Annotated in this window: 54 protein-coding genes (1 of these 54 only partly in view); 29 read left to right on the forward strand and 25 right to left on the reverse strand. The window is 67.4% G+C overall.

The genetic code is table 11. The features are described 5' to 3' along the window. Positions 1-11 precede the first annotated feature (11 nt). The 5 genes from ftsY to ACYAF3_RS13365 all read left to right on the forward strand — a co-directional run bounded on the left by ftsY (position 12) and on the right by ACYAF3_RS13365 (position 4677). Complete coding sequence (ftsY, locus tag ACYAF3_RS13345) at positions 12-1364, forward strand: signal recognition particle-docking protein FtsY (RefSeq protein WP_128669577.1); 1353 nt, start codon at positions 12-14, stop codon at positions 1362-1364. After that, entirely contained in the window at positions 1361-2032 is a 672-nt protein-coding gene (gene ftsE, locus ACYAF3_RS13350) for a cell division ATP-binding protein FtsE (RefSeq protein WP_003084505.1), read from the forward strand. Before ftsY ends, ftsE begins: the two co-directional genes overlap by 4 nt. Next, complete coding sequence (gene ftsX / locus ACYAF3_RS13355) at positions 2032-3039, forward strand: permease-like cell division protein FtsX (protein WP_003084508.1); 1008 nt, start codon at positions 2032-2034, stop codon at positions 3037-3039. The genes ftsE and ftsX overlap by 1 nt, the downstream gene beginning before the upstream one ends. Before the next feature lie 113 nt (positions 3040-3152). Further along, positions 3153-4007, forward strand: a complete 855-nt coding sequence (gene rpoH, locus ACYAF3_RS13360; protein ID WP_003084510.1) for an RNA polymerase sigma factor RpoH — start codon at positions 3153-3155, stop codon at positions 4005-4007. Positions 4008-4071: 64 nt separating this feature from the next. Further along, positions 4072-4677, forward strand: coding sequence for a hypothetical protein (locus tag ACYAF3_RS13365; protein ID WP_003084511.1), 606 nt, complete (start codon positions 4072-4074; stop codon positions 4675-4677). A 4-nt stretch (positions 4678-4681) separates the two neighbouring features. Here the strand turns inward: ACYAF3_RS13365 and mtgA are convergent, their stop codons facing one another. Beyond that, positions 4682-5413, reverse strand: a complete 732-nt coding sequence (mtgA, locus tag ACYAF3_RS13370; RefSeq protein WP_073658746.1) for a monofunctional biosynthetic peptidoglycan transglycosylase — start codon at positions 5411-5413, stop codon at positions 4682-4684. A gap of 36 nt (positions 5414-5449) precedes the next feature. Here mtgA and ACYAF3_RS13375 point away from each other — a divergent pair, with 36 nt between their 5' ends. The 5 genes from ACYAF3_RS13375 (at position 5450) to ACYAF3_RS13395 (ending at position 9320) form a co-directional block, all read left to right on the forward strand. Continuing rightward, the gene (locus ACYAF3_RS13375; protein WP_003084513.1) at positions 5450-5827 is read left to right on the forward strand and encodes a DUF423 domain-containing protein; all 378 of its coding nucleotides are present in this window, start codon (positions 5450-5452) and stop codon (positions 5825-5827) included. A gap of 102 nt (positions 5828-5929) precedes the next feature. Beyond that, a complete protein-coding gene (gene thiS, locus ACYAF3_RS13380; RefSeq protein WP_003084514.1) occupies positions 5930-6130 on the forward strand; it encodes a sulfur carrier protein ThiS in 201 nt (66 codons plus the stop codon). A gap of 58 nt (positions 6131-6188) precedes the next feature. Further along, positions 6189-6986, forward strand: a complete 798-nt coding sequence (locus ACYAF3_RS13385) for a thiazole synthase (RefSeq protein ID WP_003084517.1) — start codon at positions 6189-6191, stop codon at positions 6984-6986. Between the two features lie 153 nt (positions 6987-7139). After that, positions 7140-7811: a tRNA (guanosine(46)-N7)-methyltransferase TrmB gene (gene trmB, locus ACYAF3_RS13390; protein ID WP_003118800.1), complete on the forward strand. Its 672-nt coding sequence runs from the start codon at positions 7140-7142 to the stop codon at positions 7809-7811. Between the two features lie 162 nt (positions 7812-7973). Next, positions 7974-9320, forward strand: coding sequence for a DUF1329 domain-containing protein (locus tag ACYAF3_RS13395; protein ID WP_003114884.1), 1347 nt, complete (start codon positions 7974-7976; stop codon positions 9318-9320). A gap of 12 nt (positions 9321-9332) precedes the next feature. On the opposite strand, the gene ACYAF3_RS13400 is transcribed toward ACYAF3_RS13395, so the two are convergent. The 12 genes from ACYAF3_RS13400 to ACYAF3_RS13455 form a co-directional block, all read right to left on the reverse strand. Continuing rightward, a complete protein-coding gene (locus ACYAF3_RS13400) occupies positions 9333-9590 on the reverse strand; it encodes a hypothetical protein (RefSeq protein ID WP_003084524.1) in 258 nt (85 codons plus the stop codon). 61 nt (positions 9591-9651) lie between these two features. After that, positions 9652-9975 (reverse strand): DUF3392 domain-containing protein, encoded by a 324-nt coding sequence (locus tag ACYAF3_RS13405; RefSeq protein ID WP_003084525.1) that lies wholly within the window; start codon positions 9973-9975, stop codon positions 9652-9654. An 80-nt stretch (positions 9976-10055) separates the two neighbouring features. After that, complete coding sequence (hemW, locus tag ACYAF3_RS13410; protein ID WP_003114885.1) at positions 10056-11210, reverse strand: radical SAM family heme chaperone HemW; 1155 nt, start codon at positions 11208-11210, stop codon at positions 10056-10058. 120 nt (positions 11211-11330) lie between these two features. Further along, a complete protein-coding gene (gene rdgB, locus ACYAF3_RS13415; RefSeq protein WP_003084527.1) occupies positions 11331-11924 on the reverse strand; it encodes an RdgB/HAM1 family non-canonical purine NTP pyrophosphatase in 594 nt (197 codons plus the stop codon). Beyond that, entirely contained in the window at positions 11921-12340 is a 420-nt protein-coding gene (locus tag ACYAF3_RS13420; RefSeq protein ID WP_003100965.1) for a DUF4426 domain-containing protein, read from the reverse strand. Before ACYAF3_RS13420 ends, rdgB begins: the two co-directional genes overlap by 4 nt. Before the next feature lie 131 nt (positions 12341-12471). After that, complete coding sequence (metW, locus tag ACYAF3_RS13425; protein WP_003084530.1) at positions 12472-13092, reverse strand: methionine biosynthesis protein MetW; 621 nt, start codon at positions 13090-13092, stop codon at positions 12472-12474. Positions 13093-13099: 7 nt separating this feature from the next. Then, a complete protein-coding gene (gene metX, locus ACYAF3_RS13430) occupies positions 13100-14239 on the reverse strand; it encodes a homoserine O-succinyltransferase MetX (protein WP_003084535.1) in 1140 nt (379 codons plus the stop codon). 88 nt (positions 14240-14327) lie between these two features. Continuing rightward, on the reverse strand, positions 14328-16295 hold the full coding sequence (locus tag ACYAF3_RS13435) for a dynamin-like GTPase family protein (protein WP_003118802.1): 1968 nt from the start codon (positions 16293-16295) through the stop codon (positions 14328-14330). A 107-nt stretch (positions 16296-16402) separates the two neighbouring features. Beyond that, positions 16403-16699 (reverse strand): DUF167 domain-containing protein, encoded by a 297-nt coding sequence (locus tag ACYAF3_RS13440; RefSeq protein WP_031628111.1) that lies wholly within the window; start codon positions 16697-16699, stop codon positions 16403-16405. Then, positions 16696-17289, reverse strand: coding sequence for a YggT family protein (locus tag ACYAF3_RS13445; RefSeq protein WP_003084544.1), 594 nt, complete (start codon positions 17287-17289; stop codon positions 16696-16698). Before ACYAF3_RS13445 ends, ACYAF3_RS13440 begins: the two co-directional genes overlap by 4 nt. Positions 17290-17299: 10 nt before the next feature. Further along, a complete protein-coding gene (proC, locus tag ACYAF3_RS13450) occupies positions 17300-18121 on the reverse strand; it encodes a pyrroline-5-carboxylate reductase (protein ID WP_105579182.1) in 822 nt (273 codons plus the stop codon). Between the two features lie 11 nt (positions 18122-18132). After that, entirely contained in the window at positions 18133-18825 is a 693-nt protein-coding gene (locus ACYAF3_RS13455) for a YggS family pyridoxal phosphate-dependent enzyme (protein WP_003084549.1), read from the reverse strand. 214 nt (positions 18826-19039) lie between these two features. Here ACYAF3_RS13455 and pilT point away from each other — a divergent pair, with 214 nt between their 5' ends. Together pilT and pilU are read left to right on the forward strand one after the other, a co-directional pair. Beyond that, complete coding sequence (pilT, locus tag ACYAF3_RS13460) at positions 19040-20074, forward strand: type IV pilus twitching motility protein PilT (protein WP_003084552.1); 1035 nt, start codon at positions 19040-19042, stop codon at positions 20072-20074. 177 nt (positions 20075-20251) lie between these two features. Continuing rightward, positions 20252-21400: a type IV pilus ATPase PilU gene (gene pilU, locus ACYAF3_RS13465; RefSeq protein WP_003100959.1), complete on the forward strand. Its 1149-nt coding sequence runs from the start codon at positions 20252-20254 to the stop codon at positions 21398-21400. A gap of 7 nt (positions 21401-21407) precedes the next feature. Here the strand turns inward: pilU and czcD are convergent, their stop codons facing one another. Continuing rightward, entirely contained in the window at positions 21408-22307 is a 900-nt protein-coding gene (gene czcD / locus ACYAF3_RS13470; RefSeq protein ID WP_003100957.1) for a CDF family zinc transporter CzcD, read from the reverse strand. Positions 22308-22460: 153 nt separating this feature from the next. On the opposite strand from czcD, the gene ACYAF3_RS13475 reads away from it, so the two are divergent. The 3 genes from ACYAF3_RS13475 to ACYAF3_RS13485 all read left to right on the forward strand — a co-directional run bounded on the left by ACYAF3_RS13475 (position 22461) and on the right by ACYAF3_RS13485 (position 25662). Further along, entirely contained in the window at positions 22461-22865 is a 405-nt protein-coding gene (locus tag ACYAF3_RS13475) for an NINE protein (RefSeq protein ID WP_003084560.1), read from the forward strand. 242 nt (positions 22866-23107) lie between these two features. After that, entirely contained in the window at positions 23108-24481 is a 1374-nt protein-coding gene (locus ACYAF3_RS13480; protein ID WP_003100955.1) for a pyridoxal-phosphate dependent enzyme, read from the forward strand. After that, positions 24478-25662, forward strand: coding sequence for a cystathionine gamma-synthase (locus ACYAF3_RS13485; protein ID WP_003110017.1), 1185 nt, complete (start codon positions 24478-24480; stop codon positions 25660-25662). Before ACYAF3_RS13480 ends, ACYAF3_RS13485 begins: the two co-directional genes overlap by 4 nt. Before the next feature lie 227 nt (positions 25663-25889). On the opposite strand, the gene ACYAF3_RS13490 is transcribed toward ACYAF3_RS13485, so the two are convergent. The 7 genes from ACYAF3_RS13490 to gshB form a co-directional block, all read right to left on the reverse strand. Next, on the reverse strand, positions 25890-27161 hold the full coding sequence (locus ACYAF3_RS13490) for a dihydroorotase (protein WP_003128956.1): 1272 nt from the start codon (positions 27159-27161) through the stop codon (positions 25890-25892). Next, positions 27158-28162 (reverse strand): aspartate carbamoyltransferase catalytic subunit, encoded by a 1005-nt coding sequence (locus tag ACYAF3_RS13495; protein WP_003084569.1) that lies wholly within the window; start codon positions 28160-28162, stop codon positions 27158-27160. The genes ACYAF3_RS13490 and ACYAF3_RS13495 overlap by 4 nt, the downstream gene beginning before the upstream one ends. Positions 28163-28185: 23 nt before the next feature. Then, positions 28186-28698, reverse strand: coding sequence for a bifunctional pyr operon transcriptional regulator/uracil phosphoribosyltransferase PyrR (pyrR, locus tag ACYAF3_RS13500; RefSeq protein WP_003084574.1), 513 nt, complete (start codon positions 28696-28698; stop codon positions 28186-28188). Positions 28699-28809: 111 nt separating this feature from the next. Next, entirely contained in the window at positions 28810-29244 is a 435-nt protein-coding gene (gene ruvX, locus ACYAF3_RS13505) for a Holliday junction resolvase RuvX (protein ID WP_003084575.1), read from the reverse strand. Continuing rightward, complete coding sequence (locus tag ACYAF3_RS13510) at positions 29244-29813, reverse strand: YqgE/AlgH family protein (RefSeq protein ID WP_003100947.1); 570 nt, start codon at positions 29811-29813, stop codon at positions 29244-29246. The genes ruvX and ACYAF3_RS13510 overlap by 1 nt, the downstream gene beginning before the upstream one ends. A 48-nt stretch (positions 29814-29861) precedes the next feature. After that, on the reverse strand, positions 29862-30755 hold the full coding sequence (locus ACYAF3_RS13515) for an energy transducer TonB (protein ID WP_003162015.1): 894 nt from the start codon (positions 30753-30755) through the stop codon (positions 29862-29864). 146 nt (positions 30756-30901) lie between these two features. Further along, the gene (gene gshB, locus ACYAF3_RS13520; protein ID WP_105579183.1) at positions 30902-31855 is read right to left on the reverse strand and encodes a glutathione synthase; all 954 of its coding nucleotides are present in this window, start codon (positions 31853-31855) and stop codon (positions 30902-30904) included. 254 nt (positions 31856-32109) lie between these two features. On the opposite strand from gshB, the gene pilG reads away from it, so the two are divergent. The 10 genes from pilG to ACYAF3_RS13570 all read left to right on the forward strand — a co-directional run bounded on the left by pilG (position 32110) and on the right by ACYAF3_RS13570 (position 47050). Next, positions 32110-32517, forward strand: coding sequence for a twitching motility response regulator PilG (pilG, locus tag ACYAF3_RS13525; RefSeq protein ID WP_003084583.1), 408 nt, complete (start codon positions 32110-32112; stop codon positions 32515-32517). A 46-nt stretch (positions 32518-32563) separates the two neighbouring features. After that, the gene (gene pilH / locus ACYAF3_RS13530; protein WP_003084587.1) at positions 32564-32929 is read left to right on the forward strand and encodes a twitching motility response regulator PilH; all 366 of its coding nucleotides are present in this window, start codon (positions 32564-32566) and stop codon (positions 32927-32929) included. 50 nt (positions 32930-32979) lie between these two features. Beyond that, complete coding sequence (locus ACYAF3_RS13535; RefSeq protein ID WP_003084590.1) at positions 32980-33516, forward strand: chemotaxis protein CheW; 537 nt, start codon at positions 32980-32982, stop codon at positions 33514-33516. A gap of 84 nt (positions 33517-33600) precedes the next feature. Then, positions 33601-35649 (forward strand): chemotaxis chemoreceptor PilJ, encoded by a 2049-nt coding sequence (gene pilJ, locus ACYAF3_RS13540; RefSeq protein ID WP_003100940.1) that lies wholly within the window; start codon positions 33601-33603, stop codon positions 35647-35649. A 60-nt stretch (positions 35650-35709) separates the two neighbouring features. Then, positions 35710-36585 carry a type 4 fimbrial methyltransferase PilK gene (gene pilK / locus ACYAF3_RS13545; RefSeq protein WP_128669575.1) on the forward strand — a complete coding sequence of 292 codons (876 nt, stop codon included), beginning with the start codon at positions 35710-35712 and terminating at the stop codon, positions 36583-36585. Between the two features lie 11 nt (positions 36586-36596). Next, positions 36597-44033 (forward strand): chemotaxis signal transduction system protein ChpA, encoded by a 7437-nt coding sequence (chpA, locus tag ACYAF3_RS13550; RefSeq protein WP_105579184.1) that lies wholly within the window; start codon positions 36597-36599, stop codon positions 44031-44033. Then, complete coding sequence (locus tag ACYAF3_RS13555) at positions 44026-45057, forward strand: chemotaxis protein CheB (RefSeq protein ID WP_003084598.1); 1032 nt, start codon at positions 44026-44028, stop codon at positions 45055-45057. Before chpA ends, ACYAF3_RS13555 begins: the two co-directional genes overlap by 8 nt. Continuing rightward, complete coding sequence (locus ACYAF3_RS13560) at positions 45054-45560, forward strand: chemotaxis protein CheW (RefSeq protein WP_003106119.1); 507 nt, start codon at positions 45054-45056, stop codon at positions 45558-45560. Before ACYAF3_RS13555 ends, ACYAF3_RS13560 begins: the two co-directional genes overlap by 4 nt. Before the next feature lie 7 nt (positions 45561-45567). After that, positions 45568-46362 carry an AraC family transcriptional regulator gene (locus ACYAF3_RS13565; protein WP_003117898.1) on the forward strand — a complete coding sequence of 265 codons (795 nt, stop codon included), beginning with the start codon at positions 45568-45570 and terminating at the stop codon, positions 46360-46362. Positions 46363-46438: 76 nt separating this feature from the next. Beyond that, positions 46439-47050, forward strand: a complete 612-nt coding sequence (locus ACYAF3_RS13570; protein WP_003084610.1) for a LysE family translocator — start codon at positions 46439-46441, stop codon at positions 47048-47050. A gap of 7 nt (positions 47051-47057) precedes the next feature. On the opposite strand, the gene ACYAF3_RS13575 is transcribed toward ACYAF3_RS13570, so the two are convergent. The 3 genes from ACYAF3_RS13575 to ACYAF3_RS13585 all read right to left on the reverse strand — a co-directional run bounded on the left by ACYAF3_RS13575 (position 47058) and on the right by ACYAF3_RS13585 (position 50726). Next, the gene (locus ACYAF3_RS13575) at positions 47058-48473 is read right to left on the reverse strand and encodes a hypothetical protein (RefSeq protein ID WP_010895506.1); all 1416 of its coding nucleotides are present in this window, start codon (positions 48471-48473) and stop codon (positions 47058-47060) included. Positions 48474-48507: 34 nt separating this feature from the next. Further along, positions 48508-49230: a 16S rRNA (uracil(1498)-N(3))-methyltransferase gene (locus tag ACYAF3_RS13580; protein ID WP_003106127.1), complete on the reverse strand. Its 723-nt coding sequence runs from the start codon at positions 49228-49230 to the stop codon at positions 48508-48510. Positions 49231-49322: 92 nt separating this feature from the next. Then, a complete protein-coding gene (locus ACYAF3_RS13585; RefSeq protein ID WP_003117900.1) occupies positions 49323-50726 on the reverse strand; it encodes an adenosylmethionine--8-amino-7-oxononanoate transaminase in 1404 nt (467 codons plus the stop codon). Between the two features lie 173 nt (positions 50727-50899). Here ACYAF3_RS13585 and ACYAF3_RS13590 point away from each other — a divergent pair, with 173 nt between their 5' ends. From ACYAF3_RS13590 to ACYAF3_RS13600, 3 genes are all read left to right on the forward strand, one after another. Continuing rightward, a complete protein-coding gene (locus ACYAF3_RS13590) occupies positions 50900-52390 on the forward strand; it encodes a flavin monoamine oxidase family protein (protein WP_031671296.1) in 1491 nt (496 codons plus the stop codon). 180 nt (positions 52391-52570) lie between these two features. Continuing rightward, positions 52571-53140, forward strand: a complete 570-nt coding sequence (locus ACYAF3_RS13595) for a cytochrome b (RefSeq protein ID WP_003084623.1) — start codon at positions 52571-52573, stop codon at positions 53138-53140. An 11-nt stretch (positions 53141-53151) separates the two neighbouring features. Then, positions 53152-53727 (forward strand): YceI family protein, encoded by a 576-nt coding sequence (locus ACYAF3_RS13600; protein ID WP_003084626.1) that lies wholly within the window; start codon positions 53152-53154, stop codon positions 53725-53727. 68 nt (positions 53728-53795) lie between these two features. On the opposite strand, the gene mexR is transcribed toward ACYAF3_RS13600, so the two are convergent. Further along, on the reverse strand, positions 53796-54239 hold the full coding sequence (gene mexR, locus ACYAF3_RS13605; RefSeq protein WP_004365054.1) for an effux pump transcriptional repressor MexR: 444 nt from the start codon (positions 54237-54239) through the stop codon (positions 53796-53798). Between the two features lie 274 nt (positions 54240-54513). Here mexR and mexA point away from each other — a divergent pair, with 274 nt between their 5' ends. After that, a protein-coding gene (mexA, locus tag ACYAF3_RS13610; RefSeq protein WP_003118819.1) for a multidrug efflux RND transporter periplasmic adaptor subunit MexA crosses the window boundary here: on the forward strand, positions 54514-55267 show its 5' portion. The gene runs 398 nt beyond the window's last position; only the first 754 of its 1152 coding nucleotides appear in the window; its start codon is at positions 54514-54516; its stop codon lies off the right edge, out of view.

Here is a 55267-nt window from a genome sequence, read left to right on the forward strand (position 1 = left end):
TACAAGCATTCATGTTTGGTTCCAACGACGACAAGAAGGCCCCGCAGGGCGGGGAAAAGAAAGGTCTGTTCGGCTGGTGGCGGAAAAAGCCGCAAGCCGGCGAGCAGCCTGCCGATCAGCCTGTCGAGCCGGTCTCCGAGACAGCGGCCGCCGAGCAGCGCGCGCCTGCCGATGACGTGGCGCAATCCCTGACAGAACAGCCAGGTCGGCAGCAGCCCTCTGCTGCCGAGCCGGCCGAGCCGGCGCCGGTTGCCGAAGCACCGCTCGCCAGTGACCAGCCAGCGTCGGCCGAGGAGCATTCGCCCCGGCCCGAGGCGCCCGTCGCGCAACCCGAGCCTATCCTGGCTGCCGAGCCCGAGCCCGAGCCCGAGCCCGAGCCCGAGCCCGTTGCGCCGCTGGCCGCCGCTCCGGCAGTCAGCGAGCCGGCGACCAGGCCGGGCTTCTTCGCCCGCCTCCGGCAGGGACTGTCCAAGACCAGCGCCAGCATCGGCGAAGGCATGGCCAGCCTGTTCCTCGGCCGCAAGGAAATCGACGACGACCTGCTCGACGACATCGAGACGCGCCTGCTGACCGCCGACGTCGGCGTCGAGGCCACCACCCTGATCGTGCAGAACCTGACCAAGCGCGTGGCGCGCAAGGAGCTGGCCGACAGCGGCGCGCTGTACAAGGCGCTGCAGGAAGAGCTGGCCAGCCTGCTGCGCCCGGTGGAGCAGCCGTTGCAGGTCGACGTCGCGCGCGAGCCCTATGTGATCCTGGTGGTCGGGGTGAACGGCGTGGGCAAGACCACCACCATCGGCAAGCTGGCGAAGAAGCTGCAACTCGAGGGCAAGAAGGTCATGCTGGCCGCCGGCGACACCTTCCGCGCCGCCGCCGTGGAGCAGTTGCAGGTCTGGGGCGAGCGCAACCGCATCCCGGTGATCGCCCAGCACACCGGCGCCGACTCCGCCTCGGTGATCTTCGACGCGGTGCAGGCCGCCAAGGCCCGCGGCATCGACGTGCTGATCGCCGATACCGCCGGACGCCTGCATACCAAGGACAACCTGATGGAGGAGCTGAAGAAGGTGCGCCGGGTGATCGGCAAGCTGGACGAGACGGCGCCCCATGAGGTCCTGCTGGTGCTCGACGCCGGCACCGGGCAGAACGCCATCAACCAGGCCAAGCAGTTCAACCTCGCGGTGGAGCTGACCGGCCTGGCCCTGACCAAACTGGACGGCACCGCCAAGGGCGGGGTGATCTTCGCCCTGGCCAAGCAGTTCGGCCTGCCGATCCGCTATATCGGTGTCGGCGAGGGGATCGACGATCTCCGTACCTTCGAGGCCGACGCCTTCGTCCAGGCACTCTTCGCAGAGCGGGAGAACGCATGATCCGCTTCGAGCAGGTCGGCAAACGCTATCCCAACGGCCACGTAGGCCTGCACGAGGTGTCCTTCCGCGTGCACCGTGGCGAGATCCTCTTCGTCACCGGCCACTCCGGCGCCGGCAAGAGCACCCTGCTGCGCCTCATCCTAGCGATGGAGCGACCGACCAGCGGCAAGCTGTTGCTCGGCGGCCAGGACCTGGGGCGCATCACTACCGCGCAGATCCCTTTCCTGCGCCGGCAGATCGGCGTGGTGTTCCAGAACCACCAACTGCTCACCGATCGTACGGTGGCGGACAACATCGCCCTGCCGCTGCAGATCCTCGGCATGCCCAAGCCGGAGATCGCCAAGCGCGTGGCCTCGGCCCTGGAGCGGGTGAACCTGAAGGAAAAGGGCGAGGCGTTGCCTTCCGACCTTTCCACCGGCCAGCAGCAGCGGGTCGGCATTGCCCGCGCCATCGTCCACCAGCCGGCCCTGCTGCTGGCGGACGAACCCACCGGCAACCTCGACCCGCGACTCGCCTCGGAAATCATGGGCGTGTTCGAGGATATCAATCGCCTGGGCACCACCGTACTGATCGCCAGCCACGACCTGGCCCTGATCGCCCGTATGCGCCATCGCATGCTGACCCTGCAGCGTGGCCGGATCATCGCTGACCGTGAGGATGAGGCCTGATGAGCGCCAACGATCTTCCCCGTGGCCCCGAAGAGGGCGCACCGGAACGCAAGACCCGCGAGAAACCGAGCCAGGAGCAGACCGACTGGAGCGGCTCGTTCAGCGCCTACCTGGAAAGCCATCGCGCCAGCCTGGTGGACAGCCTGCGCCGGTTGTTCGGCCACCCGTTCGGCAGCTTCTTCACCTGCCTGGTGATGGGTATCACCCTGAGCCTGCCGATGGGCCTCTCGCTGCTGCTGAACAATGTCGAACGGCTCGGCGGCTCCTGGCAGCGGGCGGCGCAGATCTCCCTGTTCCTCGACCTGAAGACCAGCGAAAACCAGGGCCAGGACCTGCGCGAGCAGATCGAGCGCCTGCCGGACGTGATCGAGGCCCAATTGATCAGCCGCGAGCAGGCGCTCAGCGAATTGCAGGAACAGTCCGGCCTGGGCGAAGCGCTCAAGGAGCTGCCGGAGAACCCGCTGCCGCCGGTGATCTCGGTCACGCCCAAGCAGATCGACCGGGCTGGCCTGGAGGCACTGCGCCAGCAGCTCGCGGAGCTGCCTCATGTGCAGCAGGCGCAGCTCGACCTGGTATGGGTCGAGCGCCTGAGCGCGATCCTCAAGCTCGGCGAACGCTTCGTCTTCGGCCTGACCATCCTGCTGGTGCTGACCCTCTTGCTGGTGGTGGGCAACACCATCCGCCTGCACATCGAAAATCGCCGTAACGAAATCGAGGTGATCAAGCTGGTCGGCGGGACGGACGGTTACGTGCGCCGGCCATTCCTGTACATGGGCGCGTTGTACGGCCTGGGCGCGGGCATCCTGTCCTGGGCGCTGCTGGCCTATTCGCTGAACTGGCTGAACGGTTCGGTGGTCAACCTTTCAGGGCTGTACGGCAGCGACTTCGGCTTGCAGGGCGTGCCGCTGGACGACGGCCTGTCGCTGACCGTGGGCGCGGTGCTGCTTGGCTGGGTCGGCGCCTGGCTGGCCGTGGCCCGCCACCTGCGCGAGCTGGCGCCGCGCTGAGGACAGGCGGATCACGACCGGCCAGCGGGTCGCTGTAAAGGAACTTATACACCCGCTTGCAGTCAGATATCCGAGTGCTACACTGCGCGAGTTTCGTGAATCGGAGGATTCGCATGACCACTTCTTTGCAACCTGTACATGCCTTGGTTCCAGGCGCAAACCTGGAAGCCTACGTGCACTCGGTGAACAGCATTCCGCTGTTGTCGCCGGAACAGGAGCGTGAACTGGCCGAACGCCTCTTCTATCAGCAAGACCTGGAAGCGGCGCGGCAGATGGTGTTGGCGCACCTGCGCTTCGTTGTTCATATCGCCAAGAGTTATTCGGGGTACGGCCTGGCCCAGGCCGACCTGATCCAGGAAGGCAACGTCGGCCTGATGAAGGCCGTGAAGCGTTTCAACCCGGAAATGGGCGTTCGCCTGGTGTCCTTCGCCGTGCACTGGATCAAGGCGGAGATCCACGAGTTCATCCTGCGCAACTGGCGGATCGTCAAGGTCGCCACCACCAAGGCGCAGCGCAAGCTGTTCTTCAACCTGCGCAGCCAGAAGAAGCGCCTGGCCTGGTTGAACAACGAGGAAGTCCATCGCGTCGCCGAGAGCCTGGGGGTCGAGCCCCGCGAAGTGCGCGAGATGGAAAGCCGCCTGACCGGCCAGGACATGGCGTTCGACCCGGCCGCCGACGCGGACGACGAGAGCGCCTACCAGTCGCCGGCGCATTACCTCGAAGACCACCGCTACGACCCGGCGCGCCAGTTGGAAGACGCCGACTGGAGCGACAGCTCCAGCGCCAACCTGCACGAGGCGCTGGAAGGCCTCGACGAGCGCAGCCGCGACATTCTCCAGCAGCGCTGGCTGTCCGAGGAGAAGGCCACGCTGCACGACCTGGCGGAAAAGTACAACGTTTCCGCCGAGCGTATCCGGCAGCTGGAAAAGAACGCCATGAGCAAGCTGAAAGGGCGGATTCTCGCCTGATCGCCGCGCCTCGCGAAAACCGCACCCCGCAAGGGTGCGGTTTTTTTCTGCCCGGAGGAATCCCATGCCGCGCAATACCCGCTGGCTGTTCTACCTGTCGCTGGCGGTCCTGACCTTCGTCGTCGGCGCCTGGCTGGTCCGTACGCCGGAACCGGCACGGCCGTTGCCGTGGCTGGCCGACTGGCAGGAGCAGGTGCTGGCGCCGTTGGCGGACAACGCCTTGACCCTGCGCCAGCTGCACGACGCGGTGGATGGCGAGTTGTGGGTGGACCCGCGCCTGGATGGCGTGCGCCTGGCCTTCCGTGGCCGCCTGCTGGGCGACGGCGGCCCCTGGCAGGTGGAAGGCGAGCTGGGCCTGAGCGCCGAGGAGCAACTGAGCCTGCAGCGGGCATCTGCGTTGCAGCCTGGCAGCGCGCCGCAGCCATTGAGCGCCGGATTGGAAGGACAGTTGGGCGACAAGCCGATCGTGGCGCTGAGCATGATTCCCGAAGGCAGGGTCGGTGCCGAGCGGCTGCTGGCCAGTCTCGGCCAGCCGCGCCTGCGCCTGCAACTGGCCCAGGGCGAGGCCTGGGTCTATCCGCAACTGGGCCTGACCGCGCACCTGCCGGACGACGACTTGCGACTGATGCTCGCGGTGCCGCGCCAGGCCCTGGAAAAACCGCCGCGTTGAGCTTTCAGCGCTCCAGGCGCAGCAGGTAGTCGTCGCCGCCCAACTGCCACATCTGCTGGCGAATCCAGGCCGCGCGCTGGCGTACGTAGGGGCCCGGCCTGGCCGCGCTCCATTTCAGCGGGCTGGGCAGCACCGCGGCGAGCTGGCTGGCCTGGGTGCGGCTCAGGCGCTCGGCGTCGAGGCCGAAGTGATAGCGTGCCGCAGCCTGCGCGCCGAAGACGCCCGGGCCCCATTCGGCGCTGTTCAGGTAGACCTCGAGAATCCGTTGCTTGGTCCAGAGCGTCTCGATCAGCAGGGTGAACCAGGCCTCCAGGCCCTTGCGCAGCCAACTGCGCCCGGACCAGAGGAAGACGTTCTTCGCCACCTGCTGGCTGAGCGTACTGGCGCCGCGGATACTGCCGCCGCGCTCGTTGTGCGCGAGGGCCTGCTGGATGGCCGGCAGGTCGAAGCCGTGGTGCTCGGCGAAGTGCTGGTCCTCGCCGGCGATCACCGCGACCTTCAGGCTGTCCGGCAACTGCTCCCAGGAGCGCCAGTCGCGCTGCAGGTCGATGGGCTGGCCGTCGACCCAGGAGCCGACCTTGCGTTCGACCATGACCATGGTCCCCGGTGGCGGCACCCAGCGCAGGACCGCGACCAGCACGACGCTGGAGGCCATGAACCAGAGCAGGTACTTGAACAGGCGGCGGAACAGGGATCGCAACATGCGCGGCTTGGCTTGGAAGAAGGGGGCGGCCATTATAGCGGGCTGGATGCTATCACCGGAGTCTTGTCCATGCTTCGTCCCTTCCTGTTGTTGGCGGCATTTTTCGGTTTCACCGGCGTGGCCCTCGGGGCGTTCGCCGCCCACGGCCTGAAGAAGCAGCTGAGCGCCGAGTACCTGGCGGTATTCCAGACCGGCGTGCACTACCAGTTGATCCATGCCCTGGCGCTGTTCGGCGTGGCGCTGCTCGCCACCCGCCTGGACGGCCGCCTGGTGAGCGCGGCGGGTGGCCTGTTCACGCTGGGCATCCTGCTGTTCTCCGGCAGCCTCTACCTGCTGACCCTCAGTGGCATCGGCAAGCTCGGCATCGTCACCCCGTTCGGCGGCGTCTCCTTCCTCGCCGGCTGGCTGTGCCTGGGGCTGGCCGCCTGGCGCCTGGGCAACGCCTGAGACCGGTTGCCTCAGGCGGCGCACTTGTCGACAAGGCGCCTTGGTCATCGGGGTGGATCGGGCTAGAATGCCGCTCCCTTTCACTTTCGTGACCGTCCAGCCATGCAGATTCAACTGAACGGCGAGCCCTTCGAGCTGCCCGACGCGCAGAGCGTCGCGGACCTGCTGGCCCGCTTGGAGCTTGGCGGCCGCCGCGTGGCCGTCGAGCTGAACCTGGATATCGTGCCGCGCAGCCAGCACGCCAGCACCGCGCTCAAGGATGGCGACCGCGTGGAGATCGTCCACGCCATCGGCGGCGGCTAGGCCTGGCCCCCGAACCCTTCCATCGGCCCCGCAAGCCTTTCCATCCAGGAGTCATCCGATGAGCCAAGCATCCAGTACCGATACCCCCTTCGTCATCGCCGGCCGTACCTATGGCTCGCGCCTGCTGGTGGGGACCGGCAAGTACAAGGACCTCGACGAGACCCGCCGGGCCATCGAGGCCTCCGGAGCGGAGATCGTCACGGTGGCGGTGCGGCGCACCAACATCGGGCAGAATCCCGACGAGCCGAACCTGCTGGATGTGATCCCGCCGGATCGCTACACCATCCTGCCGAACACCGCCGGCTGCTATGACGCGGTCGAGGCCGTGCGCACCTGCCGCCTGGCCCGCGAGCTGCTGGACGGGCACAACCTGGTCAAGCTGGAAGTCCTCGCCGACCAGAAGACCCTGTTCCCCAACGTCGTCGAGACCCTCAAGGCCGCCGAGCAACTGGTGAAGGACGGCTTCGACGTGATGGTGTACACCAGCGACGACCCGATCATCGCCCGCCAACTGGCCGAGATCGGCTGCATCGCGGTGATGCCGCTGGCCGGCCTGATCGGCTCCGGCCTGGGCATCTGCAACCCCTACAACCTGCGCATCATCCTCGAGGAAGCCAAGGTCCCGGTGCTGGTCGACGCCGGCGTGGGCACCGCTTCCGATGCAGCGATCGCCATGGAGCTGGGTTGCGAGGCGGTGCTGATGAACACCGCCATCGCCCATGCCAAGGACCCGGTGATGATGGCCGAGGCCATGAAGCACGCGATCGTCGCCGGTCGTCTCGCCTACCTGGCCGGACGCATGCCGCGCAAGCTGTATGCCAGCGCCTCGTCGCCGCTGGACGGCCTGATCGACTGATACCGACTACCTGGGGCGGGCTGTCCGCCGGATGCGGGAAGCGTCCGGCAGGCAGCCCGCCCTTCTGTCTCTAGCAAGGTTTTCTTTTCCATGAGCGATACCCCGCAATCCCCGGCCCAGGACTCCCTGGCGGAACACGACGAAGCACGGCCGATGCGCACCGTGAAGAGCTTCGTGATGCGCGCCGGGCGCATGACCGAAGGCCAGCAGCGTGGCCTCGACCTGGGCTGGCCGAAGTTCGGCCTGGAACTGAGCGATGAGGTCCAGGACTTCGACGCGATCTTCGGTCGCCAGGCGCCGCGGACTTTCGAGATCGGCTTCGGCATGGGCCATTCCACCCTGGAAATGGCCGCCGCTGCGCCTGACATCGACTTCATCGGCGTCGAGGTGCACAAGCCGGGCGTCGGCGCGCTGCTCAATGGCCTGCTGACCCAGGGCCTGGGCAACGTGCGGGTGTATAGCTGCGACGCGCTGGAAGTGCTGCGCCACTGCGTGGCCGACGCCAGCCTCGATCGGCTGCTGCTGTTCTTCCCCGATCCCTGGCACAAGAAGCGCCACCACAAGCGGCGGATCGTCCAGCCGGAATTCGCCGAACTGGTGCGGCGCAAGCTGAAGGTCGGCGGCGTGCTGCACATGGCCACCGACTGGGAGCCCTATGCCGAGCACATGCTGGACGTCATGAGCGCGGCGCCGGGCTACCGCAACCAGGCCGAAGACGGCCGCTTCGTGCCGCGCCCGCAAGAGCGTCCGGTGACCAAGTTCGAGCGGCGCGGGGAGCGCCTGGGACATGGCGTCTGGGACCTCAAGTTCGAGCGCGTCGACTGATCCACCGCACCAGCGACGTACCCCTGGCGCCGAACCGGCGCCGGGACTCCAAGCAGACCGGGAACACCCGGCGGACCTCACCTTCAAGCTGCACGTTTCCCGGCTTCGGCCGGATCCAATAATAAGAGCGGCACGGCTCGGCCGGCTGCAAAGGAGACTGCTGTGTTGAAGAAACTGGGCATCCTGTTGCTCGGGGCCGGTTGCGCCTGGGCGGCGCAGGCCAAGGTAGACGAAGTCCAGGCCGCACGCCTGGACCAGGACCTGACCCCGCTGGGGGCGGAGCGGGCCGGCAACGCCGATGGCAGCATCCCGCCCTGGACCGGCGGCATCACCCAGGCGCCGGCCGGCTACCGGCCCGGCATGCATCACCTCGACCCGTTCGCCGCCGATCGTCCGCGCCTGGTCCTCGACAGCCGCAACATGGCCGCCTACCAGGCGCTGCTGACGCCGGGCACCCAGGCCTTGCTGCAGGCCAACCCGGACTACCACCTGCGGGTCTTCCCCACCCGCCGCAGCGCATCCCTGCCGCAGCGCCTGTACGACGCTACCCGCGCCAACGCCAGCCGCGCCGAGCTGATCGCCGACGGCAACGGCGTGCAGGGCGCTGCCGCCGGCGTGCCCTTCCCCCTGCCGCAGAGCGGCCAGGAAGCGATCTGGAACCACATCATGCGCTACCGCGGCGAGCAACTGCACCTGCAGACCAACCAGGCGGCGGTGCTGGCCAACGGCAGCTACAACCTGCTCAAGCTCGACCGCTACCTGTACTTCGTCTATGGCCGCGAGGGGATGATCCCGGAGAACCTCGACAACACGTTGTTCTACTACAAGTACAAGGTGGTCGCGCCGGCGCGCCTGGCCGGTTCGGCGCTGGTGGTGCAGGAAACCCTCGACCAGGTGCTGTCGATCCGCAAGGCCTGGCGCTTCAACCGTGGCGAGCGGCGCGTGCGGCGCTTGCCGACCCTGGCCTACGACAGCCTGCAGCCGGATACCAACGGCATGGCCACGGCGGACACCGTGGATGTCTACAACGGTGCACCGGACCACTACGAGTGGGCGTTGCTCGGCAAGCGCGAGATGCTGGTGCCTTACAACAGCTACGCGGTGCACCAGAAGGGCCTCGCCTATGGCGACATACTCAAGAGCCGCTTCATCAATCCCGACCTGCTGCGCTACGAGCTGCATCGCGTCTGGGTGGTCGAGGCGACCCTGCGCAAGGGCTTCAGCCATCCCTACGCCAAGCGCCGCTTCTACCTCGACGAAGACAGCTGGCAGATCCTCGCCGCCGACATCTACGACAAGGATGGCGTGCTGACCCGGGCCCAGGAAGTCCATCCGATCAACTACTACGATGTGCCGCTGGTCTCCAGCACCCTGGAAGCGATCTACGACTTCAAGGGCGGCCGCTACTTCGTCGATGGGCTGGACAACAACGAGCCGATGTACGACTTCGGCGTGCAGGTCGGGCCGCGCGACTTCACCCCGCAGGCGCTGCGCCGGGAGGGGAACTGAGGCGGACGGCCCTCAGACGATCAGCTCGGCGCCGCGTAGCGTGCCGTCGTCGTCCAGGCGCGCCGGCGCCGGGCTGATCTGCAGGTACTTGATGCTGTCCCGCGGAATCAGCAGCAGGTCGCCGTCGACCTCGACGCTGAGATAGGGCGTGTCCAGTTGCTGACGGATGCTGCGGGCAACCTCGGCCGGGTCGTCCTGCTGGCGCGGGAAGCGCAGCGACAGGCGCTGGCCGTCGGTGAAATGCAGGTAGAGGTGCTTGATCGGTTTCATGCGGGCTCCCGGAGGCCATGACGCTCTTGGGGACGGCGCTGGCCGCCGGGAGACCGGGGGCTCAGCTGCGATCGGCGATCATGCCGATCACGAAGAACACTAGCAGGAGCACGGGCGCCAGGGTGTAGTTGTTGAAGTAGCCGAGGCCCTTGGCCAGCCAGGGGGTGACGAAGACCATCGCCAGGCCGTAGCCGACAGCGCAGATCAACACGAACAGCAGGGTGCGGAAGACGAAGTTGAGGCTGCCGATGCGCTGCTGTACCCAGGCGTTGATCGCCGGGCCGAACAGCACCAGCAGGGTGGCCATGATGGCCAGGGAAATGTCCGACAGGTGGCTGCGGCTCCAGCGCGACAGGGTGGCGATCAGGTCCAGCGCGTAATCCATCGAGGGTTCCTTGTAACGAATCGGCGTGTCGGTCGGCGGAGTTTACCTGCCTGCCGGCACGGATGGGCGTGCATCCGTCGTCACGGCAGGAAATGTTGCAGCAGGTCGTTGAGGAACAGCTGGCCGCGTTCGCTGGGACGCAGGTGCTGCGGGTCGTCGGCGAGCAGCCCGGCGTCGCGCGCGGCGGCGCAGGCATCGGCGATCGCCGCCAGTGGCTGGCCGGTGCGCTGCGGGTAGAGCGCGGCGGGGACGCCGTCGACCAGGCGCAGCACGTTCATCATGAACTCGAATGGCAGGTCGGCCGCTTCCAGCGGGCGCTCGCCGGCCTGGAAGGCCTTTTGCGGGTTGAGGTAGTCCTTCGGCAGGCGGGTCTTCCAGGTCCGCACGATGCGTCCGTCCGGCGCGCTCAGCTTGGCGTGGGCGCCGGCGCCGATGCCGAGGAAGTCGCCGAAGCTCCAGTAGTTCAGGTTGTGCCGGGCGCGCAGGCCGTCGCGGGCGTAGGCGGAGGTCTCGTACTGGCGGTAGCCGTGCTCGTCGAGCAGGGCCTGGCCGGCTTCCTGGATGTCCCAGAGGATGTCGTCCTCGGGCAGCTCCGGCGGCTGGCTCCAGAACACCGTGTTCGGCTCCATGGTCAGTTGGTACCAGGAGAGGTGCGTGGGGGCCAGGGCGAGGGCCTGGCGCAGGTCGGCCAGGGCGTCGTCGAGGCTCTGCCCGGGCAGGCCGTGCATCAGGTCGAGGTTGAAGTTGTCGAAGCCGGCCTGGCGCGCCATGTCGGCGGCGCGCACTGCCTCGGCGCCGTCGTGGATGCGCCCCAGGGCCTGCAGCTTGTCGGCCTGGAAGCTCTGCACGCCGATGGACAGGCGATTGATGCCGAGGCGCCGGTAGTCGGCGAACTTGACCTGTTCGAAGGTGCCGGGATTGGCTTCCAGGGTGATCTCGATGCCGTCGGCGAAGCCGACCCTGCGCTCGACGCCTTCCAGTAGCCGGCCCAGGGCCTTGGCCGAGAACAGGCTGGGCGTGCCGCCGCCGAAGAAGATCGAACCCAGGCGCCGGCCGTGGACATGGCGCAGGTCTTGCTCCAGGTCGGCGAGCAGGGCGTCGACATAGGCCTCTTCGGGCAGCTCCGGGCCAGCGGCGTGGGAGTTGAAGTCGCAATACGGGCACTTGCGCACGCACCACGGGATGTGCACGTACAGGGCCAGGGGCGGGAGCTGGAACGGGGTGGCTTGGGTCACGGCGGGGCGGGGTGGAGGCGGTTTCGGGGCGCTATCGTGGCATGAGTTCGGCCAACCTCCAAGGCGGCCGGACGAAACGCCGTGCCGACGCCGCCCGGGGGCGGCGCCGGCGGTTGCGGCTCAGAGACCCAGGCGCTGCTTGAGCAGGGCCATGGCGCGGGCTCGGTGGCTGAGGCGGTTCTTCTCCTCGGGCGCCAGCTCGGCGCTGGAGCAGTCGCGTTCCGGCACCCAGAACAGCGGGTCGTAGCCGAAGCCGTGGGCGCCGCGGGCTTCGCGGAGGATGCGGCCTTCCCAGATGCCCTCGCAGAGGATCGGCAGCGGGTCGTCGGCGTGGCGCACCAGCGCCAGCACGCTGACGAACTGTGCGCCGCGCTCGGCGTCCGGGACATCCTTCATGGCCTCCAGCAGCTTGGCGTTGTTCGCCGCGTCGCCCCGGCCGTCGGCATAGCGCGCCGAGTAGATGCCCGGCGCGCCGCCGAGGAAGTCCACCGCCAGCCCGGAGTCGTCGGCCAGCGCCGGCAGGCCGGAGAGGCGTGCGGCGTTGCGTGCCTTGAGGATGGCGTTCTCGACGAAGGAAAGACCGGTTTCCTCCGGTTCCACCTGGCTGAACTCGCCGATCGAGCGCACCTTCACGCTGGCGCCGAGCATGGCCTGGAGTTCCTTGAGTTTGCCGGCATTGTGGCTGGCCAGCACCAGCTGTTCGAGCTTGATCATTCGTCCGGGAAGATTTCCTTGTTGAAACTGAAGGTTTGCGCAGGTTCGCCCTTGGCCTCGACCTTGATGGTGAAGACCAGGGTCTCGCGCTGGCTGATCGGGAATTGCGCCAGGTTGTAGATGGCGCCTTCCTCGCTGACTCGGCGGAACTCCAGGGGGATGACCTTGCCGGTCAGGTCCTTGGCCGAGCCGGTCACGGCGGCCTCTACCGGCTTGCCTTTCTCCATAGGCACCACGTTGATCACGCCCTGCGCCTTGCTGCGTACCAGGCCGACCGCGCTGGCCACGTTGGGCTGGAGGAAGCTGGAGTTGAACACGTTGTAGTGGACGTCCAGGTCGCCGAAGCGCTGCACCTGCTCGGCGAGGACCGGCAGGCTCAGGCAGAGGCCGAGGACGAAAGCGGTGAAGCGGCGCATGGTGGTTTCTCCTGAAAGGTGGCATGGACGTTGTCCATGGTCTGCTGCCGGCGGCCTTGGCCGGCTTCGGCAGCGCTCTCCCGAGGACGAGCGGAGGGGCGCCCGGCCCTGGCCCGCAGCCTGGCGCGTTCCTAGACGGCGAGGTTGCGGGTCTGCACTCCGGGTCCGGTGACCCGGTAGATTCCAATCTCACCCAATAGATTAGGCCACAGCCGGCTGGCCCAGCCATGCCGGTGGTCACGGTCCACGGCCAGGCGGTCGAGCACGCGCATGCGCAACTGGCGGCACAGGCGCTCGAAGTCCTGGAAGGTGCAGAAATGGATGTTCGGCGTGTTGTACCAGGTATACGGCAGGAACTCGGAGACCGGCATCCGGCCGTTGCGCGCCAGGTACCAGCGGCAGCGCCAGTGGCCGAAGTTGGGGAAAGTGATGATGCAGGTCTTGCCGACCCGCAGCATCTCTTCGAGGATCTTGTCCGGATAGTGCACGGCCTGTAGCGCCTGGGTCATCACCACCACGTCGAAGCTGTCGCTGGCGAAGTTGCCCAGGCCCTTGTCGAGGTCCTGCTCGATCACGTTCACCCCGTTTTCGATGCAACGGGCGATGTTATCGGGATCGATCTCCAGGCCGTAGCCGCTGACCTGCTTGTGGTCGCGCAGCCAGGCCAGGAGTTCGCCGTCGCCGCAGCCGAGGTCGAGGACGCGGCTGCCGGCGGGAATCCATTCCTGGATGATTTCGAGATCGGCGCGCATCGGATCCTCACACGCTGATGCGGTTCATGTAACCGCTGAAGGCTTGCAGGTACCGGGGGATCGGCATGAGGAAGGCGTCGTGGCCTTGCGGGGCGTCGATCTCCAGGTAGCTGACGTTCTTTTTCGCCGCGATCAGGGCGTCGACGATTTCCCGCGAGCGGGCCGGCGAGAAACGCCAGTCGGTGGTGAAGGACATCAGGCAGAAGTCCGCCTCGACGCCCTCCAGGGTGCGCACCAGGTCGTCACCATGGGCGGCGGCGGGGTCGAAATAGTCCAGCGCCTTGGTCATCAGCAGGTAGGTATTGGCGTCGAAGCGGGTGGAGAACTCCTCGCCCTGGTAGCGCAGGTAGCTCTCGACCTGGAACTCGACGCTGTGCAGGTCGTAGTTGAGCTTCTCGGTCTTCAGTACGCGGCCGAACTTGGCGCCCATGGCGTCGTCGGACAGGTAGGTGATATGGCCGACCATCCGCGCCAGCTTGAGGCCGCGCTTGGGAATCACGCCCTGTTCCTGGAAGTAGCCGCCGAGGAACTCAGGGTCGGAAAGAATCGCCTGCCGGGCGACTTCGTTGAAGGCGATGTTCTGCGCCGACAGCTTCGGCGCGCTGGCGATGCACAGGCAGTGACGGACGCGCTCGGGGTAGCTGATGGTCCATTGCAGCGCCTGCATGCCGCCGAGGCTGCCGCCGACCACCGCGGCCCACTGGCGGATGCCGAGGCGGTCTGCCAGGCGCGCCTGGCTATGCACCCAGTCTTCCACCGTGACCATCGGGAAGTCCGCGCCGTAGACCTTGCCGGTCGCCGGATTGATGCTGGCGGGGCCGCTGGAACCGTTGCAACCGCCGAGGTTGTTGAGGGCAACGACGAAGAACTTGCGGGTGTCGATCGGCTTGCCCGGACCGATGCAGCTGTCCCACCAGCCCGGCTTGCGCTCGTCGACGCTGTGGTAGCCGGCGGCGTGGTGGTGGCCGGAGAGGGCGTGGCAGATCAGCACCGCGTTGCTCTGCGTGGCATTCAGCTCGCCGTAGGTTTCGATCACCAGGTCGTACTCGGCCAGGGACTTGCCGCTGGTCAGCTCGAGCGGTTCGTTGAAGTGCAGCGTCTGGGGGGAGACCAGACCGACGGAGTCGTCGGGGAAGACTGTGGGCATCGACCCTGCTCTCGAACAAAGGAGGGCGCCAGTCTAAAGAGCGTCGCCCCCAGCGGCAAGCGCGCTGGCGCGCGCCGTGGGAGCGGGGTCAGGCGCGCTGCGAGCCGGGCAGGTTGACCACCTTGGCCTGGCGCTGCAGGGGCGAGGGGCGGCGCAACTGGCGGAGGATGTCGCCGGCTTCGCGCAACTGTTCCTGCAATTCCCCGGCGAACCCGGCGAAGGCCTGGCTGCGCTGGCGTACCTGCTGGGTCTCCTGGGCCAGGCCCTTGAGGCGGAGCATGTGGCTTTCGAGCAACTGTTTGTTTTCCAGGGTGTGCTGCATCAGCGGCATCAGCGCGTCGTTGGCCCAGCGCTCGGTTTCCTCGCGCAGGCGCTGGTGCAGGCCGACCACCTCCTGCACCAGGGTGGCGAAGAAGCGCCGGGTCAGCAGGCGTTGCTCGGTAAGCACGGTCTTCAGCTGCAGGCGGAACTGGTCGCCCTTCTTCTTCAGTTGCAACAGTTCGCGCTGGTAGCGCTGGACCCGTAGCTGCGGCGCGTCGAGGGCGTAGAGCGGGTTCTCCTCGTTGTGCCGGCGGTAGATGGCGGCGACCATGCGGTTGGCCATGCCGGCCTCGTGCTCGAGGTTGTCGAGGTCGTGCTCCACCGCGCGGAAGAACGCCAGGATCGCCTGGTTGATGCCGACCGTGGTCAGGCTGCCGTTGAGGTTGCGCCGCACCTTCTGCAGGTGCTGTTCCATGCGTTCGCTGCGGATCGTCTCGCGCAGCGTCGCGCCCTGGTGCTGCAGCAGGCGCTGGTTGGTCTTCAGGTTGAGCAGGCGGCGGTGGTGGCGGCCGTGGTCGTCCTTGGTCTTCGCGGTCAGTTCGAACAGCAGTTGGCCGCTGTCGCGCTGCTTGTCGTCGAGCAGCGCGCGCTGTTCCTCGACCTTCTCCAGGCGCAGGCGCAGCAGATGCTGGCTGTTGTGCAGCAGGCCAAGGACCTGGCCGAGCACGGAGTTCTCCAGCAGCGCTTCCTTCTGCGCGACGATGCGCTCGCAGAGCAGCGCTTCCAGCCGATCCAGGCGACTGCGTTCGAGCAGCGCCGGTTCGCCGCGGACCTTGGCCAGCAGCGCCTGCTTCGCCGACAGTGGCAGCACGTCGCCGCGCTGCAGGCCGAGCTGGCGGGCCGTGCCGTCCTGGATCAGGCGGATGGCGTTCTGTACGAAGCGCTCGCCGGAAAGGTCGTCCCAGAGCACGTCGATCTTGTTCAGCACGGCGAACAGGCTGCTGTGGCCGTCCTCGCGCAGTGGCTGGATGTACTTCTGCCAGATATCCATGTCCGAGGCGGTGACACCGGCGTCGGCGGACAGCAGGAACAGGATCGCCTGGGCGTTGGGCAGCATCGACAGGGTCAGCTCCGGCTCGCTGCCGAGGGCATTCAGGCCAGGCGTGTCGAGGATCCGCAGGCCCTGGCGCAGCAGCGGGTGGTCGAAGTTGACCAGGGCGTGGCGCCAGGCCGGGACGCGCACCTGGTCGGGCTCGTCGGCGGCTTCCAGGGCATCCGGGTGGAAGCCGAGCTGGATCGCCTGTTCCACCGGCAGCGCCTTGGTCTTGGCGACCTGGGCGAAGGCCTGGGCCATGCCCTCCGGGTCGCCGGTGTCCAGCGGAATGTTCACCCAGTGGCGCGGCACGCGCTTGAACTGGGCGACGCTGGCGTCGGCCAGGCGCGTCTCGATCGGCAGCAGGCGGATGTAGCTGCGCTCGGCGCGCGGATCGTGGAACAGCTCGGTGGGGCACATGGTGGTGCGCCCGGCGTGGGACGGCAGCATGCGCTGGCCGTAGCCGGCGAAGAACAGGCTGTTGATCAGCTCGGTCTTGCCACGCGAGAACTCGCCGACGAAGGCCAGGGTGATGTGGTCCGCGCGTAGTTGGCGCAGGGCGCGTTCGAGCTTGGCCTCGACCGCCGGGCTGTTCAGCCGGCTGCGCTCCAGCCAGCCGCGATAGCGGGTGATTTCCCGCATCAGCTCGCGCTTCCAGGCGACGTAGGCGTCGATTTGATGGCTGAGTCTTTCCATGCTCATCCAGGGGCTCCAGGGCGCGGGACCGGCGGGGGAAGGATGGCGTGGATTATGCGGGGGAGCGGGGGAGCGTCAATTGGCCTGCTTCACATTCCTGCACGTAAGGTCGGTCAAGCGGGTCGAGCGGCGATCCCCAGTTCCTCCGGCAATCGGGTCGGACGGCGGATGCGCACCCGTTTCTGCCGGTTCAGCTCGCCGCTTTCGAGACTCACCAGGCTCTTGGCCACGCCGAAGGCCTTGCCGAGGAAGGCCAGCAGATGGGCGTTGGCCTTGCCCTCCACCGGCGGTGCGGTGAGGCGGATCTTCAGGCGCTCGCCGTGCAGCCCGGCGAACTCGTCGCGGCTCGCCTTGGGCTGCAGGTGGCAATCGAGGAGCAGGTCCTCGCCGTCCCAGCGGTAGAAGCTCAGAGGAAAATGCTCAACTGCTGGGGCATGCCGGTCATGGCCGCCAGGTTGTTGATCACCAGCATGTCGATCAGCTTCAGCGCGAGGAACGCGAAGATCGGCGAGAGATCCAGTCCGCCGAGGTTCGGCAGGAGCTTGCGGAACGGCATCAGCAGCGGTTCGCAGATCTGGTTCACCAGTTGCGCGCCGGGGTTGTAGCTGCCCGGGGCGACCCAGGAAAGGATCACGCTGATGATCAGGGCGAAGAAGAACACCTTCAGGAACAGCGAGGTGACGGCGATGATCGACCAGATCAGCAGTTGCATGATGAAGCCGCCGACGCCGTAGCCCATCAGCATCAGGATCAGGATCATCAGCACCAGTTGGATCAGGATCGCCAGCACCAGCGAGGCCAGGTCGATCCCACCGAAGCCGGGGATGATCCGCCGCAGCGGGTTCAGCAGCGGCTTGGTGGCGCGCACGATGAACTGGCTGAGGGGGTTGTAGAAGTCCGCGCGGACCAGCTGCAGGATGAAGCGCAGCAGCACGATCAGCAAGTAGAGGCTGCCGAGGGTCTGGAGGATATAGATAGCAGCGGTGTTGAGGCCGATCATCGACTACTCCTTATTGGCCAAGCTGTTCGGCCAGCTCGGCGGAGCGCTGGCTGGCGGCGTTCAGGGCCTGCTCCACCAGTGCTTCGAAGCCGTTGGCCTGGAAGGATTTGATCGCCGCCTCGGTGGTGCCGTTGGGCGAAGTCACCCGGCGCCGCAGTTCGGCCGGCTCGACCTCGCTGGACAGCGCCATCTGCGCCGCGCCGAGGGCGGTCTGCAGGGTCAGGTGCGAGGCTGTCTCGCGGGACAGGCCGAGCTTCTCGCCGGCGTCGGTCATGGCCTGCATCAGCAGGAAGAAATACGCCGGGCCGCTGCCCGACACTGCGGTCACCGCGTCGATCTGCGCTTCGTCGTCCAGCCACAGGGCGATGCCCACCGCGGACAGCAACTGCCCGGCCTGCTCGCGTTGCGCGGCGCTGACCTGCGCGTTGGCGTACAGCCCGCTGGCGCCCTGGCGCAGCAGCGCCGGGGTGTTGGGCATGCAGCGGACCACCGGGCGCGGCTGGCCGAGCCAGGCTTCGAGGCTGGCGCAGGGGATGCCGGCGGCGATGGAGACGATCAGTTGCTCCGGCTTCAGCGCCGGCGCCAAGGCCTGGCACACGGCTTTCATGGCCTGCGGCTTGACCGACAGGACCACGACGTCGGCGTCAGCCACGGCCTCGGCGTTGGACTCGACCACGTCGATGGCGAACTCGCCGGCGATCTTCGCGCGTTGCTCGGCGCCCGGGTCGCTGGCGCGGATCTGCGCCGCCGGCACGCCTTGGGCGCGCAGGCCGCCGATCAGGCTGGCGGCCATGTTGCCGGCGCCGATGAACGCTATGCGGGGTGTGCTCATAGGGGATTCCTTCAAGAAGCCGGCGCGCCGTAGTCGCGGGCGCCGAACAGGGCGGTACCGATGCGGACCCAGGTCGCACCTTCGCCGATGGCTGCCTCGAGGTCGTCGCTCATGCCCATGGACAGGGTGTCCAGGCCAAGGTTCAGGTCCAGCAGCAGTTCGCGCAGGCGGGCGAACGCGGCGTGTTGCGCGGCGCGTTCGGCGGTGGGTTCGGGGATGGCCATCAGGCCACGCAATCGGAGGTTGGGCAGTTGCTTCACGGCCTCGGCCAGGGCCGGCAGGTCCTCGGGGGCGCAGCCGGACTTGCTGGCTTCGCCGCTGACGTTGACCTGCAGGCAGACATTCAGGGGCGGCAGCCCGGCCGGGCGTTGCTCCGACAGGCGCTGCGCGATCTTCAACCGGTCCACCGAGTGCACCCACTGGAAATGCTCGGCGATGGGCCGCGTCTTGTTCGACTGGATGGGGCCGATGAAGTGCCAGTTCAAGGGTAGGTCGGCCAGTTCGGCCTGCTTGCCGAGGGCCTCCTGCAGGTAGTTTTCGCCGAAGTCGCGAAGGCCGGCGGCGTGCGCCTCGCGCACCGCGGCGGCGGGCTTGGTCTTGCTCACGGCGAGCAGGCCGACCGTGGCCGGATCGCGCCCCGCAGCTTGCGCTGCCTCACGGATGCGCGCGGCAACCTTTGCAATATTCTCTGCTATCGTGGACATTACCTGCGCCCTATGGAAGTGCGGTCGGCGTCGGCTCGACGCCCTCGAAACCGCCGGCCTCGATGGCCATCTTCCTGTTCCAGTGTCGAGGTTCCGCGTCTGGCGCAGGACACCACGCGTGTCCTGGAAGCACCCTGGCTCATCCGGTGTTTTCCTTGTCCGAGACGGCGGCTTTGGCGGCATTCTACCTGCTTGCTTGTAATTGGGGAGTCCCATGGATATTACCGAGCTGCTCGCCTTCAGTGCCAAACAGGGCGCTTCGGACCTGCACCTCTCCGCCGGCCTGCCACCCATGATCCGGGTGGATGGCGATGTACGCCGGATCAACCTGCCACCGCTGGAACACAAGCAGGTGCATGCGCTGATCTACGACATCATGAACGACAAGCAGCGCAAGGACTTCGAGGAATTCCTCGAGACCGACTTCTCCTTCGAGGTGCCGGGCGTCGCGCGTTTCCGGGTCAACGCCTTCAACCAGAACCGTGGCGCCGGCGCGGTATTCCGGACCATTCCCTCCAAGGTACTGACCATGGAGGAGCTTGGCATGGGAGAAGTGTTCAAACGTGTTTCAGACGTCCCGCGCGGGTTGGTACTGGTCACCGGGCCGACCGGTTCGGGCAAGTCCACCACCCTGGCGGCGATGCTCGATTACCTGAACAACACCAAGTACCACCACATCCTCACCATCGAGGACCCGATCGAATTCGTCCACGAATCGAAGAAGTGCCTGGTCAACCAGCGCGAGGTGCATCGCGACACCCTCGGCTTCAGCGAAGCGCTGCGCTCGGCGCTGCGGGAGGACCCGGACATCATCCTGGTCGGCGAGATGCGCGACCTGGAAACCATCCGCCTGGCCCTGACCGCGGCGGAGACCGGCCACCTGGTATTCGGCACCCTGCACACCACCTCGGCGGCGAAGACCATCGACCGGGTGGTCGACGTGTTCCCGGCCGAGGAAAAGGCCATGGTTCGCTCGATGCTCTCCGAGTCGCTGCAATCGGTGATCTCGCAGACCCTGATCAAGAAGATCGGCGGCGGCCGGGTGGCGGCCCACGAGATCATGATCGGCACCCCGGCGATCCGCAACCTGATCCGCGAGGACAAGGTCGCGCAGATGTATTCGGCGATCCAGACCGGCGGCTCGCTGGGCATGCAGACCCTCGACATGTGCCTCAAGGGCCTGGTCGCCAAGGGCCTGATCAGCCGCGAGAACGCCCGCGAGAAGGCGAAGATCCCGGAAAACTTCTGATCCTGGCGCCGATCCGCCGCGCTTCGCCCGAATCCCGGAACTGCGTCTAGGATTCAAGAGCGGGAGAGCGGTACCGTAGGCGCATTCCTACCTATCCTTGCCGGCGAGCGCGTCCAGCGCCCGCTCGCCCGCATCCGGCTCGCCGTCGCGGCGCGCCCCTGAGTGAGCGAGAACATCATGGAATTCGAAAAGCTGCTGCGCCTGATGGTGGAAAAGGGCGGCTCCGACCTGTTCATCACCGCCGGCGTACCGCCGTCGATGAAGGTCAACGGCCGGGTGATGCCGGTGACCAAGACGCCGCTGTCGCCGGAGCAGACCCGCGAGACCGTGCTAGGCGTGATGAACGAGCAGCAGCGCCGCGATTTCGCCGAGAACCATGAGTGCAACTTCGCCATCAGCGCCCGCGGCATCGGCCGCTTCCGGGTCAGTGCCTTCTACCAGCGCAACCTGGTGGGCATGGTATTGCGCCGGATCGAGACCAACATCCCGACCCTGGAAGAGCTGAAGCTCCCGGAAATCCTCAAGAAGCTGGCGCTGACCAAGCGCGGCCTGGTGATCTTCGTCGGCGCCACCGGCACCGGCAAGTCCACCTCGCTGGCGGCGATGATCGGCTACCGCAACAAGAACTCCACCGGGCACATCATCTCCATCGAGGACCCGATCGAGTACATCCACCAGCACCAGGGCTGCATCGTCACCCAGCGCGAGGTGGGGCTGGACACCGACTCCTTCGAGGTGGCGCTGAAGAACACCCTGCGCCAGGCGCCGGACGTGATCATGATCGGCGAGGTGCGCTCGCGGGAGACCATGGACCACGCCGTGGCCTTCGCCGAGACCGGCCACCTGTGCCTGGCGACCCTGCACGCGAACAACGCCAACCAGGCGCTGGAGCGGATCATCCACTTCTTCCCGGCCGACCGTCATGGCCAGGTGTGGATGGACCTGTCGCTGAACCTCAAGGCCATCGTCGCCCAGCAACTGGTGCCGACCCCCGACGGCAAGGGGCGGCGGGCGGTGATCGAGGTGCTGCTGAACACCCCGCTGGCCGCCGACCTGATCCGCAAGGGCGAGGTGCACGAGCTGAAGCCGCTGATGAAGCGCTCCACCGAGCAGGGCATGCAGACCTTCGACCAGGCGCTGTACCAGCTCTACACCCAGGGCGAGATCACCTACGAGGACGCCCTGGCCCACGCCGACTCGGCCAACGACCTGCGCCTGATGATCAAGCTCGGTTCGGAAAGCGACGCCGACCACCTGTCGAGCCTGACCCAGGGCCTGAGCCTGGAAATCACCGACGACGACCCTGCCGGCCGGCGCTTCCGCTGAACCGTCTTCAGTAGGCCAGCGGCTCCTCGGCCTGGGCGCAGGCCGAGGTTTCCAGTTGCAGGGTGCTGTGTTCGATCTCGTAGCGGTCGTGCAGCAGCGCCTTCACCGTTCCCAGCAGCGCCTCGGCATCGACCAGGGCCGGGTCGTACACCAGATGGCTGGTCAGGCTGATCTTGCCGCTGGTGATCGACCACACATGCAGGTCGTGCAGCCCGGTCACGCCGGGAATCCCCAGTAGCGCTTCGCGCAGCTCGGCCAACTGGATTTCCTTCGGCACCCCTTCGAGCAACACATGCAGGCTCTCGCGCAGCAGGATCCAGGTGCGCGGCAGGACCCAGAAACCGATCAGCACCGCCACCAGCGAGTCGACCCAGGCCCAGCCGGTGAAACGGATCACGATCGCGGCGACGATCACCCCCAGCGAGCCGAGCATGTCGCTCCAGACCTCCAGGTAGGCGCCCTTGACGTTCAGGCTGTTGCCCTGGGCCGGCGCCAGCAGGCGCATGCTGGCCAGGTTCACCAGCAGGCCGAGCACGGCGATCACCAGCATGCCCACGGACTGGATCTCCGCCGGCTGGTTGAGCCGCTCGTAGGCCGCGTAGAGGATATAGAAGGCCACGCCGAACAGGAGGAAGGCGTTGAACGCCGCGGCGAGGATCTCGAAGCGGTGGTAGCCGTAGGTCAGGCGATCGTTGGTCGGGCGCCTGGCGATGTTGATCGCGGCCAGGGCGATGGCCAGGGCCACGGCGTCGGTGAGCATGTGCGCGGCATCGGAGATCAGCGCCAGGCTGCCGGTGAGGATGCCGCCGACGACCTCGGCGACGAGGAAGCTTCCGGTCAGCAGCAACGCCCATTTCAGGCGGGTCGAGTTGGTCTGGGCGAAGCTGTGCTCGTGTCCGGCGCTCATGGCGGCTCCTGTGGGGCGGTGGCGGCAGCACCAGCCTACAGGATAGGCAATTGCAAAACTGTCATGCGCCGGGCCGCTCTGGCGCGGCGTCCGCCGCTCCGCTAACCTGCGGCTCAGGCGCGGCCGCAGCCGCGCACGGAACGAGGGGGACGCATGACTCAACAGCACGACACCCATAGCAAGGCCATCGGCTACCTGCTGTGGATCTTCGGTTTCACCGGTTCGCACCGCTTCTATTACGGCAAGCCGATCACCGGGACGATCTGGTTCTTCACCTTCGGCCTGTTCTTCATCGGCTGGATCATCGACCTGTTCCTCATCCCGTCGATGGACCGCGAGGCCGACCGGCGCTTCCAGGGCGGCAACCTGGACTACAACGTGGCCTGGATCCTGCTGACCTTCCTCGGCGTGCTCGGCGTGCACAGGATGTACATGGGCAAGTGGATCACCGGGATCATCTACCTGTTCACCGGCGGCCTGTTCTTCCTCGGCGTGCTCTACGACTTCTGGACCCTCAACGGACAGGTGTCCGAGCGCAACGGGCCGCAGCGCATCTGATGCTCGTCGCCAGGTGCGAGAAGCCCGCCATCCGGCGGGCTTTTTCATGGGTGTCGCCACGGTCGGCAGGGAATTCCTCCGGCGGGACTTAAGGAACCAAAGGTTCTAACGTTCTACCTGTAGGTTATTGGCGCCCGCGCGCGCCAGCCCCTATGGTCTGCAAGCCCCAGAACGGATAGGTGCAATGGCTCACGAGGCCGCGCACCGTATCGCTCCGTGCGGAAACACCGAAAGGAGAAAAGATGACTTCCGACTCACGTCCCGCCGTGCTCGACCTGATCGGCAACACCCCGCTGGTTCGCGTGACGCGCTTCGATACCGGCCCCTGCACCCTGTACCTCAAGCTCGAATCGCAGAACCCCGGCGGCTCCATCAAGGATCGCATCGGTGTCGCCATGATCGAGGCCGCCGAGCGTGACGGCCGCCTGCGGCCCGGTGGCACCATCGTCGAGGCCACCGCCGGCAACACCGGTCTTGGCCTGGCCCTGGTCGGCCGCGCCAAGGGCTACCGGGTGGTGCTGGTGGTGCCGGACAAGATGTCCACCGAGAAGGTCCTGCACCTGCGCGCCATGGGCGCCGAGGTGCACATCACCCGCTCGGACGTCGGCAAGGGCCATCCGGAGTACTACCAGGACGTTGCCGCGCGCCTGGCGCAGGATATTCCCGGCGCCTTCTTCGCCGACCAGTTCAACAACCCGGCCAACCCGCTGGCCCACGAGTGCGGCACCGGCCCGGAGCTCTGGGCGCAGACCGGCCACGATCTCGATGCCATCGTCGTCGGCGTCGGCTCCTCCGGTACCCTGACCGGCCTTACCCGGTTCTTCCAGAAGGTCCAGCCGGAGCTGGAGATGGTGCTCGCCGATCCCGAGGGCTCGATCATGGCCGAGTACTCCCGCTCCGGCACCCTGGGTACGCCGGGTTCCTGGGCGGTGGAGGGCATCGGCGAGGACTTCGTACCGGCCATCGCCGACCTCTCCAGCGTGCGCCATGCCTATTCCATCAGCGACGAGGAAAGCTTCGCCATGGCCCGCGAACTGTTGCGCGTCGAGGGCATTCCCGGCGGCTCCTCCACCGGCACCCTGCTGGCCGCGGCGCTGCGCTTCTGTCGCGAGCAGAAGGAGCCGAAGCGGGTGGTCAGCTTCGTCTGCGACACCGGCACCCGCTACCTGTCGAAGATCTACAACGACCAGTGGATGACCGACCAGGGCCTGCTGCAACGCAAGCACTACGGCGACCTGCGCGACATCATCGCGCGGCGCTTCGAGGAGGGCCGGGTGATCAGCGTCGGTCCGGACGACACCCTGCTCACCGCCTTCCAGCGCATGCGCCTGGCCGACGTTTCGCAATTGCCGGTGCTGGACGATGGAAAACTGGTCGGTGTGATCGACGAGTCGGATATCCTGCTCGGTGTCCACGCCGACGCGCCACGCTTCCGCGATGCGGTAAGCAGCGCGATGAACGCCGCGCCGGAGACCCTCGCGCCCGGCGCCAGCCTGGCCCAGTTGCAGGCGGTCCTGGACCGCGGCCTGGTGGCGATCGTTGCCGATGCCAGCGGCTTCCACGGCCTGATCACCCGTTTCGACCTGTTGAACCATTTGCGGAGAAAGCTCGCATGAGCCAGCACGACCAGCATCCCGACGCCCCGGCCCAGGCCTTTGCGACCCGGGTCATCCACGCCGGGCAGGCCCCCGATCCCTCGACCGGCGCGATCATGCCGCCGATCTACGCCAACTCCACCTATATCCAGGAAAGCCCCGGGGTACACAAGGGGCTCGACTACGGCCGCTCGCACAACCCGACCCGCTGGGCCCTGGAGCGCTGCGTGGCCGACCTCGAGGGCGGCGCCCAGGCCTTCGCCTTCGCCTCCGGCCTGGCGGCGATCTCCTCGGTGCTGGAGCTGCTCGACGCCGGTTCCCACATCGTTTCCGGCAATGACCTCTACGGCGGTACCTTCCGCCTGTTCGAGCGGGTCCGCCGGCGCAGCGCCGGGCATCGCTTCAGCTTCGTCGACCCGACCGACCTGCAGGCCTTCGAGGCCGCGCTGACCCCGGAAACCCGCATGGTCTGGGTGGAAACCCCGAGCAACCCGCTGCTGCGCCTCACCGACCTGCGCGCCATCGCCCAGCTCTGCCGCGCCCGCGGCATCATCAGCGTGGCCGACAACACCTTCGCCAGCCCCTACATCCAGCGCCCCCTGGAACTGGGCTTCGACGTGGTGGTGCACTCCACCACCAAGTACCTGAACGGCCATTCCGACGTGATCGGCGGCATCGCCATCGTCGGCGACAACCCGGACCTGCGCGAGCGCCTGGGCTTCCTGCAGAACTCGGTGGGCGCCATCTCCGGGCCGTTCGACGCCTTCCTCACCCTGCGCGGGGTGAAGACCCTGGCGCTGCGCATGGAGCGCCATTGCAGCAACGCCCTGGCCCTGGCCCAGTGGCTGGAGCGCCAGCCGCAGGTGGCGCGGGTCTACTACCCCGGCCTGGCTTCGCACCCGCAGCATGAGCTGGCGAAACGGCAGATGCGTGGCTTCGGCGGGATGATCTCCCTCGACCTGCGTTGCGACCTGGCCGGCGCCCGGCGCTTCCTGGAGAACGTGCGGATCTTCTCCCTGGCGGAGAGCCTGGGCGGGGTGGAAAGCCTGATCGAGCATCCGGCGATCATGACCCACGCCAGCATCCCGGCGGAAACCCGCGCCGACCTGGGCATTGGTGACTCGCTGATCCGCCTGTCGGTGGGCGTCGAGGCGCTGGAGGACCTGCAGGCCGACCTGGCGCAGGCGCTGGCGAAGATCTGAGGCTCCGCAGGGAGCGGCGCCGACCGGCGCGGCTGCTGGCCATCGGGTGTTCCCGGCGAGCATGCCTCGGCGGATAACGCTCTGCGTTATTCGCCCTGCCGTTAAGGCGGGTTGGTGGCAGAGGCTGGGATAGGGCGCCCGCCCCGGCAACGGATACGCCCCCCGGAATCGCGAACGCGAAGATGAAAAAGCCCGCCGGATGGCGGGCTTTTTCGTGGTGGCAGGGATCAGCCCTCGTGGGTCAGGTGTCCGTCCACCAGGGTGTAGCGCACTCGTCCCGGCAGGCAGTGACCGACGAACGGGCTGTTCTGCCCCTTCGAGTACCAGCTCTCACCGGCCAGGGTCGAACCCTGCGGGTCGAACAGCACCAGGTCGGCGGCCTGGCCCACCGCCAGGCGCCCGGCAGGCAGGCGTAGTGCCTGGGCCGGGCCGTGGGAGAGGCGGGCGAGCAGGGTCGGCAGGTCGAGCAGGCCGTCCTGCACCAGCGTCATCGCCAGCGGCAGCAGCAGCTCGGCGCCGCTGATGCCCGGCTCGGTGGCGGCGAACGGCGCGTTCTTGGCGTCCGCCTCGTGGGGTTGGTGGTGGCTGGCGATGGCTTGTACCACGCCGTTCTTCACCGCCTCGCGCAGGGCTTCGCGGTCGGCCCTGGTGCGCAGCGGCGGTTGCACGTGGTAGAGGCTGGAGAAGCCCACCAGCGCTTCGTCGGTGAGGATCAACTGGTACAGCGCCACGTCGCAGGTCACCGGCAGGCCACGGGCCTGGGCCTGGGCGACGAGTTCGATGCCGCGGGCGCTGGTCAACTGGCTGAAGTGCGCGCGCACGCCGCTCTGTTCCACCAGCAGCAGGTTGCGGGCCAGGGCCACGGTCTCGGCGGTCTCCGGGATCCCCGCGAGGCCGAGGAAGCTGGCGGTCGGGCCTTCGTGGGCGAGGCCGCCTTCGGCGAGATCGGTGTCCTGCGAGGTGAAGATCACCGTCAGGTCGAAGGTCGCCGCGTACTCCAGGGCGCGCCGCAGGATGCGGTTGCTGGCGAAGCCATGCAGGCCATTGGTGAAGGCCACGCAACCGGTGTCGCGCAGGGCCACCAGTTCCGACAGTTGCTCGCCGCCGAAGCCGCGGGTCAGCGCGCCGATGGGGTAGACCTTGGCGTTGCCGGCCTCGCGGGCGCGGTCGAGGATCAGCTCGGCCACCGCCGGGGTGTCCAGCACCGGCCGGGTGTAGGGCGGGCAGCACAGGCTGGTGGTGCCGCCGGCCGCGGCGGCGCGGGTCTCGCTTTCGACGTTGCCCTTGCGTCCATAGCCCGGCTCGCGCAGGGCGACGCTCAGATCGACCAGTCCCGGCGCGGCCACCAGGCCGGCGCCGTCGAGGGTCTTCTGGGCGCTGAAGCCGGCCGGCGCGGCGCCGATGGCGACGATCTTGCCAGCCTCGATGTGGAGGTCGCCGACCTGGTCCAGGCCACTGGCCGGGTCGATGACACGGGCGCCTCGGATACTGATGGTCATTCGGCGTCCTCCTGTTCCAGCTGGCGTTGGGTGTTCTGGCCGCTCATGGCCATGGACAGCACCGCCATGCGGATGGCGATGCCGTAGGTGACCTGGTTGAGGATCACCGACTGGGCCCCGTCGGCCACCGCCGACTCGATCTCCACGCCACGGTTGATCGGGCCAGGGTGCATGACGATGGCATCCGGCTTGGCCAGCTTCAGGCGCTTCTCGGTCAGGCCGTAGAGCTTGAAGAACTCGCCCTCGCTGGGTAGCAGGCCACCCTGCATGCGCTCGCGTTGCAGGCGCAGCATGATCACCACGTCGACGTCCTTCAGGCCTTCGTCGGCGTTGGTGAACACGCGCACGCCGTACTGCTCTTCCAGGCCGATCGGCAAGAGGGTGCGCGGGGCGATCACGCGGATGTCCGGGCAACCCAGGGTCTTGAGCGCCAGCATGTTCGAACGGGCTACTCGCGAATGCAGGATATCGCCGACGATCGCCACCGATAGCTGCTCGAAGTTCCCTTTGTGTCGGCGGATGGTCAGCATGTCGAGCATCCCCTGGGTGGGGTGCGCGTGGCGTCCGTCGCCGCCGTTGATCACCGCCACGTTGGGGCTGACGTGCTCGGCGATGAAGTGCGCCGCGCCCGAGTCGCTGTGGCGCACCACGAACATGTCGGCGGCCATCGCCTCCAGGTTGCGCAGGGTGTCGGTGAGCGTCTCGCCCTTGCTGGTGGAAGAGGTGGATACGTTCAGGCTGATCACGTCGGCCGACAGCCGCTGGGCGGCCAGCTCGAAGGTGGTGCGGGTGCGCGTGGAGTTCTCGAAGAACACGTTGCAGACGGTCTTGCCGCGCAGCAGCGGGACCTTTTTCACCGCGCGGGCGCCGACCTCCAGGAAGGAATCGGCGGTATCGAGGATTTCGGTGAGCAGCTCGCGGGGCAATCCGTCGAGCGAGATGAAGTGGCGCAGCTGGCCCTGGTCGTTGAGCTGCAGCGGGCGCTTGGCGTCTGTCGGCATGGGGCAGGCCCTAGTGAAGAGGATCAGGAAGCGGAGGAAAGGACCTTGCGCTCGAGGGCGAGCGGTGCGGGACCGACCAATTTTACCCGTTCATCGCGACCCAGGGACAGGGTCTGGCCGACCACGTCGGGGCGGATAGGCAACTCCCGGGCGTTTAGGTCGAGCAGGCAGACCAGGGTCACGCTGGCCGGACGGCCGTAGTCGAACAGTTCGTTGAGTGCGGCGCGGATGGTGCGGCCGCTCATCAGCACGTCGTCCACCAGCACCAGGTGCTGGCCGTCGATCTCGAACGGCAGCGCCGACGGGCGGACCTGCGGATGCAGGCCGTTCTGGGTGAAGTCGTCGCGGTAGAAGGAGACGTCGAGGGTGCCCAGCGGCTCTTGGTTGCCCAGTTCCCTCAGCAGCGCCTCGGCGACCCAGATGCCGCCGGTATGGATGCCGACGAAGCGCGGCCGCTCGATGCCGCGCTCGGCGAGATGGGCGCGCAGGTCGCTGGCCATGCGCGGCAGGAGTTCGGCGGGATTGGGTAGGCTCATGGTGGCTCCTCGCTGACATCGATGGGATGGCCGCCGGGAGAGCCCGCTGTAGGGAGGCGCCCGCGGTGGCGAAAGCATAATGGCAAACGGCGGCGTGCCGGCTGCCATGGGTCAATCCGGGTGTTCGGCCAGCCAGCCTTCCAGCAGCAGGGCGGCGGCCAGGGCGTCCACCGGTCGCTCGCGGTAGCCGTCGCGCTGGCCCTGGGCCAGGCGCTCGCCCTTGGCGGCGTAGGTCGTGAGGCGTTCGTCGTGGGTAAAGACCGGCAGGTTGAAACGGCCGTTGAGGCGGCGGCCGAACTTTTCCGCGCGCTCGCTCATCTCGCTTGGGCTGCCGTCCATGTTCAGCGGCAGGCCGACGACGATGGCGTCCGGCTGCCATTCCTTGATCAGCGCTTCCACCCGGTTCCAGTCCGGCACGCCGTTCTGCGCCTTCAATACGCACAGCTCGCGGGCCTGGCCGGTCACCGCCTGGCCGACGGCGACGCCGATCTGCCGGGTGCCGTAGTCGAAGCCCAGCAGCAGGCGCAGCGGCTTGTCGCTGGCCATCAGGCGTGACCGGCCTGGGCGGTGAGCAGGCTGAGGTTGACGCCCAGGCGCGCGGCGGCGGCGCTGAGGCGCTCCTCGGGCGGCAGGTCGAAGAGGATCGCCGGGTCCGCCGGGCAGGTCAGCCAGGCGTTGTCGCTCAGTTCGGCCTCCAGCTGGCCGGCTTCCCAGCCGGCATAGCCAAGGCTGATCAGGCTCTTTTCCGGGCCGGTGCCGGCGGCGATGGCGAACAGCACGTCCTGCGAGGTGGACATCGCCAGCTCGCCCAGTTCCAGGGTCGACTGGTAGCTCAGGCCGCTGGGGTGGAGGACGAAGCCACGGTCGGTCTGCACCGGGCCGCCGTTGTAGATGTCGATGTGCTGGCAGCGCGCCGGCGGCAGGGCGTCCGGCTTGAGCTGTTCGAGGACTTCCGCCAGGTTGAGGCCGCTGGGACGGTTGATCACCAGGCCCATGGCGCCCTGCTCGTTGTGTTCGACCAGGTAGGTCACGGTCTGGGCGAAATTGGGGTCGGCCATGTGCGGCATGGCGATCAGGAAATGATGCTTGAGGTAGGTTGGGCTGCTCTGTTTCATGGCCGCTAGTGTCCTGCTTCGGACGCGAGAAAGCCAGCCTTGCCGGCGCTACTTGCTGGACAGCCGGTCGCCGCGTTCGAAGCGCCAGGTACGGATGATCTCCAGCCGGTCGATGTCGGCCAGGTCGCCGCTGAACGGCGCATAGGGCGCGGCCAGGCGGACGATGCGCTGGGCGGCCTGGTCGAGGATCGGCTCGCCGGAAGACTCCAGCACCTGCACCTCGTAGATGGTGCCGTCGCGGTTGATCGACACCAGCAGCCGCAGGCTGCCGTAGAGCTTCTGCCGGCGGGCCTCGTCGGGGTAGTTGAGGTTGCCGATGCGTTCGATCTTCTTGCGCCAGTCTTCCTTGTACCAGGCGCCCTTGTCGCGCATGGTCGAGGCGGCGCTCAGGCGGTGGATGCGCGGGCGCTTGGCGTAGGCCTGCTGCTCCTTGGCCAGGTCGGCCTCGAGGCTGGCGATTTCCGCCGACAGCTGGGTTGAGTCGAAATGCGGCGCCGGCTTGGCGACCTGCTCGGCCTTCTGTGCCTGGGTCTTGCTCGGTGCCTTCTGCTGGCGCTGGCGGGTGGTGGTCACCGCGGCCTTGGGCGCCTCTTCGCTCCTGGCCTGCTTCGGCGTAGCCGGCGGCGCGACTTTCTTCACCTGGTTGTCCTGGAACGGCGCGACCTCGGTGGTCTTCGGCGCGGCCTTGTGCTCCAGGGTTCCGCTGCCCTGCTGGTTCATCTGCGCGAGGTAGTCGGCCTTCTCCGGCGCCTTGTCGCTCTTGAAGGTGGCCAGGGTGATTTCCAGGGTCTTGCTGATCTGGCTCGGCGCGGGCATGGAGAAGCCCACCCCGAGGATGAGGGCGACGTGCAGGATGGCTGCGATGAACAGGGTGAAGCCCAAACGGTCCGCCGGGCGGACGCCGGCAGCGGCGGAGGGGGACTTGAGGACGGCGGCGTTCATTGCGGATCGTGGTGGCTGGCGTGGGGCGAAGTCTGCCGATGGGGGGCGGAAAAGTCTATGACGCACTCCGCGCCTTGGACACGCGGTCGCTCGCCGTGGCGCATCGGGCGGGCCGAGGCGGGCGGACCGAGGCCCGCCCGCGCGATTCAGCGGGCAGCCAGCTGGGCGGCGATGGCGTCCATCAGCTTGTCGCCGATGCGGGTGTCGAAGGCCTGGTCGATCTCGCGGATGCAGGTCGGGCTGGTGACGTTGATTTCCGTCAGATAATCGCCGATCACGTCGAGGCCGACGAACAGCAGGCCGCGCTCGCGCAGGTGCGGGCCGACCTCGGCGGCGATCCAGCGGTCGCGCTCGCTCAGCGGCTGGGCCACGCCGCGGCCGCCGGCGGCGAGGTTGCCGCGAGTCTCGCCCTGGGCGGGGATGCGCGCCAGGCAGTAGGGCACCGGTTCGCCGTCGATCATCAGGATGCGCTTGTCGCCGTCCTTGATTTCCGGCAGATAGCGCTGTGCCATGACCTGCTGGCTGCCATGCTGGGTGAGGGTCTCGAGGATCACCGAGAGGTTCGGGTCGCCTTCGCGGTGACGAAATATCGACGAACCGCCCATTCCGTCCAGGGGTTTGAGAATGATGTCACGATGCTCGGCGGCAAACTCGCGCAGAATATCGGATCGCCGGCTGACCATCGTCGGCGGAGTGCACTGGGTGAACTGCGTGGCGAAGAACTTCTCGTTGCAGTCGCGCAGGCTCTGCGGCCGGTTCACCACCAGGGCGCCGGCACGCTCGGCCTGTTCCAGCAGGTAGGTCGAATAGACGAATTCGTTATCGAAGGGCGGGTCCTTGCGCATCAGGATCACGTCCAGTTCGTGCAGCGGTTGGTCGCTTTCCGCTTCCAGTTCGAACCAGCGGGAGGCATCGTTGAAGACCTTCAGCGGGCGCATGCGTCCACGCGCGACGCCGGCCTTCTGGTAGAGGTCCTGCTGTTCCATGTAGAACAGCGACCAGCCGCGGGCCTGGGCAGCCAGCAGCATGGCGAGCGAGCTGTCCTTCTTGAAGTTGATGCGCGCGATGGGGTCCATGACGATCCCGAGGCGTACGCTCATGGGAATTCCTCCGAAAGGGGGTGGGTTGTCCGGTCGCGGCGGGGAGGCCGCGTGGCAAGCGGGTTTGACGCTCAGGTTGGCGCCCCGTTTGCGCTTGGTCAAGGAAAAAGCCGGCCTGTTCCGGGCATTATGGATAGAGTTGCGTCGAGTGTGCTAAAAAGGCCCGCGATTGGGTCGCAGCCCGTCGGTGACAGGGCGTTAGCGCACTGAAGAAAACACAGAAGAATGATTCACCGAGTCGATATAGGGCGAACATGGAACAGCAATCCGACGGTTTGAAAGTGATGGTGATCGACGATTCGAAAACGATTCGTCGCACCGCCGAAACACTGCTGAAAAAGGTCGGTTGCGACGTGATCACGGCAATCGACGGCTTCGATGCCCTGGCGAAGATCGCCGATACCCATCCGAACATCATTTTCGTCGACATCATGATGCCGCGCCTGGATGGCTATCAGACCTGCGCCCTGATCAAGAACAACAGCGCGTTCAAGTCCACCCCGGTGATCATGCTGTCCTCCAAGGACGGCCTGTTCGACAAGGCCAAGGGGCGCATCGTCGGCTCCGACCAGTACCTCACCAAGCCGTTCAGCAAGGAAGAGCTGCTGGGCGCGATCAAGGCACACGTACCCAGCTTCACCCCGGTGGACGCCGTTTCCTGATATCCGGCCGCATGGCCGTTGATGCTTATTTCGTGATGGGGATCCCATGGCTCGTATTTTGATTGTTGATGACTCTCCGACCGAGATGTACAAGCTGACCGCCATGCTGGAAAAGCATGGTCACCAGGTACTCAAGGCCGAGAACGGCGGCGACGGCGTCGCCCTGGCCCGCCAGGAAAAGCCCGACGTGGTCCTGATGGACATCGTCATGCCCGGCCTCAACGGCTTCCAGGCGACCCGTCAATTGACCAAGGACGCCGAGACCAGCGCCATCCCGGTGATCATCGTCACCACCAAGGACCAGGAGACCGACAAGGTCTGGGGCAAGCGCCAGGGCGCTCGCGACTACCTGACCAAGCCGGTGGACGAAGAGACCCTGCTGAAAACCATCAATGCGGTGCTGGCGGGCTGAGCCCGTCGCAGCGCATCGCTCACCCTGACCCCGGAAAGACCAGGCCCCGCATGTCGGACGTTCAGACCCCCTTCCAGCTCCTCGTCGACATCGATCAGCGCTGCCGACGCCTGGCCGCCGGCCTGCCGGCCCAGCAGGAGGCGGTGCAGAGCTGGAGCGGGATCGGCTTCCGCATGGGCGGGCGGTTCTTCGTCGCCCCCATGGGGGAGGTCGGCGAAGTCCTGCACGAACCGCGCTACACCCAGCTGCCGGGCGTGAAGACCTGGGTCAAGGGGGTGGCCAACGTACGTGGCCGCCTGCTGCCGATCATGGACCTCTGCGGTTTCCTCGGCACCGAACTGTCGCCCTTGCGCAAGCAGCGGCGGGTGCTGGTGGTGGAGCACCTGGACGTGTTCGCCGGCCTCATCGTCGATGAGGTGTTCGGCATGCAGCACTTCCCGGTGGACACCTTCAGCGAACAGCTGCCGCCACTAGAAGCGGCACTGCAACCCTTCATTCATGGCGTCTTCCATCGAGAGCAGCCGTGGCTGGTGTTCAGCCCGCATGCGCTGGCGCAACACCAGGGCTTCCTCGACGTCGCCGTATAAACAGCTTCACCGGTTGGGCCGGTCTGCCGGCCCGTGTCGTGACATGGAAATCGTAATCGTGGTCGGTCCGGGCGGGGGCCAAATATGAAGAAAATCAACGCAGGCAATCTTTTCGCGGGCATGCGCAGCAGCTCGGTGATCGCGGGGCTGTTCATCGTCCTCATCGTCTCGATCGTGTTGCTGTTCGCCAACTTTGCCTACCTCAACACCCAGTCGAACCATGACAAGCAGTACATCGGCCATGCCGGCGAACTGCGCGTCCTGTCGCAGCGGATCGCGAAGAACGCCACCGAAGCGGCGGCGGGCAAGGGCGAGGCGTTCAAGCTCCTGAAGGATGCGCGCAACGACTTCGAGAAACGCTGGAACATCCTGGTCAACGGCGACGAGAGCACATCCCTGCCGCCCAGCCCCGAAGCGGTGAAGCCGCAGATGGACGTGGTGCAGCAGGACTGGGACGGCCTGCGCAAGAACGCCGACTCCATCCTCGCCAGCGAACAGACCGTACTGTCCCTGCACCAGGTGGCCTCGACCCTCGCCGAAACCATCCCGCAGCTGCAGGTGGAATACGAAGAGGTGGTCGACATCCTGCTGGAGAACGGTGCCCCGGCCGACCAGGTCGCGGTCGCCCAGCGCCAGTCGCTGCTCGCCGAACGTATCCTCGGCTCGGTGAACAAGGTGCTGGCCGGCGACGAGAACTCGGTGCAGGCCGCCGACAGCTTCGGCCGCGACGCCAGCCTGTTCGGCCGCGTACTGAAGGGCATGCAGGAAGGCAACGCGGCGATGAGCATCTCCAAGGTGACCAACGCCGAGGCGGTGGATCGCCTGAACGAGATCGCCGAACTCTTCGAGTTCGTCTCCGGTTCGGTGGACGAGATCCTCGAGACCTCGCCCGACCTGTTCCAGGTCCGGGAAGCGGCGAACAACATCTTCAGCGTTTCGCAGACCCTGCTGGACAAGGCCTCGCAACTGGCCGACGGCTTCGAGAACCTGGCCGGCGGGCGCAGCATCAACCTGTTCGCCGGTTACGCCCTCGGCGCCCTGGCCCTGGCCTCGATCATCCTGATCGGCCTGGTGATGGTGCGCGAGACCAACCGCCGGCTGGCCGAGACCGCCGAGAAGAACGACCGCAACCAGGCCGCGATCCTGCGTCTGCTCGACGAGATCGCCGACCTCGCGGACGGCGACCTGACCGTGGCCGCGACCGTGACCGAGGACTTCACCGGCGCCATCGCCGACTCGATCAACTACTCCATCGACCAGCTCCGCGAACTGGTGGAGACCATCAACCAGACCGCCGTGCAGGTGGCCGCAGCGGCCCAGGAGACCCAGTCCACCGCGATGCACCTGGCCGAAGCCTCCGAGCACCAGGCGCAGGAAATCGCCGGCGCCTCGGCGGCGATCAACGAAATGGCGGTGTCGATCGACCAGGTATCGGCGAACGCCTCGGAATCCTCGGCGGTAGCGGAACGTTCGGTAGCCATTGCCAACAAGGGCAACGAGGTAGTGCACAACACCATCACCGGCATGGACAACATCCGCGAGCAGATCCAGGACACCTCGAAGCGAATCAAGCGCCTCGGCGAATCGTCCCAGGAGATCGGCGACATCGTCAGCCTGATCAACGACATCGCCGACCAGACCAACATCCTCGCCCTGAACGCCGCGATCCAGGCGTCGATGGCCGGGGACGCGGGCCGCGGCTTCGCCGTGGTAGCGGACGAGGTACAGCGACTGGCGGAACGTTCCTCGGCGGCGACCAAGCAGATCGAGGCGCTGGTGAAGACCATCCAGACCGACACCAACGAAGCGGTGATCTCGATGGAGCAGACCACCTCCGAGGTGGTCCGCGGCGCGCGCCTGGCCCAGGACGCCGGTGTGGCCCTGGAGGAGATCGAGAAGGTATCCAAGACCCTCGCGGCGCTGATCCAGAACATCTCCAACGCCGCCCGTCAGCAGGCATCGTCGGCCGGCCACATTTCCAACACCATGAACGTCATTCAGGAGATCACCTCGCAGACCTCCGCCGGTACCACCGCCACCGCACGGAGCATCGGCAACCTGGCGAAGATGGCGAGCGAGATGCGCAACTCGGTATCCGGCTTCAAACTGCCGGAGGGCGTGGAGCAGGCCTGAGCATAGGCGCGGCGGCCGCCTGGCGGGCGCCGCGTCGACACCTTGGACGAGGGGCACGGCATGCAGGCGAACGGCGTCTGGTCACTGCAGCCGCTGGCCGATATGTCGGCAGCGGAGTTCCGCGACTGGCAGGTCCTGTTGGAGAACCGCACCGGCGTGGTGCTCAACGAGCAACGCCGGACGTTCCTGCAGGCCAGCCTGACCGCGCGCATGCGTGAACTGGGCATCGGCGACTACCACAGCTACTACCGCCAGGTGACCGACGGTCCGCGTGGCGCAGTGGAGTGGGCGACCCTGCTGGACCGCCTGACCGTCCAGGAAACCCGTTTCTTCCGTCATCCCCCGTCTTTCGAGCTGCTCGAGCGCTACCTGGGCGAGCGCCTGCGCCGCGAAGGCATGCCGCGGCCCTGGGCCCTGTGGAGCGTCGGCTGCTCCAGCGGCGAGGAACCCTACTCGCTGGCGATGTGCGCCGCGCAGGTGTTGCGCGGGCAGGAACGGGAAGATTTTTTCGGCGTCACCGGGACGGATATCAGCCTTCACGCCCTGCAGCGGGCGCGGCAGGCGAACTATCCGGCCCGCAAGCTGGAGCAACTGGAGGCCGGGCTGGTCGAACGCTATTGCGAACGCCAGGCCGACGGCAGCTTCAGCGTGAAAACGATACTGACCGAGCGCGTCTGCTGCGCCCGGCTGAATATGCTGGACCTGGCGAAGGCGCCCTGGTCCGGCATGGACGTGATTTTTTGTCAGAACCTGCTGATCTACTTCCGTCGCTGGCGACGGCGCGAGATCCTCAACCGGTTGGCCGAACGGCTGGCGCCGGGAGGCTTGCTGGTGATCGGGGTCGGCGAAGTGGTCGACTGGAGCCATCCGGAGCTCGAGCCGGTCGCCGACGAGCGGGTCCTGGCCTTTACCCGTAAGGGGTACTCAGGCACATGAATGGAGTGGCTATGGGTGACCGGCACGACTACGTCGCTCTGGAGTGGGTGAAAGGCGAGATCGCCGAAACCCTGAAACAGGCGCGCCAGGCGCTGGAAGCGTTCGTCGAGAACCCGCAGGACCCGACCCGCATGCGGTTCTGCCTGACCTACGTGCACCAGGTGCAGGGCACCCTGCAGATGGTCGAGTTCTACGGCGCGGCCCTGCTCGCCGAGGAAATGGAGCAGTTGGTCCAGGCCTTGCTGGACGGTCGCGTGCCGAACCAGGGCGAGGCCCTGGAAGTGCTGATGCAGGCGATCCTGCAACTGCCGGTCTACCTCGACCGGATCCAGACCGCCCGGCGCGACCTGCCGATGGTGGTCCTGCCGCTGCTCAACGACCTGCGCGCCGCGCGCGGCGAGAAGCTGCTCTCGGAAACCAGCCTGTTCGCGCCCGACCTGTCGCAGCGCCAGCCGCAACTGGACGGCGAGGCCATCGCGCAACTGCGCACCGACGAACTTGGCGGCTTGCTGCGCAAGCTGCGCCAGACCCAGCAGATGGCCCTGGTCGGCCTGCTGCGCAACCAGGACGTGGCCACCAGCCTCGGCTACCTGGCGCGTGTCTATGCGCGCCTGGAGGGCCTGTGCCGCGAGGCACCGCTGGGGCCGCTGTGGAGCATCGCTTCCGGCCTGGTCGAGGGCCTGGCCAACGGTAGCGTGGTCAACAGCGCCTCGGTGCGCACCCTGCTGCGCCAGCTCGACCGCGAACTCAAGCGCCTGGTCGAGCAGGGCGCCGACGGCCTGAACCAGGCCGCGCCGGACGAGCTGGTGAAGAACCTGCTGTTCTACGTGGCCAAGGCGCCTTCGCAGTCGCCGCGGATCCGCGCACTGAAGGAACAGTACCGCCTCGACGAGGCGCTGCCCGACCACGAGACGGTGGATGCTGAGCGCGCCCGCCTCGCCGGACCCGACCGCGACGCGATGCGTTCGGTGGTCGGTGCCTTGTGCGAGGAACTGGTGCGGATCAAGGACAGCCTCGACCTGTTCGTGCGCAGCGACCGTGGCCACCCCTCGGAACTGGACGCCCTCCTGGCGCCGCTCAAGCAGATCGCCGATACCCTGGCGGTACTCGGCTTCGGCCAACCGCGCAAGGTCATCCTCGACCAGTTGGACGTCATCCACGCCCTGGCCCAGGGCCGCCGCGAGCCGAGCGACGCGATCCTGATGGACGTCGCCGGCGCGTTGCTCTACGTCGAGGCCACCCTGGCCGGGATGGCCGGTCCCGGCGACGAGCGCAACAGCGAGGAAAGCCGCCTGCCCACCACCGATGTGGCGCAGATCCACCAGTTGGTGATCAAGGAAGCGCGCAACGGTCTGGAGCAGGCCAAGGACGCGATCATCGAGTTCATCGCCTCGCAGTGGAACCACGAGCACCTGGCCCGCGTGCCGGAGCTGCTGACCCAGGTCCGCGGCGGCCTGGCGATGATCCCGCTGGAGCGCGCCGCGACCCTGCTGGAAACCTGCAACCGCTATATCCAGGAACAGCTGCTGGCGCGCAAGGCGGTGCCGGACTGGCAGAGCCTGGATACCCTGGCCGATGCCATCACCAGCGTCGAGTATTACCTGGAGCGCCTGAGCGAGGACCATGCCAGCCAGAGCGACCTGATCCTCGACGTCGCCGAGGACAGCCTGGCGAACCTCGGCTATACGCTGAAACCGAATTCGTCGGCCCCGGCCGAGCCTGGCCTGTCCGGGCCCGCTGCCATCGAGTCCCCGGCTGCCGAGCCGGAGAGGCCGGAGGCGGTCGTCGAGGTCGCCGAGACAGCGGAGCAACCGCCCGCCGACACGGCTCCTGCCGAGGCCGCGAGGGAAGATGCCCCGCAGCTGGCCAGCGACGACAACTGGACCCTTGGCGAAGTCGCGCCCGACGCCGGCGAGCCGTCCCTCGACCTGGCCCTGGACCTGCCGCTGGACGATTCCGCCGAAGTGCCGCCGGCGTTGCCGGAGGTGGTCGAGGAGAGCGGCCAGCCGCAGTCGACCCCGGCGCCTGCCCGCAGCCTGGACGATTTCAGCCTCGACGAGATCGATCTCTCCGGCCTCGACCTGCCCGCCGATGCGGCCCCGGCCTCCGGGCCGGCGGCCCTGGCGGACTGGTCGCTGCCGGAGCAGTGGGGGCTCGGCGATGACCTGGCGCAGCCGGCGCAGGCCGGCGAGACGTTGGATCTGAGCCTGGAGGAGCCGGCGCTGTCCTTCGACGCGCCGCTGGAAAGCCTCGAGCCGTTGCCGGCGCTGGAGCCTTTCGACGGCTCCGCTGAACAGGAGCTGGTTCTCGATGCGCTCGATCCGCTGCCGCTGGATGTAGCCTTGCCGGAGGCGGAGGGCGAGGTGTCCGCCTGGGAGGGCTCGAGCCTGGAGGAACTGGATCTTTCCGACCTCGATCTCCCCGAGGTGCAATTGCCCGAGGCTGAGGCCGAGGCGCCGCCTGCCGCCGAGGCGCTCGCCAGCGAAGCGCCGGCCCTGTCTCTGGCCGAGGTGATGGCTGCGCCGGTGCAGCCGATCAACCCGCCGGCGCAGAACGTTCCGGTCAGCCTGCTGCCACCGCCGGCCGACGAGGAACCGGTGGACGAGGAACTGCGCGAGGTCTTCATCGAGGAGGCCGGCGAGGTCCTGGAGACCATCGGCCGCTACCTGCCGGCCTGGAAAGCCGACCACGACGACCGCGAAGCGCTGACCGAGGTACGCCGTGCCTTCCATACCCTCAAGGGTAGCGGACGGATGGTCCGTGCCCTGGTGATCGGCGAACTGGCCTGGTCGATAGAGAACCTGTTCAACCGCGTGCTCGATCGCAGCATCGCCGCCAGCGAGCCGGTGCAGCGAGTGGTGGACCAGGTCGTGGCCCTGTTGCCGGATCTGGTCGAGGAGTTCGCCGCCAATGCCCAGCGCCAGCGCGATGATGTCGACCTGCTGGCGGCCACCGCGCATGCCCTGGCCAAGGGCGAGCCGCTGCCGGAACCGCCGGCGCCGGACGACGGCGGAGTACCGCCGGAAGCCGGGGCGGAGCAGCCGTCGAGCCTGGACAACGGCGTCCAGGCGCCGCCATTGGCCGACGCGCCGCAGGCCGCTGCCGAGGCGCAGAGCGACGTCGAACTGCTCGATCCGCAACTGCTGGAGATCTTCACCAACGAGGCGGAAACCCATCTCGAGGCCCTGGTCGGCTTCCTCGCCGACTGCGCCCGCGAACTGCCGCAGCCGGTCACCGATGCCTTGCAGCGTGCCCTGCATACCCTCAAGGGCAGCGCACACATGGCCGGCATCCTGCCGATCGCGGAGATCGCCACGCCGCTGGAAAAACTGGTCAAGGAATACAAGTCCAACCTGCTCGCCTTCGACCTGCGCGAAGCGGAGTTGCTGCACGACGCCGAGCAACTGTTCCGCATCGGCCTGGAGCAGGTCGGCGCGCAACGGCCATTGAACCCGATCCCCGGCAGCGACGCGTTGCTGGAGCGTATCGAGGCACTGCATCAGGAACGCATCGCCTCGCTCGAGGCCGAGCGCTACAGCGATGCCGGCGAGCGCCGCGATCCGTTGCTGATCGAGGCGTTCCTCGTCGAAGGCATGGACATCCTGCTGGACGCCGAGGACCTGCTCGAGCGCTGGCACGAGCATCCGCAGGAGCGCCAGGAACTGAGTGCGCTGCGCGAGGAGCTCAGCACTCTGGACCGGGGCGCCCGGCATGCCGAGCTGCCACAGGTGGAAGAACTCTGCCAGGCCTTGCTGGCGCTCTACGATGCCGTCGAGGAAGGCCGCCTGGCGGTCAGCCCGGCGTTCTTCGAGGAAGCCCGCCAGGCCCACGAGGCGCTGATCGGGATGATGGACCAGGTCGCCGCCGGCCTGCAGGTCACGCCGCGTCCGGAGCGGGTCGCGGCCCTGCAGGAACTGTTGGAAGCGCCCGCCGCCGAGGCCGTTCCGTTCATCGACCCGGAGAGCCTCGGCGCCGACGATTTCCCCCCGGAAGACGAAGAGCTGGCCCTCCCCGAGGCGGTCTTCGAAGAGGCCGGGACGCCTGCCGAGGAGACCGTACCGGCAGCGCCTGCACCGGCTCCCGGCCGCGAGCTGGACGAGGAAATGGTGTCGATCTTCCTCGAAGAGGCGGTGGACATCCTCGAAAGCGCCGGCCAGGCACTGGCCCAATGGCAGGCCGAGCCGGGCGCGCTGTCTTCGCTCAGCGCCCTGCAGCGCGACCTGCACACCCTCAAGGGCGGCGCACGAATGGCCGAGATCGCCGAGATCGGCGACCTGGCCCACGAGCTGGAGGCCCTCTACGAAGGACTGGTCGACCGCCGTTACCAGCACTCCCCGCAACTGGCCGGATTGCTGCAAGCCTGTCACGACCGCCTGGCCGAACAGCTCGACCAGTTGAGCGCCGGCCAGCCCCTGGCCGACCCGGACGACCTTATCCAGGCGATCCGCCGGTTCCGCCAGGGCCCTCTGGCCGAGGCCGCGACACCGGGCGAGGCGGAAAGCCCCGTCGAGGAACTCGTTGCACCGGCCGTCGAGGTGCCCGCCGCGCCTGCCGCGACGCAGCCGCCCGCTGCGGAGGCGTTCGAAGAGCGCGATCCCGAACTGGTGGAGATCTTCCTCGAGGAAGGCTTCGATATCCTCGACAGCGCTGCCGCCGCGTTGCAGCGCTGGATCGACGACGTCGACAACACCATCGAACTGGAAGCCTTGCAGCGCGACCTGCATACCCTCAAGGGCGGTGCGCGGATGGCCGAGATCGGCGAGATCGGCGACCTCGCCCATGAGCTTGAATTCCTCTACGAAGGCCTCTGCGGCGGACGCCTGCGCGCCAGCCCGGCCTTGTTCGGCCTGCTGCAGCGCTGCCACGACGAGCTGGCCGAGATGCTCGAGGCGGTGCGTGGCCATCGCACGCTGCCCGACGGGCAGGCGCTGATCGCGGAGATCAGGCGCCTGCGCAGCGATCCCGACGAGCAACTGAGCGTACCCACCAGCGTCAGCCTCAAGCCGCTGGCGGCGAAGGGTGTGGCGGCCGACGAGAGCGAGATCCTCGACATCTTCCTCGAGGAAGCCGACGACCTGCTGGAGAACCTCGAACTGGCGCTCGGCCGCTGGGACGGCGGCAACGGCGACGCCCAGCCGCTGGACGACCTGCTGCGGATCCTGCACACCCTCAAGGGCGGCGCGCGCCTGGCCGGGCAGACCGAGCTGGGCAACCTGGCCCACGACCTCGAGCAGCATCTCACCGATGCGCAGCAACAGGGCGCGCCGTGGCCGGACAGCCTGCTGCTGGATGCGCAGTCGGGGCTGGAAGGCCTGCAGCGGCAGGTCGACCTGTTGCGCGAGCGGCTGGCCGAGGACGACGAGGCCGGTGAACGGCCCGAGCCCGCCCAGGCGCTGGTCCAGGCCGACGATACCGACCGCGCGGTGGCCTCCGCGCTGGCCGAGCTGACCCGCCTGGCCCCGGCGGCCGGCGCGATCATGGCGGCCGAGGCGGCGCCTCCGGCCGCCCCGGCCACCACCCTGCCGTTCGTGCGCAAGGCCCAGGAGGCGGCCCAGGAGGCCGCTTCCCGACGTGCCCCGCAGGAGCTGGTGAAGGTGCCGGCGGAACTGCTGGAGAACCTGGTCAACCTGGCGGGCGAGACCTCGATCTTCCGCGGCCGGGTCGAGCAGCAGGTGAGCGACGTCGGCTTCACCCTCGGCGAGATGGAGTCCACCATCGAGCGGGTGCGCGACCAGTTGCGCCGCCTCGACACCGAGACCCAGGCGCAGATCCTCTCGCGTCACCAGGCCGATGCCGAACGCGCCGGCTACGAAGAGTTCGACCCGCTGGAAATGGACCGCTATTCGCAGTTGCAGCAGCTCTCGCGCGCACTCTTCGAATCGGCCTCCGACCTTCTCGACCTGAAGGAAACCCTGGCGGCGAAGAACCGTGACGCGGAGACCCTGCTGCTGCAACAGGCGCGGGTCAACACCGAACTCCAGGAAGGCCTGATGCGCACCCGCATGGTGCCGTTCGATCGGCTGGTACCGCGTTTGCGGCGGATCGTCCGGCAGGTGGCCGGCGAGCTTGGCAAGCAGGTCGAATTCGTGGTCGGCAACGCCGACGGCGAGATGGATCGTACCGTCCTCGAACGCATCGTCGCGCCGCTGGAGCACATGCTGCGCAACGCCGTGGACCACGGCATCGAGTCCGGCGAGACGCGCCGCGCGGCGGGCAAGCCGGAGCACGGTACGATCCGCCTGAACATCGGCCGCGAGGGCGGCGACATCCTCCTCACCCTCTCCGACGACGGCGCCGGCATCCGCCTCGACGCGGTACGGCGCAAGGCCATCGAGCGTGGCCTGATGAGCGCCGACAGCGACCTCAGCGATCATGAAGTGCTGCAGTTCGTGCTCGAGTCCGGTTTCTCCACCGCCGAAAAGGTCACCCAGATCTCCGGGCGCGGCGTCGGCCTCGACGTGGCCAACTCCGAGGTCAAGCAGCTCGGCGGCTCGGTGAGCATCCAGACCGAGCCGGGCCAGGGCACCCGCTTCAACGTGCGGCTGCCGTTCACCGTGTCGGTGAACCGGGCGCTGATGGTGCTATCCGGCGAGGATCTCTACGCGGTGCCGCTGAACACCATCGAGGGCATCGTGCGGGTTTCGCCCTACGAACTGGAGGCGCTCTACGACCAGCGCGGCGAGGCGGGGCTGGATACGCCCAGCTTCGAATACGCCGGGCAGTCCTACGAACTGAAGTACCTCGGCGAGCTGCTGAACAACGGCCAGGAACCCAAGCTGGTCGGCCAGTCGCTGCCCTTGCCGGTGATCCTGGTGCGCTCCTCGGAGCATGCGGTGGCGGTGCAGGTCGACTCGCTGGCCGGTTCCCGCGAGATCGTGGTGAAGAGCCTCGGTCCGCAGTTCGCCGGGGTCGCCGGGATTTCCGGGGCGACCCTGCTCGGCGATGGCCGGGTGGTGGTGATCCTCGACCTGCTGGCGACCATCCGCTCCCGGCACGCGCTGCTCGGCCAGGAAAGCCGTCGCGAACGCCTGGCGCTGCGCCAGGAAATGGCGGCGAGCGAAAGCGAGCAGCAGCGGCCGCCGCTGGTCATGGTGGTGGACGACTCGGTCACCGTGCGCAAGGTCACCACCCGCCTGCTGGAGCGCAACGGCATGAACGTGTTGACCGCGAAGGACGGCGTGGACGCCATCGCCCAGCTCCAGGAGCACCGTCCGGACATCCTCCTGCTGGACATCGAGATGCCGCGCATGGACGGTTTCGAGGTCGCCACCCTGGTGCGTCACGACGAACGCCTGGGCAACCTGCCGATCATCATGATCACCTCGCGGACCGGCGAGAAACACCGCGAGCGCGCGCTGGGCATCGGCGTCAACCAGTACCTCGGCAAGCCTTACCAGGAAACCGAGCTGCTCGAAGCCATCCAGTCCCTGGTCGGCCAGCATGAGTGAGCGCGCCACGCCACGGGTCGCGGTGATCGCCGACACCTCGTTGCAGCGCCACGTGTTGCAACAGGCGCTGCTCGGCCATGGCTACGAGGTGGTGCTCAACGCCGACCCGGCCAGGGTCGACGACGCCGCGCTGGAGTGCGCGCCCGACCTGTGGCTGGTGGACCTGACCCAGCAGGACGACTCGCCGCTGCTGGACAGCCTGCTGGAGCAGGACCGTGCGCCGGTGCTGTTCGGCGAGGGCCACGCGCCGGAGCGGCATACCGAACACTACCCGCGCTGGGAACGGCGGCTGATCGGCAAGCTGAAGCGCTTGATCGGCGACCCCAGCGATGGCGTTGGCGACAGCCTCGGCGCATTGCTCGACGAGGAGCGTCCGCCGCGCCTGGAGATTCCCGGCGACCTCGCGGCGATGCCGCTGCAGGCCGGCGAAGCGGCCCGCGAGGTGTGGCTGCTGGCGGCCTCGCTCGGCGGCCCGGCGGCGGTGAAGGCATTTCTCGACGCCTTGCCTGGCGGCCTGCCGATCGGCTTCCTCTATGCCCAGCACATCGATGCCAGCTTCGAGCAGAACCTGCCGCAGGCAGTCGGCCGGCACAGCCAGTGGCATGTGAAGAACGTCCGCGACGGCGAAGCGCTGCGTTGCGGCGAGGTCATGGTGGTGCCGGTGCTGCACGAGCTCGGTTTCCACCACGACGGGCGACTGAAATGCAGCCAGCGTCCCTGGCCGGAACCCTACACCCCGTCCATCGACCAGATGATGCTCAACCTGGCCCAGCAGTTCGGGCCCGACTGCGGGGTGATCGTTTTCAGCGGCATGGGTAGCGACGGCAGCGCCGCTGCCGCCTACGTGCGGCGCCAGGGTGGCGAGGTATGGACCCAGCGCGCCGACAGTTGCGTCTGTTCGAGCATGCCGGACAGCTTGCGCGAAGCCGGTTACAGCAGTTTCAATGCCAGCCCCCGCGAACTGGCCGAGGCATTGGTCAAGCATCTGGCCGCACGCTGCGCGCCGACAGGAGTCGAAACATGAACCAGGCCGTGATCGAGCAGGATGGCATGAGCCGGAACACCCCAGCCAACCCGACCCCGGACAGCCTCACCGGGCTGCTCCTGCCGCTGAGCGACCGCACCCTGCTGTTGCCCAACGTCGCCGTGGCCGAACTGATCGCCTATCGCAACCCGCAGGTCGCCGCCGGCCTGCCGCAGTGGTACCTGGGCCAGGTGGCCTGGCGCGACCTGCGCCTGCCGCTGCTGTCCTTCGAGGCGGCCTCCAGCGGCGAACAGCAGCCGGTACTCGGCAGCAGCGCGCGGGTGGTGGTCATCAACGCCCTCGGCGGACGACCCCATGTGAAGTTCCTCGCCCTGCTGGTGCAGGGCATTCCGCGCTCGGTGCGGCTGGACGCCAATCTCGCGAGCACCGCCGCGCCGCTGGCGGCGCTGGAACTGGCGGCGGTGGACATCGGCGGCGAAACCGCACGGATTCCGGACCTGGCCGGGCTCGAAGAGAAGCTCGCCGACGCCGGCCTGATCTGAGCCGTCCATGGCCGGCCTGCAGCACGCGCGGATCGGCGCCTCCCTCGAGGTCGCCAGCGCCAGCCTGGCCGGGCACCGCTTCGAGAAGCACAGCCACGACGAGTTCGTCATCAGCGCCAACCTCTGCGGATTGGAAGATGTCTGGCTGGATGGCCGTACCTTCCAGGCCGACAGCGGCGACCTGACCCTCTACAACCCGGGGCAGATCCAGGGCGGCGGCGTCCGCGACGGCCAGCCCTGGCGCTTCGCCAGCCTCTATCTGCCTGCCGCCGAACTGGCGAGCAGCCTGGATCTTTCCTCCGTCGAGTTCGACCGCCCGCTGCTGCGCAGTCCGGCGCTGGGCCGCGAGTTGGCCGCCAGCATCGAAGCCTTGCTGGCCAGCGACCGTTTCGCCCGCGAACGGGGCGAGGAGCGCCTGCTGGATTTCCTTGGCCGCCTGCTGGCGGCGAGCGGCACCCGCCTGCCGCAGAGGGCCGATCCTGGGCGCCCGGCTGTCGCCCGCCTGCAGGCGCTGCTCGCCGAGCGCCTGGCCGAACCGCCGGACCTGGATGAGATGGCGGAGCAGGTGGGCCTGTCGAAATACCACCTGCTGCGGGCGTTCAAGAAGGCCACCGGGCTCAGCCCGCGCCAGTGGAGCATGCAACTGCGCACCCGCCGCGCCCTCGGCCTGTTGCGCCGTGGCCTGGCGGTGGGCGAGGTGGCCCACGCCCTGGGCTTCGCCGACCAGAGCCACCTGACCCGTTACTTCACCAGCGCCTACGGCATTTCGCCGGGCCGCTACCAGCGCGCCGTGCGCGGCTGAACTGCGCAATCCGGTTCAAGTCCGCTTCGCTGCCGGCCGGGATAATCCGACGACCCACCCACGGAGTCGTCGTTCCATGCTCGCCATCTTCCTCGCCGCCTTGCTGTTCGGTTTCGCCTTCAATGTTTCCCCTGGCGCGGTGTTCAGCGAAACGCTGCGACGCGGTTTGACCGGCGGCTTCCGCCCGGCGTTGCTGGTGCAACTGGGGTCGCTGATCGGCGATGCCGTCTGGGCCCTGCTCGGGCTCACCGGGCTGGCGCTGCTGCTGGGCTACGAACAGGTGCGGATTCCCCTGACCCTGGCCTGTGCCGCCTACCTGGCCTGGCTCGGCGTGCAAGGCTTGCGCGACGCCTGGAGTCCGCCGCTGGCGGCGGAGGATGCCGGCGAGCAGGGGCGCAACGCCTTCGGCGCCGGCGCGGCGATCTCCCTGTCCAATCCGAAGAACGTGGTCTACTGGGGGGCCCTCGGCAGCGCCCTGGCGGGGATCGTCGACGGCACGCCGAACCAGGCGCAGTCGCTGGTGTTCTTCGCCGGTTTCATGCTCTCGTCGCTGATCTGGTGCTTTTGCTGCGCGGCGCTGGTGGACTGGCTGCGGCGCAACACCTCGCTGTTCTGGCACCGCGTCAGCTACGCCGGTTGCGGCGTGCTCCTGCTCGGCCTGGCGGGACTGGCGCTGCGCGGGCTGTAGACGCGCCTCAGGCCGGCGCCAGGCGCCGCCGCAGCAGGCGTTGGCGCAGGCTTTCGAACGTGCCGAGGTCGACATGCCGGGCATGGTCGCCGACGACGATCCGGCCGTCGGGCAGCTCCGCCCAGTGCTGTAGTCCGCCCTCCAGGTCCAGTTCGCCGTAGCGGATGCGCAGCGCCCGGCCGGATTCGAGGTGCCAGAGCTGGGCGAGGTCCCGCGAGCGATGCGGTTCCAGCCACGGCGCCAGGAGCAGCCAGCCTCCGTCCAGGGCCTGGAGCTTCAGGTAGGGGCCTTCGGCCAGACCGTCCAGCGAGTGGCTGCGGATCTCGCCGCTGTCGAGCCGGCCTTCGCAGAGCGTTTCACGCTCCAGCCAGACGATGGTCCCGGGCGCCGCCGAGGTCGGTTGCGCCGGATCGGCGGGCAGATCCTTGCCGACGGGGAACGGCAGGGGCTGGATGCGTGCCTCGCGCCATTCGAAGAACTGCCCGCGGGAGAGCAGGCAGACGCGCTGGTCCGGAGTGGTGAAGACCGCCGGCGGATTCTCGATGGAGCGCCGCGCTTGCGGCACCTCGAAGAGCAACCGCGGTTCGTCGTTGCCCTGGGCGAAGCCCGGATAGAGGAAGAACAGGCCGCGGTCGGCCAGGAGCAGGTCGTCCCCGGCCAGGCCGATGGCAAGTTCCGGGGTGCGGCGTTGGCGCAACGACTGCGCCGGCGGCAGCGGCAAGGGCGGTAGTTCGGGCGTCAACGAGGCGAGGTCGCGGGAGCGATGCAGCCAGGCGTAGGGGCTTCCCGAACGGGTCATCCTGACCCAGGCGTGCAGGCCGTCCGCCGAACTGGCCCGGCAGAGCAACGCGCCCTGGGTCTCCTCCGCGCCATCGGGCAGGCGTTGCAGCCTGGGCCATTGGCGCAGGTCCAGCAGGTCGCGGCTGTCCTCGCCCGGCAGGCGGGCGATGGCCAGGCCGGGCGCCAGGTGCTCGGCGTGTTCGAGGCAGATGTAGGCCGAAGCCGGCGCCAGGCCGGCCGGCGCGGCGGCGGGGAGGGCCGCCCGGGCGCCCTCGGGGGCGTTTTCCTGGCGCAGCGTGCGGGCGTTGTGGCCCTGCGCTGCGAGCGCATCGAGGAGGCGCTGGCTGTGGGGGGCGCCGACCACGTACAGGTTCAGGCTGTCGTCTTCGTCCAGGCGTTCCACCAACGCCAGTCCGAGGGATTCCAGCTCCTGGCCGAGGGCTGGCAGGAAATCCTCGGGAAGGTCGTCGCGCAGGCGCTCCAGCAGCGTCTCCAGTGCGGCGGAGGCCAACTGCGGGAAGCGTCCGGCATAGTCTCGGCGGAGTACGCCGAGCACGTCGGGCAGGCGGATCTTCCAATCGAAGGTAACGGGCGTGTCCATGCGTGCGATCCGTTGCGAAGTGGGTTGCGCAACGGTATTCACTGGCTGTCGCCGTTGTAAAGCGGCGGGAGGGATATCAGGCGAAGTCGCCCCAGAGTTGCTGGGCCACCGCCAATGCTACCACCGGCGCGGTCTCGGTGCGCAGCACTCGCGGGCCGAGGCGCGCGGAGTGGAAACCGGCCGCCTGAGCCTGCTCCACCTCGGCATCGCTCAGGCCGCCTTCGGGACCCACCAGGAAGGCCAGGCGCGACGGCGGCGCATGGCTGGCCAGGGGGGCGGCCACAGGGTGCAGGACCAGCCTGAGGTCATCGTCCCGCCCGCGCAGCCAGTCCTCCAGGGCCAGAGGCGGATGGATCAGCGGCAGGCTCGAACGGCCGCACTGCTCGCAGGCGCTGATCGCCACCTGGCGCCAGTGCTGCAGGCGCTTGTCGGCGCGCTCGTCCTTCAGGCGCACTTCGCAACGCTCGCTGACGATCGGGGTGATTTCCGCCACCCCCAGCTCGGTGGCCTTCTGGATCGCCCAGTCCATCCGCTCGCCGCGCGACAGGCCTTGCCCCAGGTGGATACGCAGGGGCGAGTCGGGCTGGCCGGCGAACTGCTCGCGGAGTTCGACGCGGACATTCTTCTTGCCGACCTCGACCAGCTCGCCGAGGTATTCCCGGCCGCTGCCGTCGAACAGTTGCACGGCGTCGCCCGTGGCGTGCCGCAGCACGCGGCCGATGTAGTGGGCCTGGGCCTCGGGCAGGTCGTGCTGGCCGAGGGAGAGAGGCTGGTCGACGAAGAAGCGGGACAGGCGCATGGCGATTCGAGGGTAGTGGCGACAGGCGCGCAGTTTACTGCCTGCCGCGGGGCGCTGGAACCGGCTCCCTCGGAACGAAGGGGCGGCGACGTTCAGCCCGGATCGCGGTGGTCCGGGTGGAAGTCGCTGACCGCCACGCTGACCGCGTCGCGGGTGGCGATGTCGATGCCTTCGCTGGCCACCTCGGCGAGGAAGTCGATCTGCTCCGGGGTAATCACGTAGGGCGGCAGGAAATACACCACGCTGCCCAGCGGGCGCAGCAGCGCGCCGCGCTCCAGGCCATGCTGGAAGACCTTCAGGCCGCGGCGCTCCTGCCAGGGGTAGGGCGTCCTGGATGCCTTGTCCTGGACCATTTCGATGGCCAGGACCATCCCGGTCTGGCGCACCTCGGCGACATGCGGGTGGTCGGCCAGGTGCGCGGTGGCCCTGGCCATGTGGGTGGACAGCGCGCGGTTGGCCTCGATCACCTTGTCTTCCTCGAAGATGTCCAGGGTTGCCAGGGCGGCGGCGCAGGCCAGCGGGTTGCCGGTATAGGTGTGCGAGTGGAGGAAGGCGCGCAGGGTCTGGTAGTCGTCGTAGAAGCCCCGGTAGACGGTCTCGCTGGTCAGCACCGCGGACATCGGCAGGTAGCCACCGGTGAGGGCCTTGGACAGGCAGAGGAAATCCGGGGCGATGCCGGCCTGCTCGCAGGCGAACATCGTCCCGGTGCGGCCGAAGCCCACCGCGATCTCGTCGTGGATCAGGTGCACGCCATAGCGGTCGCAGGCTTCGCGCAGCAGCTTGAGGTAGACCGGGTGGTACATGCGCATGCCGCCGGCGCCCTGGATCAGCGGTTCGACGATGACCGCGGCGATCTCGTCGTGCCCTTCGGCCAGGGTGCGCTCCATGTGGGCGAACATGTTCCGCGAATGTTCTTCCCAGCACATGCCGTCCGGACGCAGGAAGCAGTCCGGGCTGGGCACCTTGATGGTGTCGAGCAGCAGCGACTTGTAGGTTTCGGTGAACAGCGCCACGTCGCCCACCGACATCGCCGCGATGGTTTCGCCGTGGTAGCTGTTGGTCAGGGTGACGAAGCGCTTCTTGCGCGGCCTGCCGCTATTGAGCCAGAAGTGGTAGCTCATCTTCAGCGCGACCTCGATGCCCGCCGAGCCGCTGTCGGCGTAGAACACCCGGTCGAGCCCCGGCGGGGTGATCTTCACCAGTCGCTCCGACAGCTCGATCACCGGCTGGTGGCTGAATCCGGCGAGGATCACGTGCTCCAACTGGTCGACCTGGTCCTTGATGCGCTGGTTGATGCGCGGGTTGGCGTGACCGAACACATTGACCCACCAGGAACTGACCGCGTCGATGTAGCGCTTGCCTTCGAAATCCTCCAGCCAGACGCCTTCGCCGCGGCGGATCGGGATCACCGGCAGGCGTTCGTGGTCTTTCATCTGGGTACAGGGATGCCAGAGTACGTTCAGGTCGCGCTGCATCCAGTCGGCGTTAAGGCCCATGGGCTGTCTCCTCGGATCGATCGGCAAAGCCTATGCAATGGGGGTGAGATGAACAACCCGGCGGGTTGGGACACATCCGACAGCAGCCGCCGACGGACTCCTATGGTGGCCCAAACGGCTCTGGCGTATGCTGCGCGCCGTTGCGTCTTTGCTTTTTTCCTGGGGAGTCCGGTATGTCGTTAAGGTGGCTGCGCGCCGCGGCGTTTCTCATGTTGGGGGTGTTCAGCGCGGTGGCGCTGGGCAAGGATAAACAGCCTACGGCGATCGTCGTCGGCGCGGGCCTGGCAGGCCTGAGCGCGGCCTACGAATTGCAGAAGGACGGCTGGCAGGTCACGGTGCTCGAGGCGCGGTCGCAGGTGGGCGGGCGTTCCGGCCTGGCCACCAGCGAATGGGTCGGCAACCAGAAGGTCCAGCCCACGCTCAATGCCTACCTGGACACCTTCAAGCTGAAGCCGGTGCCGGCGCCGGACTTCGTCCGCACCCCCAGCTACCTGATCGACGGCCTGTACTACAGCAGCAGCGATCTCGCGCTCAAGCAGCCGAACGTCGCCGCCGACCTCAAGCGCTTCGAGTCGACCCTGGACGATCTCTCGGCATCGATCTCCGATCCGCTCAACCCCGCCTCGAGCAATACCCTGTTCGCCCTCGACCAGATGAACGCCGCGCGCTGGCTGGACAAGCTGAACCTGTCGCCGACCGCGCGCCTGCTGGTCAACCAGCGTATCCGCTCGCGCTACGACGAACCGTCGCGCCTGTCGCTGCTCTACCTCGCCCAGCAGGGCCGCGCCTACCGTGGCGTCGACGACCGCGACCTGCGCGCGGCGCGCCTGCCCGGCGGCAGCCAGGTGCTGGCGGAAGCCTTCGTCAAGCAGATCAAGACGATCAAGACCAAGTCCAAGGTGTCGAGCATCGTCCAGGCCAAGGACGGCGTCGCCGTCAAGGCCGGCAGCGAGACCTACAAGGCCGACTACGTGGTTCTCGCCGTGCCGCTGAAGGCGCTCGGCCAGATCCAGATGACCCCGTCCCTGAGCGGTACCCAGATGTCCGCGCTGAAGGGCACCAACTATGGCTGGCGCGACCAGATCCTGCTGAAGTTCAAGCGCCCGGTGTGGGACGACAAGTCGCGCCTCTCCGGCGAGATCTTCAGCGACCAGGGCCTGGGCATGATCTGGGTCGAGCCGGCGCTGAAAGGCGGCGCCAACGTGCTGATCAACCTGTCCGGCGACAACGCCCGCGTGCTGCAGGCTTTCGGCGACCGGCAGATGGTCGACCAGGTGCTGATCCGCATGAACAAGTTCTATCCGAAGATGCGCGGTGCCTTCGCCGGCTACGAAATTCGTCGCTACAGCGCCGACCCGGGCACCGGCGGTTCCTACCTGGCCTACGGTCCGGGCCAGGTGACGCGCTTCTGGCGGATCTGGGAACAGCCGCTGTCGCGGGTCGCCTTCGCCGGCGAGCACACCGATGCGCTGTACCCCGGCACCATCGAGGGGGCGCTGCGCAGCGGCAAGCGCGCCGCCAGCCAGGTGCGCGACCTGTACGCCGGCAAGACTCCGGTGATCGAGGGCGCGCCGATGGTGGCGAAGGCCGAGAAGGTAGCCGCACCGACGACCGGCGGCGAGAAGAAGAACCCGTTCGCCTGGTTCACCCGCCTGTTCGATTGATTCCCTTCGCCGGCGCCGGAAGCTCCGGCGCCTTGCGCTTCCCGGTTCGCAGCGCAATCCAGGGTTTTTTCTTAGCCTGCGAACCTATCTTGTGAATCGATGTTTCAAAGCAGAATTTTCTGCTTTAACTCGATGGATTTGCCGCTAGTCTTGAGGCTTCGCTTTTCAAGGAAGTTTTTCATGCAGTGGCGCAATACCTCATCCCGTTACGGCGTATTCAGCCTGTTCCTGCACTGGGGCAGCGCGCTGGTGGTCTTCGGCCTGTTCGGCCTGGGCCTGTGGATGCGCGAACTGAGCTATTACGACCCCTGGTACCACCCCGCGCCGGCGCTGCATAAAAGCATCGGCATCCTGCTGGCCATCGCCCTGCTGGTGCGGATCGTCTGGCGTTTCGTCAGCCCGCCGCCGCCGGCGCCGGTCAACCACGGTCCGCTCACGCGGGTAGCGAGCAAGCTCGGCCACCTCGCGCTGTACGGGCTGCTGCTGGCGGTGATCGTCGCGGGCTACCTGATTTCCACCGCCGACGGCGAACCGATCAGCGTATTCGGCTGGTTCTCCGTGCCGGCGACCCTCAGCGGGCTGCCCGACCAGGCGGACGTCGCGGGTGAAATCCATCTCTACCTGGCCTGGGCGCTGGTGGTCTTCGCCGTCCTCCATGCCCTGGCCGCCCTCAAGCATCACTTCGTCGACCGCGACCCGACCCTAAAGCGCATGCTCGGTCGCTCGTCGAATGATCAACAACCACGTTAAGGAGAATGTCCATGCTGAAGAAGACCCTTGCCGCGCTGGCGCTCGGCTCCGCACTGTTCACCGCCGGCCAGGCAATGGCCGCGGACTACAAGATCGACAAGGAAGGCCAGCACGCCTTCATCGAGTTCCGCATCAAGCACCTGGGCTATAGCTGGCTGTACGGCCGCTTCAACGACTTCGACGGCAGCTTCACCTTCGACGAGAAGAACCCGTCGGCCGACAAGGTCAAGGTGACCATCAACACCAACAGCGTGGACACCAACCATGCCGAGCGTGACAAGCACCTGCGCAGCGGTGATTTCCTCAACGTCAGCAAGAACCCGACCGCTACCTTCGAATCCACCGAAGTGAAGGCCAACGGCGACAGCGCCGACATCACCGGCAACCTGACCCTGAACGGCGTGACCAAGCCGGTCACCATCAAGGCCAAGCTGATCGGCCAGGGCGACGACCCGTGGGGCGGCTACCGTGCCGGCTTCGAAGGCAGCGCCACCCTGAAGCTGAAAGACTTCGGCATCAAGATGGACCTCGGCCCGGCATCCCAGGAAGTCGAGCTGCTGCTCTCCGTCGAAGGCATTCGCCAGTAAGCGGATACCTGAAACGAAAAACGCCGGCGATCGCCGGCGTTTTTCATTGTGCTTCGAAAAGAATGTTCTTAAATATCCTCAAGCGGTTGCGCGGCCAGGCATTGGTCGAGGAGATGCACCAGGGTGGCTTGTTCCTCCGGGGTGAGCGGGGCAAACAACTCGTCATGCACGCGTGACATGATGGCTTCCGCATGCTGGTGGATGGCCAGCCCCTCGTCGGTGAGGAAGAGCTGGAAGCTGCGCTGGTCGCTGGGGTTGCGCTCGCGGCGGACCAGGTTTCTTCCCTCCAGCTCGCGGATCTTCCGGGTGATCAGTGCCTTGTCGCGGCACATCTGGCGTCCCAGGTCCTGCAGGTTCAGCCCGCGTTGTTCGTCGATAAGCTTCAATACATGGACGTCGGGCGGGGTCAGGTCGAGTCGCTGGCAATCGAGCTCGCTCTGGATGCGCGTCCGTACATGCTGGAAGACCGCCATCAGCGCGGGCATCAGGTCGGGATTCACGGGGTAGTTCATTGGTTTGGCCGAGTAAACCTAATGTAAATGTGGTTGATCCAGTCAACTATTTTGCTTATTTTAGTTGACCTTATCAACCTTGTTTCAGGTTCTGAATATGGGCCATGGCGCCGGGTGGATAACCGGCCATCGAGCTAAAACGTTTCAGGTGTTTTCACGCGAGGCTTTCGGACGTTTACAAACACCTATGAATGTAAGTATTTTGCCTGCCTTCTTCGAGCCGGTGCAGCGCCTTCACGCTGCATCGGCCGCTTTCGCTCATGAGGACAACGCTATGCAACGAACGCCAGCCATGCGTGTACTGGTTCCGGCCCTGCTGGTCGCGATTTCGGCCCTTTCCGGGTGCGGAAAAAGCGAGGCGCCGCCGCCGGCGCAAACGCCGGAGGTCGGAATCGTGACCCTGGAAGCGCAGACGGTGACCCTGAATACCGAGCTGCCGGGCCGGACCAATGCGTTCCGCATCGCCGAGGTGCGTCCCCAGGTGAACGGCATCATCCTCAAGCGCCTGTTCAAGGAAGGCAGCGACGTCAAGGCCGGGCAGCAGCTCTACCAGATCGACCCCGCCACCTACGAGGCCGACTACCAGAGCGCCCAGGCCAACCTGGCCTCGACCCAGGAGCAGGCCCAGCGCTACAAGCTGCTGGTCGCCGACCAGGCCGTGAGCAAGCAGCAGTACGCCGACGCCAATGCCGCCTACCTGCAGTCCAAGGCGGCGGTGGAACAGGCGCGGATCAACCTGCGCTACACCAAGGTGCTGTCGCCGATCTCCGGCCGCATCGGCCGTTCCGCGGTGACCGAAGGCGCCCTGGTGACCAACGGCCAGGCCAACGCGATGGCCACCGTGCAACAGCTCGACCCGATCTACGTCGACGTCACCCAGCCGTCCACCGCCCTGCTGCGCCTGCGCCGCGAACTGGCCAGCGGCCAGTTGGAGCGCGCCGGCGACAACGCTGCGAAGGTCTCCCTGAAGCTGGAGGACGGTAGCCAATACCCGCTGGAAGGCCGCCTCGAATTCTCCGAGGTTTCCG

The organism is Pseudomonas sp. TZ252, from assembly GCF_056110345.1.

Bases quoted from the DNA above. Each gene is read 5' to 3' on its own strand.
- metW (WP_003084530.1), bottom strand. From the start codon at position 13,092: ATGCGCGCCGATCTCGAAATCATCCAGGAATGGATTCCCGCCGGCAGC.
- pilT (WP_003084552.1), top strand. From the start codon at position 19,040: ATGGATATTACCGAGCTGCTCGCCTTCAGTGCCAAACAGGGCGCTTCG.
- mtgA (WP_073658746.1), bottom strand. From the start codon at position 5,413: ATGGCCGCCCCCTTCTTCCAAGCCAAGCCGCGCATGTTGCGATCCCTG.
- rdgB (WP_003084527.1), bottom strand. From the start codon at position 11,924: ATGATCAAGCTCGAACAGCTGGTGCTGGCCAGCCACAATGCCGGCAAA.
- ACYAF3_RS13420 (WP_003100965.1), bottom strand. From the start codon at position 12,340: ATGCGCCGCTTCACCGCTTTCGTCCTCGGCCTCTGCCTGAGCCTGCCG.
- ACYAF3_RS13485 (WP_003110017.1), top strand. From the start codon at position 24,478: ATGAGCCAGCACGACCAGCATCCCGACGCCCCGGCCCAGGCCTTTGCG.
- ACYAF3_RS13455 (WP_003084549.1), bottom strand. From the start codon at position 18,825: ATGTCCACGATAGCAGAGAATATTGCAAAGGTTGCCGCGCGCATCCGT.
- metX (WP_003084535.1), bottom strand. From the start codon at position 14,239: ATGCCCACAGTCTTCCCCGACGACTCCGTCGGTCTGGTCTCCCCCCAG.
- pilH (WP_003084587.1), top strand. From the start codon at position 32,564: ATGGCTCGTATTTTGATTGTTGATGACTCTCCGACCGAGATGTACAAG.
- trmB (WP_003118800.1), top strand. From the start codon at position 7,140: ATGCGCACCGTGAAGAGCTTCGTGATGCGCGCCGGGCGCATGACCGAA.
- ACYAF3_RS13365 (WP_003084511.1), top strand. From the start codon at position 4,072: ATGCCGCGCAATACCCGCTGGCTGTTCTACCTGTCGCTGGCGGTCCTG.
- ACYAF3_RS13515 (WP_003162015.1), bottom strand. From the start codon at position 30,755: ATGAACGCCGCCGTCCTCAAGTCCCCCTCCGCCGCTGCCGGCGTCCGC.
- ACYAF3_RS13565 (WP_003117898.1), top strand. From the start codon at position 45,568: ATGGCCGGCCTGCAGCACGCGCGGATCGGCGCCTCCCTCGAGGTCGCC.
- ftsX (WP_003084508.1), top strand. From the start codon at position 2,032: ATGAGCGCCAACGATCTTCCCCGTGGCCCCGAAGAGGGCGCACCGGAA.
- ACYAF3_RS13475 (WP_003084560.1), top strand. From the start codon at position 22,461: ATGACTCAACAGCACGACACCCATAGCAAGGCCATCGGCTACCTGCTG.
- pilJ (WP_003100940.1), top strand. From the start codon at position 33,601: ATGAAGAAAATCAACGCAGGCAATCTTTTCGCGGGCATGCGCAGCAGC.
- pilU (WP_003100959.1), top strand. From the start codon at position 20,252: ATGGAATTCGAAAAGCTGCTGCGCCTGATGGTGGAAAAGGGCGGCTCC.
- czcD (WP_003100957.1), bottom strand. From the start codon at position 22,307: ATGAGCGCCGGACACGAGCACAGCTTCGCCCAGACCAACTCGACCCGC.
- ACYAF3_RS13435 (WP_003118802.1), bottom strand. From the start codon at position 16,295: ATGAGCATGGAAAGACTCAGCCATCAAATCGACGCCTACGTCGCCTGG.
- ACYAF3_RS13405 (WP_003084525.1), bottom strand. From the start codon at position 9,975: ATGGATTACGCGCTGGACCTGATCGCCACCCTGTCGCGCTGGAGCCGC.
- ACYAF3_RS13445 (WP_003084544.1), bottom strand. From the start codon at position 17,289: ATGATCGGCCTCAACACCGCTGCTATCTATATCCTCCAGACCCTCGGC.
- pilK (WP_128669575.1), top strand. From the start codon at position 35,710: ATGCAGGCGAACGGCGTCTGGTCACTGCAGCCGCTGGCCGATATGTCG.
- ACYAF3_RS13555 (WP_003084598.1), top strand. From the start codon at position 44,026: ATGAGTGAGCGCGCCACGCCACGGGTCGCGGTGATCGCCGACACCTCG.
- chpA (WP_105579184.1), top strand. From the start codon at position 36,597: ATGGGTGACCGGCACGACTACGTCGCTCTGGAGTGGGTGAAAGGCGAG.
- proC (WP_105579182.1), bottom strand. From the start codon at position 18,121: ATGAGCACACCCCGCATAGCGTTCATCGGCGCCGGCAACATGGCCGCC.
- ACYAF3_RS13480 (WP_003100955.1), top strand. From the start codon at position 23,108: ATGACTTCCGACTCACGTCCCGCCGTGCTCGACCTGATCGGCAACACC.
- ACYAF3_RS13595 (WP_003084623.1), top strand. From the start codon at position 52,571: ATGCAGTGGCGCAATACCTCATCCCGTTACGGCGTATTCAGCCTGTTC.
- rpoH (WP_003084510.1), top strand. From the start codon at position 3,153: ATGACCACTTCTTTGCAACCTGTACATGCCTTGGTTCCAGGCGCAAAC.
- mexR (WP_004365054.1), bottom strand. From the start codon at position 54,239: ATGAACTACCCCGTGAATCCCGACCTGATGCCCGCGCTGATGGCGGTC.
- ACYAF3_RS13560 (WP_003106119.1), top strand. From the start codon at position 45,054: ATGAACCAGGCCGTGATCGAGCAGGATGGCATGAGCCGGAACACCCCA.
- ACYAF3_RS13490 (WP_003128956.1), bottom strand. From the start codon at position 27,161: ATGACCATCAGTATCCGAGGCGCCCGTGTCATCGACCCGGCCAGTGGC.
- gshB (WP_105579183.1), bottom strand. From the start codon at position 31,855: ATGAGCGTACGCCTCGGGATCGTCATGGACCCCATCGCGCGCATCAAC.
- ACYAF3_RS13590 (WP_031671296.1), top strand. From the start codon at position 50,900: ATGTCGTTAAGGTGGCTGCGCGCCGCGGCGTTTCTCATGTTGGGGGTG.
- pyrR (WP_003084574.1), bottom strand. From the start codon at position 28,698: ATGAGCCTACCCAATCCCGCCGAACTCCTGCCGCGCATGGCCAGCGAC.
- ACYAF3_RS13375 (WP_003084513.1), top strand. From the start codon at position 5,450: ATGCTTCGTCCCTTCCTGTTGTTGGCGGCATTTTTCGGTTTCACCGGC.
- thiS (WP_003084514.1), top strand. From the start codon at position 5,930: ATGCAGATTCAACTGAACGGCGAGCCCTTCGAGCTGCCCGACGCGCAG.
- ruvX (WP_003084575.1), bottom strand. From the start codon at position 29,244: ATGGCCAGCGACAAGCCGCTGCGCCTGCTGCTGGGCTTCGACTACGGC.
- ACYAF3_RS13600 (WP_003084626.1), top strand. From the start codon at position 53,152: ATGCTGAAGAAGACCCTTGCCGCGCTGGCGCTCGGCTCCGCACTGTTC.
- ftsE (WP_003084505.1), top strand. From the start codon at position 1,361: ATGATCCGCTTCGAGCAGGTCGGCAAACGCTATCCCAACGGCCACGTA.
- pilG (WP_003084583.1), top strand. From the start codon at position 32,110: ATGGAACAGCAATCCGACGGTTTGAAAGTGATGGTGATCGACGATTCG.
- ftsY (WP_128669577.1), top strand. From the start codon at position 12: ATGTTTGGTTCCAACGACGACAAGAAGGCCCCGCAGGGCGGGGAAAAG.
- ACYAF3_RS13385 (WP_003084517.1), top strand. From the start codon at position 6,189: ATGAGCCAAGCATCCAGTACCGATACCCCCTTCGTCATCGCCGGCCGT.
- ACYAF3_RS13585 (WP_003117900.1), bottom strand. From the start codon at position 50,726: ATGGGCCTTAACGCCGACTGGATGCAGCGCGACCTGAACGTACTCTGG.
- ACYAF3_RS13495 (WP_003084569.1), bottom strand. From the start codon at position 28,162: ATGCCGACAGACGCCAAGCGCCCGCTGCAGCTCAACGACCAGGGCCAG.
- ACYAF3_RS13400 (WP_003084524.1), bottom strand. From the start codon at position 9,590: ATGAAACCGATCAAGCACCTCTACCTGCATTTCACCGACGGCCAGCGC.
- ACYAF3_RS13570 (WP_003084610.1), top strand. From the start codon at position 46,439: ATGCTCGCCATCTTCCTCGCCGCCTTGCTGTTCGGTTTCGCCTTCAAT.
- ACYAF3_RS13535 (WP_003084590.1), top strand. From the start codon at position 32,980: ATGTCGGACGTTCAGACCCCCTTCCAGCTCCTCGTCGACATCGATCAG.
- ACYAF3_RS13580 (WP_003106127.1), bottom strand. From the start codon at position 49,230: ATGCGCCTGTCCCGCTTCTTCGTCGACCAGCCTCTCTCCCTCGGCCAG.
- ACYAF3_RS13510 (WP_003100947.1), bottom strand. From the start codon at position 29,813: ATGAAACAGAGCAGCCCAACCTACCTCAAGCATCATTTCCTGATCGCC.